A 55341-nucleotide genomic window follows, 5' to 3' on the forward strand; every position below is an offset into this window, starting at 1 on the left:
CTCGATGGTTTCCTCGGCCAGCTCGTAGGCGTCCTGGTATTCGTACGGCGGGATCTGAAGTACAAGGCCCTGGTGGATGGCGTCGTCAGTCATCCGGTCCAGTTCGGGCTTGCCGGTTTCCAGCAGCGGAATGCCGCGTTCGGCCGCGAGCTTGAGGGACTCCTTGACGCGGTCGTCCATCTCGATCCGGATGGCGACGTGCAGGGCTTTGGCCGGGATGCCGGCGCGCAGGGCCTCGACGACGGAGTTGCGGCCGGTCACGACCTCCTCGGTGGCACGGCCCTTGGGACCGGAACGGGCGCCGGCGCCGGCGCTGCGGGTTCCCGGTCCGCGCTTGGCCGCGGAGCGTTCCGCGAGCTGCTTGCTCTTGTGGGCCTTGTGGTAGGGACGGTCCTCCGCTTTCGGAGTGGGCCCCTTGCCCTCGAGGGCCTTGCGGCCGTGACCGCCGGTCCCGACAGTGGGGCCCTTCTTCTGTTTGACCGAGCGGCGACCGTTGTTGGCCATGAGTTTCACCCTTTTAACTACGCGATTCGTGAATAAGTCTGGACTCCAGTCTACTGACCCGCGTTAAATCCTCGACCGGGCAGTTTCTCCGGCACGGCTCGCCGGTGTGCCTCGCAAGCGGGTTCAGCTGCGCTTGAGGCTCCAGCTCGCGCCGTCGGCACCGTCCTCGACGACGACGCCGGCCCCCGCCAGGGTGTCCCGGATGGCGTCCGAGGCGGCCCAGTCCTTGCCGGCCCGGGCCTGCGCGCGGGCGGCGAGCTGGGCTTCGACCAGGACGCCAAGGGCAGTCGTGGCCTGCTGGTCCACCGCCGGGGCGGCGGCGTCGTTCAGCCCAAGGACACCCATCATGGCTGTGACGCCGGCGAGTGCCTGCCGGGCGTTGTCGGGCTCCCCCGCGGTGAGCGCGGTGTTGCCGGCCCGGACGGTTTCGTGCAGGACCGCCAGGGCCTGCGGCACGTTAAGGTCATCGTCCATGGCGGCCACGAAGGCGTCCGGGACGATGCCGTCGCCCGTTGTTGGGCCGCCGACGGAAAGGGCCCGGGCGGCACGGTCGATAAAGCCGTCAATCCGCTCGACGGCGGCAGCCGCCTCCTGCAGCGAGGTCGGCTGGTAGTCGAGCACCGAGCGGTACTGGGCCTGCCCGAGGTAGTAGCGGACCACGCGCGGCGGGGCCAACTCCAGCATCTCGGCGGGGCTGACCGTGTTGCCGATGGACTTCGACATCTTCTCGCCCGCGTAAGTCACCATGCCGTTGTGCATCCAGAAGTTCGCGAAGCCGTGGCCCGCCGCCTGGGACTGGGCCATCTCATTTTCATGGTGGGGAAAGCGCAGGTCCAGGCCGCCGCCGTGGATGTCGAACTCGGTCCCGAGGTACTTGGTGACCATCGCGGAGCATTCCAGGTGCCAGCCGGGCCGGCCGGCGCCCCACGGCGAGGCCCAGCTCGCCGTCGTCGGCTCCCCCTCTTTGTGCCCCTTCCACAGGGCGAAATCGCGGGGGTCCTTCTTGCCGCGCGGGTCCGCGTCCGTGGCGCCCTGCATGTCGTCGATATTTTGCCGCGTCAGCGAGCCGTATTTGGACCACGAGCGGACGTCGAAGTAGACGTCGCCGGAGCCGTCCAGGGCCGGGTAGGCATGGCCGCGGTCGATCAGCTGGGCGATCAGGGCATGCATCTCGGGGATGTGGCCCGTGGCCCGCGGTTCATAGGTGGGACGGGAAACGCCCAAAGTGTCGTAGGCCTTGAGGAATTCCTGCTCATACCGGTAGGCCAGCGCCCACCATTCCTCATCCCGGACCGTTCCAGGCTCGGCAGGGAAGTCCGCCGCGAAGGATTCCGCGGACTTGGCGAGGATCTTGTCGTCGATGTCGGTCACATTGCGGACCACCGTGACGCGGAAGCCGCGGTAGTCCAGCCAACGCGTGAGCTGGTCAAAGGCGATCGCGGAACGGATGTGGCCGACGTGCGGCATGCCCTGCACCGTGGCACCGCAGTAATACAGGCTCACCTTGCCGGGAACCAGAGGAACGAAGTCACGGACTTCGGCGGATGCTGTGTCGTAGAAGCGCAGGGTCACCGCTCCAGATTAGCCGATGGCGGCGGGCCGGGACGTGCCTCGTCTGCCGTTCCGGCTACTTGCAGTGCTGGCCGATCCGGTCCATCTGCTGCCGGAGCTGCGTCAGCTGGCCGGAGGTCTGGACCCCGGTGGAGCTCTCCCCTACCTGCTTCATAATGTCCGCCATCTTCTGGATGGGCTCGCCGACCTCCGGGGCCACCTTGTCCGCCACCTCCTGGTAGTGCCGGCCGATCTGGGCAGCCTTTTCCTTGTCGCTGCCGGTGGGGGTGAACGTGTCCGTGTTCAAAAACTTGCAGCTTTCGTCCACGTTCATCCGGGGCGTGGTGCTCGCTGCCGGGGTGGGAGTACCGGCGCACCCGGACAGCAGCATTCCGGCGGCAAGAACGACGGCGGGAAGCGACTTTTTCACGGGGAGTCTCCTGACGTTTCGGGAGGGGTTGTCCCTTAAGCGTAGGCCCTGCCGCCCGGACCGGCTCAGCCTGCCGGATAAACCAAGGCGGTGGCCGTGGCCGCGATGCCCTCGCCCCGACCGGTGAAGCCCAGGCCGTCGCTGGTGGTCGCCGAGACGCTCACCTGGGCGCCGGCCGCAGCACTGAGGACCCGCTGGGACTCCTCCCGGCGGGGGCCGAACTTCGGCCTGTTCGCCACGAATTGCACCGCGATGTTGCCGATCTCGAAGCCCGCGGCACGGACGATCCTGGCGGCTTCCGCGAGAAGGGTGACACCGGAGGCGCCGGCGTATTCGGGGCGGTCGGTGCCGAAGTGGGTGCCGAGGTCGCCGAGGCCGGAGGCGGAGAACAGAGCGTCGGCGGCGGCGTGGGCCACCGGGTCGCCGTCGGAATGCCCGGCGAGTCCCCGTTCCCCCGCCCAGTGCAGGCCACCGAGCCAGAGCGGCTGCGGCGCATCCTCGGGAGCGTAGGCATGGACGTCAATGCCGATTCCGGTTCGCGGAATCGGCATCCCGGGCTGCGGCTGCTGGTCGCTGCGCATGTCTAGCCCTCCACCCACCGCGCGCCCAGCGGGCCTTCAAGGAGGCCCTCGGCGAGGATGAGGTCCAGCGGCGTGGTGATTTTGAGGGACTGGCTGGCGCCGCGCACCGCGTGGACGGGCACGCCAAGCAGTTCCACCAGCATGGCGTCGTCGGTGACGGCAGCCGCCTGGGCGGCGTCGAAGCCTGCCGCCGCTTCATGTGCCCGCTGCAGGGTGGCGAGCTCGAAGCCCTGCGGGGTCTGCACCGCCCGGAGGATCTCGCGGGGCGCGGTGCCGGTGACTACCTCGGGGGCGATGGCCGCATCGCCGTCGTGCGTGGCTTCCACGGTCTTGACGGTATCGACAACCGGCATCACCGGAATCACGGCGACCGCACCCGCTGCAAGGGAGGCCGCCACGCGGTGGAATACAGCTTCCGGGGCGAGCGCCCGGGCGGCATCGTGGACCAGGACGGACTGGGTGCCCGGCAGCAGGGCAGCCAGCGCTGCCCGGACGGAGTCGGCCCGGCTGGCCCCGCCGTCGACCATGGTGACCTCGGGCAGCGGCACGTTGTCCCCTGCCCCGGCGGCGCGGCCATGCTCGGTCTGCAGCTCTGCAAGGAACCCCTCACACTGGGCCCGCAGGTCAGCGTCCCCGGGAGGGAGGGCAACGCAGATCTGACGGGCGATCCCCGCCGCCGCCACGCCCCGCAGCGCGTGCGTGAGGATGCTGTCGCCGCCCAGCGGGACTTTGGCCTTCGGCATACCGTAACCCAGGCGTTGACCGGAACCGGCGGCTACGAGGATGACCGCGGTGACGGGGACTGTCGATGCAGTGTTCATGCCGACAAGACTACGTCGCGGCGCCCCGCTCCAGCCCAACCAGTTCACCGGCGGATATCGTCCGGGGGCAGTTTGGGCGCAGGGATCGACGTCGGCAGCAAGGCTGACGGCGTGTTCGTGTCAAAGTACCCCCAGTGTGCGGCCGCGGCGCCTGGAGCGGGGTGCTTGGGCTGAAAAGGGCAAAAAGAAGCCCCGGCGGCTGTACGCCACCGGGGTTCGATTCTGACTCTTTAGCTAGGAAGCCAGGACCTCGTCGAGAACGCTTGCGGCCTTCTCTTCATCGGTCTTCTCAGCCAGTGCCAGCTCTGAAATCAGAATCTGGCGGGCCTTGGCCAGCATGCGCTTCTCTCCTGCGGAGAGACCCCGGTCGTGGTCACGGCGCCACAGGTCACGGACGACCTCTGCCACCTTGATGACGTCACCGGAAGCAAGCTTCTCCAGGTTTGCCTTGTAACGACGCGACCAGTTGGTGGGCTCCTCCGTGAACTCAGCGCGCAGCACATCAAAGACGTGCTCCAGGCCTTCCTTGCCCACTACATCCCGGACCCCAACAAGGTCAACGTTCTCTGCTGGAACTTCAATGGTCAGATCACCCTGAGCCACCTTGAGCTTGAGATACATCTTCTCTTCGCCCTTGACAGTGCGCATCTTGATTTCTTCAATTTTCGCTGCACCGTGGTGAGGGTAAACTACTGTCTCGCCGACCTCAAAAACCATGTGGACATTCCCCTTTCCCGCAGACCAGTTTATCACGATTAAGGCATACGACTGCCATGGATCGCGCTTCAAAACCGCGTAAATCCGCGGAAAAGGGTCCGAATCCGCCCCCCAAAGCCCTTGACGAACGCGGATAATAGTGCATTGGCCGACCTCTGCCAAGGGTCTCCGGGTTCGACGGCGGCGGCCCGCCGCGGCGTCTTCCGGTGCGGCAGGGCATGACCAACGGGCGCCTTTGTTTACCCGGCCGAATCCGCGTTTGGTGAGTATTGCGGATAGGCTATGCCTGAATAATGTTCCAAGACTCTCAAGGAGTGCGTGACGTGCGTTTCACTGCGATGACCCGGGGCCGGCGCGGCAAGCTGGCAATGGCAACGGCTGCACTTGGCATTGGCCTGCTGTCCGTGACCGGTTGCGGCTACACCATGCCGGCGCAGACCTCTGTGCAGTACTCGGCCTCCGACGGGACCCGCACGGACCTCGGCCCGCTCCAGCTACGCAACATGCTGATCATCTCCGACGGTGAGGACAAGCCGGGGCGTGTCATCGGCGCGGTCTACAACACCTCGTCCAAGGATGTGAAACTGACGATCAACGGCGCGGGCGGCTCCCAGACCCAGGTGCCGGTCAAGAAGAACTCCTACGTCCTGCTGAACGACAGCACCGACGCTGCGGTGCTCAGCAGCACCGGCGGCAAGCCCGGTTCGCTGGTTGAGGTGACCATCCGTGAGGACGGCAGCAACCTCGAATCCAACTTCAAGATCCCGGTGCTGGATGGCACGATCCAGGACTACAAGAAGTACCTGCCCACCGCCGAGCCCACGAGCTCGGGGGCGGCTTCCGGTTCCGCGACCCCGACGTCGACTGCCTCGCCGTCGTCCGCTACCTCGGCTTCGTCGACAGCATCGCCGTCCTCCTCTGCGACGCCCTCGCCGACCTCCAGCCGCTAAGCGGCACCGCCGCCCACCGGCGGCGCGCCGGCGCAGTAATTGGAACAGAGCCGGCCCCAGCGCCGGCACAAAAAGGAGTGGCACCCGCCGGGTGCCACTCCTTTTGCGTCCCCGGCCAGCGCTCAGGGCTCGAACTTGTAGCCCAGCCCCCGGACGGTTATCAGGTACCGCGGCGCCGAAGGATCCGGCTCAATCTTGCTGCGCAGCCGTTTGACGTGCACGTCCAGGGTTTTGGTGTCGCCCACATAGTCCGAGCCCCAGACCCGGTCGATAAGCTGGCCCCGGGTGAGGACGCGGCCGGAATTGCGCAGCAGCATCTCAAGCAGCTCGAATTCCTTCAGGGGCAGCGCCACCTGTTCGCCCTGCACGCTGACCACGTGCCGCTCAACGTCCATCCGGACCGGGCCGGCCTGGACGGTGCTGGCCACCAGCTCCTCCGGTTCGCCGTGGCGGCGAAGCACCGCGCGCACCCGTGCCACAAGTTCCCGGGAGGAGTAAGGCTTGGTGACGTAGTCATCGGCGCCCAGTTCCAGGCCCACTACCTTGTCGATTTCGGCGTCCTTGGCGGTCAGCATGATGACCGGGACTGACGAACGCTGGCGCAGCTGGCGGCACACTTCGGTTCCCGACTGTCCGGGCAGCTGGAGGTCCAGGAGGACCAGATCCGCTCCGTTGCGGTCGAATTCGGTGATGGCGTCGAGGCCGTTGTCCACCACTTCGACTTCGAATCCTTCCTTCCCCAAAAGATAGGACAGGGGGTCGCTGAACGATTCCTCGTCCTCGACAATAAGAATCCGGCTCAAGCGCTAGCTCCTTGCTCATGGACGCCGGCGGCGTCGCGTCGTTCTGGTCGTACATTCTGCGGGGATCGGCGGACATCCGAGGCGGGCAGGTCCTGGTCTTCCATTTCAGGCAGGCGGATGGTGAAGGTGGACCCCTGTCCCGGCTGGGACCAGAGCGTGACCTCACCGCCGTGGTTGGCCATCACATGCTTGACGATGCTCAACCCGAGTCCGGTCCCGCCGGTGTGCCGGGAACGCGCGGAATCCACCCGGTAGAAGCGCTCGAAGACGCGTTCCTGGTCCTCGGGGCTGAGTCCCTCACCCTGGTCACTTACCGAAACGGCCACCAGCCCGTCCCGGGACCGCACGCCGATCCCTACTCTGGTGTTCTCCGGTGAGTACCGGATGGCATTGTCGATCAGGTTCCTGAGGGCCGTGACGAGGAGGTCTTGGTCGCCGTAGACCATAGCGTCGGTGCGGCCGCCCACCACGATCTCGATGTTCTTGCTTTCGGCCGGCAGCTGGGACCGGTCCACGGCCTCGGCCACCACAGTGTTAATGTCCACCGGGTGGGCCTGCTGGGCCACGTTGGCGCCCTGCAGCCGCGACAGTTCGATGATGTCCTGCACGAGCGCTGCCAGGCGGGTGGATTCCTTGTGCATGCGCTTAGCGAAACGGCGGACCGCTTCCTCGTCGCCGGGCGAAGCCTCCAGCGCCTCCGCGAGCAGCGAGATGGCGCCGACGGGGGTCTTCAGTTCATGCGACACGTTGGCGACGAAGTCGTTGCGGATCTCTTCGGTGCGCGTGATCTCCGTGCGGTCGTCGGCGAGCAGCAGGATGTATTCCTCCCCGAGCATTGCCGCCCGGACCTGCACTATGATCGTCCCCCGGCCCAGCGGACCGCGCGGCAGTTCGAACTGGTTCTCCAGGATCACGCCGTCGCGCCGCACCTTGGCGGTCATCTCCAGCAGCTGCTGGTGCACCACGGTGTGCCCGCGGACCAGCCCGTAGGCGTAGGCGCCGGGGCTGGCACGCACCACCCCGTCGATGGCGTCCACCACGAGGAAGGCGCGGCCGACGACGGCGAGCACCTCTGCGGCGCCTTCCGGAAGCGATGGCTCGTCGGTTTCGACGTCGCTGATCTTGCGCTGCTGCTCACTGATCCGGAAGGCGAGCACGCCGAAGATGCCGAGCGACAGGCCGACCAGGCCCGCGATCACACCGATGAGCATTGGATCCACGGCTCCAGCTTAGGCGCTGCCGTGAGCCGGAAACCGAAAACTTGTGCGGTTGCAGCGCTGGTTCAGCTAACGTTCATCTATTGGGGCGCAACAGTTCACCGGAGGCTGGCAGGGTGGCAGGTTGAACGCCGCTACGGTGAAACGAAACGTGGCCTGCCACTGCGGTGCCTGCAACGTTGAAGAGGAAAGGACGCACCCGTGCGTAAGGTTTTTCAGGAAGAGCTCACCCAGGTCGGCGAGCAGCTGGTCGAGATCTCGAAGCTGGTCAGCGAGGCCTTTGAGAAGGCGACGACGGCTTTCGAAGGCGCCGACATCGACCTCGCCGAGGACGTCATCGCTGCCGACGCACGGATCGATTTCCTGCAGAACAGCCTCGACGAGCGTGCCATCGACATCCTCGCCCTGCAGGGCCCGGTGGCCAGCGATCTGCGTATGATTGTCGGTTCGCTGCGGATGAGCGCGTCGCTGGAGCGGATGGGCGATCTCGCCCGGCACATCGCCCAGCTCGCCCGGCTGCGCTACCCGGCCGTCGTCATCCCGGAGCAGTTGCGGGAGACGTTCCAGAATTTCGCCAAGTCGGACCTGGAAATCGCGGAGAAGCTCACCGTGCTGCTGGAAACACGGGACCTGGAAGTAGCCCGCGACATCCTCAAGGCCAACAGCACGGTAAACGACCTGCATCTGAGCGTCTTCAAGGCCATTGCACGCAGCGACTGGACGGAATCCGCAGCGACCACCGTGGATGTCGCCTTGGCCAGCCGCTACTTCGAACGTTTCGCGGACCATGGCGTCTCCGTCGCGCAAAAGGTGACCTACCTGGTCACCGGGGCGTGGCACCCGAACAGCATCGAACACAGCTGAGGCACGCCTTCACGGGGAAACCTCTTACGACGACGGCGGACGGTCACCAAGGTGACCGTCCGCCGTAGTCGTAGCCTGGGGCGTTACTTCTTGCCCTGGTTCGCGACTGCCTTGATGGATTCCGCGGCGGCCTCCGGGTCGAGGTACGTGCCGCCCGGGTTCAGCGGCTTGAAGTCCTCGTCCAGTTCGTAGACGAGCGGGATGCCGGTGGGGATGTTGAGACCGGCGATGTCCGCATCGCTGATGCCGTCAAGGTGCTTGACCAGGGCCCGCAGCGAGTTGCCGTGGGCGGTGATGAGGACCGTCTTGCCCGCCTTGAGTTCTTCCTTGATGTCCGATTCCCAGTAAGGCATCAGGCGGATCAGGACATCCTTGAGGCACTCTGTGCGCGGGAGGGCATCGCCGAGGTCCTTGTAGCGCGGGTCCCCCACCTGGGAGAACTCGGAGTCGTCCGCAAGGGGCGGCGGCGGGGTGTCGTAGGAGCGGCGCCAGGTCATGAACTGTTCCTCGCCGTACTCGGCCAGCGTCTGGGCCTTGTCCTTGCCCTGCAGCGCACCGTAGTGCCGCTCGTTCAGACGCCAGTCGCGCTTGACGTCGATCCAGCCACGGTCGGCTTTCTCCAGCGCAAGGTTCGCGGTGTTGATGGCCCGCTTCAGTCGCGACGTGTAGAGGATGTCCGGGAGGAGGTTGTTCTCCACCAGCAGCTCACCGCCACGCACCGCCTCGGCACGTCCCTGGTCGTTCAGGTCGACGTCCACCCAGCCGGTGAACAGGTTCTTGGCGTTCCATTCGCTGTGGCCGTGGCGCAGCAGAATCAGCTTGTAAGTCATGCTTTTCATCCTAGTCGAGCCCCCGTGTGCCCTGCCCTGCGTTACACCGGCCACGCCAGGTGGGCCTCAAAAGGGAGGATAAGGTGGGTCTGTGGTGCAGAAGGCCGAGCGTGTGGTGTCCCCCCGGAACCCGGGCGGCGCCACCGGCGCACCCCACACCGGCACGGCCCGGACCGGCCGGCCGGTGGGCAACGTGACCCGCGGGACCACTAACCCCAACAGGATGCGGCGGGTTGACCGGTGGCTGACTGGACCGCAGGCCTGGCGGTTGCGGGCCGCGGCAGACCCGCTCGTCGTCGACCTGGGTTACGGTGCCTCCCCTGCGACCGCCGTCGAACTTTTTGAGCGGCTCTCCGCCGTTAGGCCCGACGTGCGCGTGGTCGGGATTGAGATTGAGCCGGAGCGGGTGCGGCAGGCGAAGCCGCTGGAACGGCCCGGACTGAGCTTTCGGCTGGGTGGCTTCGAACTGCCGGTGCCGGGACGGCCGGTGCTGGTCCGGGCCTTCAACGTGTTGCGCCAATATGAGGAAGCTGACGTGCCGGCCATCTGGCGGCTGGTGCAGGACCGCCTGGCGCCCGGCGGGCTGTTTATCGACGGTACCTGCGACGAGATCGGACGCCGGGTCACGTGGGTGGCCCTCGACGCCGAACGGCCGCTCAGCCTGGGCCTGTCCATGCGCTTCGGCGGCTTCGAACTCCCGTCGGACATCGCCGAACGGCTACCCAAGGCGCTGATCCACCGGAACGTGCCCGGCGAGAACATCCACAGGTATCTGCAGGCGATGGACCGGGCGTGGCTGGAAGCGGCGCCGCTGGCGTCGTTCGGGAACCGGCAGCGCTGGACGGCGATGTGCCGGGCACTGAACGACGGCGGCTGGCCGGTCCGGGACGGGCCCTCGCGCTGGCGTCTGGGCGAACTGACGGTGGACTGGGACGCCGTGGCGCCGGGCTAACTTCGGGGTAGGCCAGGCTCCGGATACTGTCGCCGGGCTGGCTCGGTCACCAGGGGCCGTAGGGACCCATGTTGCGGCTGCCGCCGCGGCCGGCGTCCTTGACGGCCGGCCGGACGTCGGCAAGGTAAACGGAGGCCGCCGTCACGGCCGCGAGGCCGAAGAGCCCCAGCGGGCCGAAGAACCCGCCACCGCCGCCGAGCAGCGACAGCAGGCCGATTGCCAAGGCCCCGCCGGTAAGGGCAAGCCAGAAGGTCTTGGTCCGCTTGGAGACGGCTTCGAAGGCGTTGGCCTTGTGCCGCAGGCAGTCGAAGAACGCCCACACCTCAAGCCCCAGGGCTACGAGGGCAAGGAGAAAATAGACTCCCCTGTCGGCAAAATCAATCAGCGTTCTTCCGTCCATGGTCCCAGCCTAGCCGCCCAGCGACGCCAGGGCCTGCTCCAGATCGGCCCACAGGTCCTCGACGTTTTCAATCCCGACGCTCAACCGGACCAGGTTCTCCGGCACGCTGAGCGGCTCCGCGGTGTGCCGGCGCCGCCGCTCGATCAGGGACTCCACTCCGCCGAGCGAGGTGGCCGGCAGCCACAGCTGCAGGGCGGCGATCATCCGGTCAGCGGTGTCCGCACCGCTGAGGCCCGCGCCGGGCACCGGCGCCATCTCGATGCACAGCACCGAGCCGAAGCCCTTCATCTGTGCTTTGGCGCGCTCGTGTCCGGGGTCCGTTGCCAGGCCCGGGTAACGGATGCTGCCGACGAGCGGGTGCCGGCTCAGCCGCTCGGCGAGCACCGCGGCGGAGGCCTGCGAGCGCTCAATCCGCAGCGCCAGGGTACGCAGCCCTCGCAGCGCCAGCCACGCCTCGAACGGCCCGGCGATGCCCCCGTGGATGGTGCGGTGGTGCAACAGTTGCGCGTGCAGGTCCGGGTCGGACGTGACGAGGGCGCCGAGGACCACGTCCGAGTGGCCGGAGAGGTACTTGGTAACGGAGTGCAGGACGACGTCGGAGCCCAGGGCCAGCGGCTGTTGCACCAGCGGGGTGGAGAAAGTGTTGTCGGTAACGACGAGAGCCCCGGCCGCGTGCGCCGCCGTCGTGAGCGCCCGGATGTCCGCAACGCCGAGCATGGGGTTGGTCGGGCTTTCCAGCCACAGCATGCTGGCAGGCGAGCCGCCGGCGGGAGCCAGCTGCTCCAGCACGGCGTCGGTGTCCGAGATGTCCACCGTCCGGAGCTCCAGCGCGCCTTTCTGCGCCAGTTCCGTAGCCATCACCAGCGAACCGGCGTAACTGTGGGACGGCATCACGAGCACCCCCTGCGCGGGGACCAGCGACAGCGCGGAGCTCACCGCAGCCAGGCCCGAGGCGTACAGCAGACCCGGCAGCGTGGCGCCCTCGAGCTGGGCCAGGGCCTGCTCGAAGGGGTCCCAGGTGGGGTTGGAGTAGCGGCCGTAGCCGCGGTCACCGGGGCCCAGCGGGCCGGTGCCGAAATAGGTCGAGGACAGCACCAGCGGCGGGTTGACCGGCGCGTCGCGTTCGCGCACCGGACGGCCGGCCGCGACCACTACGGTTTCGGCGGAAAGGGAGACTGTCTGCTCTTCGGAAAGACTCATGGTCACAGGGTACTTCGGCCCCCCGGCAAGCCCGTAAGGCGTTACGCGCGGGCCGTCTAGTGTCAGGGATTGTCGGTAGGCTAGAGCCGTGACTACCCAGACCCCCGGACCGTTCCCCGGACTGTTCATTGCCTTCGAAGGCGGCGACGGCGCCGGCAAGTCCACCCAGGCGGCGGAACTGGCAGGGGCGCTGGAGACCCGCGGACTGACGGTGCTGCGGACGCGCGAGCCCGGCGGCACGCCCATCGGCGAGAAACTGCGGTCGCTGGTCCTGGACCACGGGCACGGCCACATTGACGCCCGCACCGAGGCCCTGATCTTCGCAGCGTCCCGCGCGGCGCACGCTGAGCAGGTGATCCGTCCGGCGCTGGAGCGGGGGGAGGTGGTCCTCACCGACCGGTACATCGACTCGTCGGTGGCCTACCAGGGTGCCGGCCGCGGCCTCGGCACGGATGCAGTGCGGGAGATCAACGACTGGGCCACCTCCGGCCTTCAGCCTGACCTGACGGTGTTGCTTGACGTCGATCCTGCCGACGGCCGTCGACGCCGGACCGCCGGCGACGCCGCGGAGGACCGGCTCGAATCAGAGGCCGACGAGTTTCACGCCAGAATCCGTACCGCGTTCCTCGGGCTGGCCACTGCCCGGCCGGAGAAGTACCTGGTCCTCGCGGCCCAGCTTCCTGTGCAGGGACTGGCGGCCCGGATCCTGGAACGGGTCGAGGCGCTGCTTGAACTCCGCCAGGGCAGCTCGGCATGAGCGTCTGGGATGACCTGCAGGGCCAGCCGGCCGTCGTCGCCCAGCTGCGCCAGGCTGCCGAGCGTGGTGAGGGCCTGACGCACGCCTGGCTGTTTACCGGCCCGCCCGGTTCCGGCCGGTCCAATGCTGCCAAGGCCTTTGCCGCCGCGCTCAACTGTGACCAGGAGGACGTCGCCCGGCGCGGTTGCGGTGAGTGCCCCGCCTGCCAGACCATCGTCGGCGAGACGCACTCCGACGTCACGTTCGTGCGGACCGAAAAGGTCACCATCACCATCGATGAGGCCCGTGAGCTGGTCGCCACGGCCGGCAACCGGCCTTCCTCCGCCCGCTGGCGGATCATCGTCGTCGAAGATGCCGACCGGATGGCGGAGCGAACCACGAACGTGCTGCTGAAAGCCATCGAGGAGCCGACGCCGCGCACCATCTGGATGCTGTGTGCGCCCTCCCCGGCTGACGTGCTCGTGACGATCCGCTCCCGGTGCCGCGCGGTGGCGCTGCGGCTTCCGCCGGCCGCCGACGTCGCGACCCTCCTGGTCAAGCGCGACGGCGTCGACCCGGACGTCGCCGAACGCGCCGCCCGCGCCGCGCAAAGCCATGTCGGCATCGCCCGCAGGCTCGCCCGCGATCCCGAGGCCCGGGAACGCCGGCTGGAAACGGTGCGGTTCCCGCTGCACCTGCGCGGTGTCACCGCCGCTGTGATGATGGCGGACAAGCTGGTCAAGATCGCCACCGAGGAAGCCAACAGCTCCAATGACGAGCGTGACGCCGCCGAGAAGGCCGCGCTGCTCGCCACCCTCGGCGCGCCCGAGAGCGGCCCGCTCCCGGCGGCCATGCGGGGTCAGGTCAAGCAGCTCGAAGACGACCAAAAGCGGCGCGCCAAACGATCCGTCACCGACTCCCTTGACCGCACCCTGACTGACCTGCTGTCCTTTTACCGGGACGTACTAATCATCCAGATGGGAAACGCCGTCGAACTGGTCAACGCCGAGTTGAGGAGCGAGCTGCAGGAATTTGCCGGCCGTTCCACGCCCGAGGTGACCCTGGCCCGCATGGACGCCATCAACACCGCCCGCAAACGGATCACGACCACCAACGTGGCCCCGCTGCTGGCGATCGAGTCCATGGCCGCCAGCCTTATCTAACCCTCCAGCCGGGCTCCGCCCGCCTCGACCCCAGTTCCACATTTCCCAAGGAGAACCGCATGACGCCAGCACCATCCCGGCCCGCAGACAACCGGCCCCCCGGGATCGGCGTGCGGCGGGCCGGCGCCCTTGCGCTGGGTCTGGTACTGGCGCTGGTGCTCACTTCCTGCACGCTTTTCGGAGCCGGCGACGGCGGCGCGAAGGGCGCCCCGGGGAAGGCTGACCCCTCAATCGCCGACGCTGCGCCGGCAGAGCTGCGCAGTTTCTACTCGCAGCAGCTGAACTGGACGCGCTGCGAGGGTGACTTCCAGTGCGCCAAGGTCAAGGTCCCGCTGGACTACAGCAAGCCCGACGGCGGCACCATCGAAATCGCGGCCCTCAAGCTGGCCGCCAAGAGCGGCAACAAGAAGGGCAGCCTGCTGGTCAACCCGGGCGGCCCCGGCGGCTCCGGCTATGACTTCGTCAAGGACGCCGGCACGACAAACATTTCCGACAAGGTGCGCGCGGCTTACGACGTCGTCGGCTTCGACCCCCGCGGCGTGAAGCGCTCCGCACCGGTCACCTGCCTGACTGATCGGGAACGCGACGCCAACCGGGCCAAGATCTACAACCTGGACACCGACGCCGGCCTGGCCGAAGCCCTGGCGGACAACAAGGCCATTGCTGCCAAGTGTGCCGAGAAAACCGGCCCTGTGCTGGCCCACGTCGACACCGTCAGCGCCGCCAAAGACCTCGACATCCTCCGCGGTGTCCTGAACGACACGAAGCTGAACTACCTCGGCTACTCGTACGGCACGTTCCTCGGCTCCACCTACGCCTCGCTGTTCCCGGACAATGTGGGCCGGATGGTCCTGGACGGCGCGATGGATCCGTCGTTGAGCTACGAGGAACTGACCGCAGGCCAGGCGAAGGCGTTTGAAAAAGCGATCCGCGCCTATGTCACCAAGTGCCTGCAGGGCAGCGGCTGCCCCTTCAGCGGCAGCCCCGATGCCGCCGTCGGGCAGATCGGGGACCTCATCGCGGCGGTCGCAGCCAACCCGCGGCCCGCCAAGGACGGCAGGATCGTCAACGCCTCCATGTTCGTCAGCGGATTCATCCTGCCGTTCTACAACGACGACAACTGGCCGGTGTTGACCCAGGCGCTGGACAGCGCGATGAAGGGCGACCTGTCGCCGATGCTGCGGCTCTCCGACTTCGGCGCGGACCGCGAGCCGGACGGCACCTACTCCGCGAACTCCACCTTCGCCTTCAACGCCATCAACTGCCTTGACTACCCGATGTCCTCCGATACGGCGGCGATGCGGGCCGAGGAACAGCAGCTCCGCCAGCTCTCCCCCACCCTGGGCTACTACTTCGCCTACGGCGGAACGAGCTGCAAGGACTGGCCGTACAAAAACCTCCGGACCCCCGCTCCGGTGGAGTACAAGGGCTCCGCCGACATCGTCGTGGTGGGCACCACCGGGGATCCTGCGACGCCGGTCGAGTGGGCCAGCGCCTTGCGCAAGCAGCTGGGCACGGCCTCGCTGCTGACCTGGAAGGGTGAGGGGCACACCGCCTATGGCCGCTCCAACAGCTGCATCGAGAAGGCAGTGGACGGATACCTCGTCGACGGCAAAACACCGGCCGACAACACCGTCTGCTAGGACTCCGGTTTGACCTCCGCCGGCTCATTTTGACCCGGGCGCGGGCGCTCCATTACAGTTGTCTCTTGCATGATCCGCCCGGTTCGCCGGGGTTTCACGCGGTTGCTTCCTTAGCTCAGTCGGTAGAGCGTCTCACTCGTAATGAGAAGGTCATCAGTTCGATTCTGATAGGAAGCTCAAGGAAGAACCCCGTACTCCAGCTGATTCAGCAGGAGTGCGGGGTTCTTTGCTTTGCGCCGGGGCTGTGCTGCTTGCCGGTATTACCGGGCCGGGTAGAGCGGTGCACCTACGGGGCGGTCGAAGCGCTGGCCGGCAGGGTTGGAGGGCAGGACCATGAAGACCAGCAGCGCCAGGGCACCCAGGAACGGGACCAGGACAATCAAAAGCATCCAGCCGCTCATGTTCACATCGTGCAGCCGCCGCACGGACAGCGCCAGGGACGGAACGATCGTTGCGAGTCCCCAGACCACGGCCAAGATGCCGCCGATGACGGTTCCGGGCCCGGTGGTCGTGCCGTAGGCCGTGGTGGTGGTTCCGGACCCGATGATGACGTTGAGGAGGACGGATACAACGACGGAAGCCAGGGTCCACCACCAGTATTCGCTGCGGCTGGCCCTGCCGTTGAAGGTCGCGTACTTCTTGAAGAAGCGCTGGAGCGCTGCCGGAAAAGGTGCCCCGTAGTAGGGCGCCCAGAGCGGCGGCTCGGCTTTGTAGGCCGGCTGGTCTGAAGGATACGGCTGCTGGTACGTCAAGGTTCCCCCTATTGATGATTCGATGATTACGACATCATCGTAGGGGTCCGTGCCGCCCAAACGCCGATATAACCGTGTTTCAATCCAAGGGGCGGCGTGAGGGTCTTCAGCTCGGTTCGGATAGGAAGCTGTCGAGGATCTGCTCCAGGGACCTCAACTGGGGGCCCGTGAGGTGCGCTCCGCCGTCGGCCAGCTGTTCGAGCAATTCGGCAGCCGTCTCCGCGGCCTCTTCAAAGGTTCGCCGTTCCCGCTGTAAAAGGCGTTCAACCCACGCCTGATCTTCCACCATCGACCTGTCCCCCTCGGCCGAGTCTCTCCCCCGATGCCGAGCCTACCGGACCGCAGAGCTACCCGCCGGTATGAAGCATGCCGGCACGGCTGGCACACCTTACTCTGGGCCGGGTTGGCGTGGTCACACCGCAGGCACAGAGGGATGTCTGCCCGGCAGCCTCGGGAGCATACTAAAGGAATGAGCGACCGTGACGATTTCCTGCTTTGGGTGAAGTCAGTGCTCTACCAGGCCGAGCTCACACTGCATAACGGCGATGCCGAACCGCGCAAGCAGATCTGGTCCCGCAACGAGCCGGTGAGCGTCTTGGGGGCATGGCGCAATGCATACGGCCTGCAGCAGGTGGACGAACTCTTCACCGCTCTCGGGCAGAGCTTCTCCCATTGCACGTCCTACGACTGCGAACTGCAGGCCTACGACGTCGTGGGCGATATGGCCTACACCGCCGGACTGGAACACTCCTCAGCCTCCGTCAACGGTGAACCGCGCACCTACACGCTTCGAGCCACGCAGGTGTACCGCCGGGAGGACGGCCACTGGAAGGTGGCGCACCGGCACGGCGACACGGTGCTTCCGGACCCCGACGGCGCGTCATAGCCAATCGGGGCACCCGGCCCCGACTGCCCTTGTCATCCCCTGCCGCGTCGGCGAACCTTGGGACATGGACCGGCCCCGCCGCGAGGTACCCGCCGCTTCCGGGCCGGGAACACCCGACGCCGGCCGGCAGGGTTCCGCTGGCAGCCGCCGGCCGTGGGGCACGGTGGTTGCTTTCGGGCTGGTCAGCCTGGCCACCGACGTCGTGTCCGACGGCGCCCGCCCGCTGGCCGGGCCTTTGCTGGCGCAACTTGGTGCCTCGGCGTTGCTGGTGGGGCTGGTAACCGGTGGGGCGGAAGCCGCGTCGCAGGGCCTTCGCCTGGTCTTTGGCCCCTGGGCTGACCGCACGCACAGATACTGGTCATTCACGATTGCCGGCTACGCCCTGACAGCAGTCTGCGTCCCGTTGCTTGCCGCCGCCCCTGCAACGGGGACGGCCGGACTGGTCCTCGCCTCGGTACTGATCATCGGGGACCGGGTAGGCAAGGCGGTGCGCAGTCCCGCCAAGACGGTGCTGCTCGCCTCAGCCGCCAAAGGCGTCGGACGCGGACGGGGATTCGCGGTCCACAAATCCCTGGACCTCACCGGTGCACTGCTCGGTCCAGTCATCGTCGCTGCCGTGCTGGCCGCCACCGGGATGCTCTCCGCCGCGTTCGCGGTACTGGCCGTCCCGGCAACGGCCGCGCTGGCATTGCTATTGTGGCTGCGCCGCCGGGTCGCAGGGCCCGGCGGAGGCACAGTCGTTGACGGTGGCACTGGGGACGGCAGCATTGTTGACGGCGGCCCAGTCGCCGACGGCGGGGCGACGGTGGTTGGTAGCGGCACCGCCGGTGGGGAAGGCGCCGCCCCGGGCCCCGCGCCGTCGTTGTTTACCCGGGACTTCCTGCTCTTCGCGGTCAGCGCCTTCTTTTGGAGTGCGGGCCTGGTGGCGTTCGGAGTCATTTCCTACCATCTGACCACCGAGGCGGACCTGCCGGTCGCGGTGGTTCCGCTGCTCTACGCGGGGGCCATGGCTGCCGCGGTATTCGGGACCTTGGCCAGTGGCTTCCTGTACGACCGGGTGGGCGGGGCCGTGCTTCTGGCGCTGCCGGTCCTTATCGCGGCCGTTCCCGTCCTTGCGTTCTCCACCGGCCTGGTGCTGATTCTGGCCGGGGTGGCCATCTGGGGCGCGGCCACAGGGATCCAGGACTCCACGGTCAAGGCCCTCATTGCGGACCTCGTGCCGGAGGCACGGCAGGGATCGGCGTACGGGGTCTTTGCGGCCTTCGAAGGGGCCGGCGCGCTGGCCGGCGGCGCCCTATACGGCGCCCTCTACTCCGACAGTCCAGCCCTGACCGCTGCGGTGGCGGCGCTGCAGTTAGCGGCGCTGGTGCTGCTGCTTAGAACTGTCCGCCAAGCCCGCGCGGCATAACGCCGGTGTGGGGCCTGGACGTCAGCGGCCCCAGACCGAGGCGGCGCCGGAGTGCCCGGTCACGATGCTCTGGTAGAGGAAGAAAGCACCGGCCAGGGCGCCAGCAACCAGCAGAACAATCCGCACGACGCGGTTGTCGCGTATCCGGCCCAGGAAGGCGAAGCGGCGGCCGATTGGGTCGTAACTCACAACGATCATTGCGGCAACGAGAACGAAGAAGATGACCGAGACGACCTTCAGCACGTCCCCCTGCTCGGCGTGCTCCCGGATCGCCGCGGTCGCCGGACGGGATTTCTGCAGCTGCTCTCCTGCCTGCGCCGTGACGAGTGCGACCGGAACCAGGCCAAGCGAGAGAACGCCCAGCGGCCAGGCGAGATACCGGCGCCAACGCGGCGCTGCTGCGTAGACGATGGCCGCAAGCCCGGCAATCGGTCCGAGAACCACGACGGCGTGGACCAGGAGGATGTGGGCAGGAAGTCCAGCAATCTCAATCACGGGTGGCTCTCCTCGGTTGGACGTGCGCTGCGAAGCCCCGGCATGGGGGCCGAGGCTTCTATGATTCTTGCATGGCACCCAGTGAGCTGGCGGGCATCGCGGCGCAGCTGTACGCGTTGCCCTTCGACGACTTCATTCCGGGCCGGACGGCCGCCGCCAAGGAGTTGCTCGCCGGGCAATCCGTTACTACGGAGCTGCGCTCCCGGGCGGCCGAGGTGCGTGCACTGCCCAAACCGTCGGTGAGCGCCTGGGCCGTGAACATGCTCGCCTGGCACCGGCCCGAGACGCTCGGTGAGCTGGCCGGGTTGGGACTTGCGATGCGCCAGGCACAGGATGCCCTGGACGCGCCAAGGCTCCGCAGCCTGGCCGGGGAACGGCGCAGAGTGCTGGCCGATACTGTCGGCGCCGCGCGCAAGGTGGCGGAACAGCAAGGCCGCAAGATCAGCGGTGCGATCGCCTCGGAGGTGGAAGAAACCCTGCGGGCAGCCACTGCCGACGAGGGCGCCGCCGCCGCGGTCCGGAGCGGGCGCTTGCTACGTGCCTTGTCCGCCAACGGGGTCGACGCCGCCGAGCTCACCGGCGCGATAGCTGTCCCGGAGGCACCCCCGGCGGCACCGGCGGCTGCGGGAACGGCGGGAACGGTGCCCGCAAGGGGCAGGACGGCGAAAAGCGGCGACTCGGAGGACAGCGGCGGCTCGTCGAAAAACGGCGACTCGTCGAACAATGCCGGCGCGGCGGAAGAGGCCGGCCCGGCCCAGGGCCAGCCCCGGTTGCGGGCCGTCCGGCAGGAGCGGCTGGCTCCCAGCCCGTCCGCGTGGCAGCGCGCTGAGGCCGCCCTCCAGCAGGCCGCCGACGCCGCGAAATCCAGCGCGGCTGAGGAACAGCGCACCGCCAGTGAACGGGACGACGCCGTGGCGGAAGCCGCTGCGCTGACGGAGGAGGCAGCCAGGCTCAAGGAAGACCTCGCACGTGCCGAGGACGGACTTCGGCGGGCGCGGAAGCGCCTCGATTCGGCCACGGCAGCCGCGCAACAGGCGGCCCGGGCGGCGGACAAGGACCGCCGCCGCGAAGACCTGGCAAGGGAAAGAGTGCTGCGGCTGGGCAACACGCCCGGTCGATGACCGCTTTACTGTCAGAGGTCGGTTGCAGACTTAATCCATGGAACAACAACAGGATTTCGCACAGCACTGGGAAGTCACCTACCTGGACACCGAGAGCGGCCGGGTTCGCACCGAGTCGTTCGACGACGCTGTGTCGGCCGAACGCTTTGCCTGCCGGCACGCCCACGACGAGCACGGCTGGGTCGTTGTCGATGCGGTACATCCCACGGAAGGCCGCGCCGCCGCCTGATCCCGGGGTCCCGGTCCGGCTCGCCGCCGGAAAACGTGAAAAGGCCCCCACCCGAAGGTGGAGGCCCCATCACTTAGCCGCTGCTGCGGGACGCCGCCTAAGCGAAGTCGGACACGGCCGGGTCGGCGCCGATGCGGCCCGCGCCCTCCGCGGTGCGGTCCAAGCCGTTGATGGCCTCAACATCCGTGGCGTCGAGGGTGACGTCCAGCGCCGCATAGTTCTCCCGGATCCGCGACTCTGTCACGGACTTCGGGATGACGACGTTGCCGATCGCGAGGTGCCAGGCGATGACAACCTGCGCCGGTGTGGCGTTGTGCTTGGCTGCGATCTGGGCAACCACCGGGCTTTCCAGCAGCTCGCCGCCCTGGCCGAGCGGAGACCAGGCTTCGGTGAGGATGCCGTGGGAAGCATTGAATTCCCGCAGCGCTGCCTGGTTGAAGAACGGGTGAAGCTCAATCTGGTGGATGGCAGGCACGACGCCGGTCTCGTCGATGATGCGCTGCAGCCCCTCCTTGGTGAAGTTGGAGACGCCGATGGACTTTACCCGGCCCTGCTTCTGAAGCTCAATGAGCGCCTTCCAGGTATCCACGAACTTGTCCTGCTTGGGCTGCATCCAGTGGATGAGGTACAGATCCAGGGACTCAAGCCCCAGTCGTTCCATGGATTCCTCGAACGCCTTAAGCGTGGAGTCGTAGCCCTGGTCGGCGTTCCACAGCTTGGTGGTGATGAAGATTTCCTCCGGCTTAAGACCCGAGGTCTCGATCGCCCGGCCTACCCCGGCTTCATTTCCGTAGATCTTGGCGGTGTCGATATGCCGGAAGCCGGCCTCGAATGCCTGGCCGACCACCTTCTCAGCGACGTCGTCCTCAACCTGCCACACGCCGTAACCGAGCTGAGGGATGGTGTTGCCGTCATTGAATTTCAGTTCAGGTGAAAAAGTCATCTTTTTATCCTGCCAACTCATTGCTCCCGGCGCCAGCGTTTTATGCGACGCTAAGCTAGCCGCTTAACTCGGAATATCCGCCGGTAACGTGCGGGAATCAGCCAGCCGCCGCCTCGGTGAGCCGGCGTTCGGCGTCGTCGATGTGCTCCACCACAGTCTCCGCCCGGCGTCGCACGGAAGCGGCCCCTACCGGCACCGGCCCGACGGCGAGGCGGAGCATGGCGGCCGCTTCCGCCGTCATGGCCAACGAGTTCCCGGCGGTCGAGAGTGAACGGTGCACGCCCGCCAAGGGGCCCGGGATGTCGAGACCCTCGCTGGGCGAGCGGCGCTGGGCCTCCTTGCAGATCCGGCGGACCCGGACGGCCAGCTCGGAGAGTTCGTTCGCGATCTGCACCAACTCGGCGTACAGCTCCTCGTCTTCCACCCCTTCGAGGACCTGGTGATACCGGTCCAGCCCGCGGATGAAACGGTCGTGGGCACGCCGCCACAGACCCTTGCCGAGTTCGGCGTCGTCCTTGCGTCCCTGCCGCGCGGCGCTGAAGAATCCCAACGGTGTCCTAGAGGTACTGTCCCGGACCATGGTCCGGGTCTGCGGGTTGGGAGGGGTCCATCCCCGGCCGTGGCTCGGCGGCCCGCTGGGGCTCGCCGTTCTCACCAATGATGACGCCGGGTGCGATCATCGTCCCGGGCGGCAGCTGACGCAGCTGCATCTGGGCGGCGGCGTGCTCGCGGGCGGCATGCTGCGCCGCGATGGCCGTCTGGATGCCGTGGAACAGGCCCTCGAGCCAACCGACCAGCTGGGCCTGGGCGATGCGGAGCTCAGCGTCGGAGGGGGCACCATCCTCGGGGAACGGCAGGTGGATGCGCTCCAGTTCCTGGACCAGTTCGGGAGCCAGTCCGTCTTCCAGTTCCTTGATGGAGCGTTCGTGGATTTCGGCCAGCCGGATGCGCGCAGCGTTGTCCAGCGGGGCGGACTTCACTTCGTCGAGCAGCTGCTTCAACATGGTGCCGATTCGCATCACCTTGGCCGGCTCGTCCACCAGGTCCTGGAGGTGGCTCGCCCGGCTGCGCGGTGCGGTGGCAGCAACGGGTGGGCCGTCCACTGGGGTTCCCTCCACCGGGGCTCCTGCCTCTGGCGCTCCTGAATCTGCAACGGCTGTATCCGGAACGACTGCATCGGGCACATCAGAGTCCGGAGCTGCTGCCTTGGGGTTGCCGTCGCCGGGCTGAGTGTGGTTCGACTCGCTCATGGCTTCATACTCTCACGCTCAAGTTCGGCCCGTCGGACGCCCGGTGATCCGGCCCCCCCGCCGGAAAAGGCAGAAGGCGCCGGGGGAACTGGGTCCCCCGGCGCCTTCTGCGCCGGCTCTGCACTTAGCAGCAGCGGCCCTGCGGGTTGCTGTCCTGGCGGTCCGTATGGTCCCGCCAGAAGTCACGTTCACACATCGGTGGCCCGTCGTGTCCCGAGACCCGATGGTGCTCCAGGTACTTCTTGTAGGCGTCGGCTCCGAGGACACCGCTGAAGTAGTCCGCAAAGCCCCGGAGTCCGGCTACCAGCGCGTTCATAGCAGCAACCGCTAGTGCCGAGTGGAGTGTTCGAGCCGCTGGTCCGCAGGCAGCTTCTTCCACTCCGCATCCAGCGCGCGCTCTGCCGGGGTAGGAATGAACCCGGCCGGCGCGAAGACGCGGGACGGCAGCGCCGGATCCTCGTACTCCACATTGGCGAGGCCCGCGGAGGCGTTGCGGTAGGCCTTTGCCGTTGCAATCAGCGCCGTGATGATGACGATGATGCTCAGCACCACGAAGATCACCGAGAGCCATCCCTGGATCATCGTGTTGCGGACTACGGCTTCCATGGCAGCCGTCGTCTTGGCCGTACCAAAGGACGTTTTCCCGTCGGCGAGGGCCTTGGCGAAGGCAGCGTTGTTGGCGAAGTACCCGACGGCGGGCACCGGCGAGAAAATCTTGTAGAAGCTCGCCGTGATGGTGACGACTGCTGCAAAGGCCAGCGGCAGGGCCACGATCCAGAGGTACTTGAAGGTGCCCCGCTTGGCCACGATCGCGAGGACCACCGACAGTGCGATGGCCGCGAGCAGCTGGTTGGCGATGCCGAAGAGCGGGAACAACGTGTTGATGCCGCCGAGCGGGTCGGTAACGCCCATGAGCAGCACAGCGCCCCAGGCCAGCACCATGACGGCGGTGGCCAGCCAGGCTCCCGGCCGCCAGGAGTGGTCCTTGAATTTCGGAACGAAGTTGCCGATCGAGTCCTGCAGCATGAAGCGGGCGACGCGGGTGCCGGCGTCGACCGCCGTCAGGATGAAGAGCGCCTCGAACATGATGGCGAAGTGGTACCAGAAAGCCATCATTGCGGTACCGCCAATGAACTGCTGCATGATGTGCGCCAGGCCCACGGCGAGGGTGGGAGCGCCGCCGGAGCGGGAAATGATGCTTTGCTCGCCGACGTCCTTGGCGGTCTGGGCGAGGACATCGGGGGTGATGTTAACACCGGCCAGGCCCAGGCTGTTGACCCATTGCGCGGCTGTTTCCACGGTGCCGCCGGTCAGGGCCGTCGGGGCGTTCATGGCGAAGTAGATGCCGCGGTCGATCGAGATGGCTGCGACGAGCGCCATGATGGCCACGAAGGATTCCATCAGCATGCCGCCGTAGCCGATGAGCCGGGTCTGGCGTTCCTTTTCGATGAGTTTCGGCGTCGTACCCGAGGAGATCAGCGCGTGGAAACCGGAGAGGGCACCGCAGGCGATGGTGACGAACAGGAACGGGAACACCGCACCGGAGAAGACGGGGCCGTTGTCCCGGGAGGCGAATTCGCTGAACGCCGGGACGGTGATTTCCGGACGCACGACAATGATGGCCAGCGCCAGCATCACGATCACGCCGATCTTCATGAAGGTGGAGAGGTAGTCACGCGGTGCGAGCAACAGCCAGACTGGCAGAATCGCCGCGATGAAACCGTAGATGATCAGGCCCCAGGCGATGGTGACCTTGTCCAGGTGGAAGAACGCGGCACCCCATTCGGTGCCGGCCACGGCGCCGCCGCCAATGATTGCGGCCATGAGCAGCACGAAGCCGATCAGTGAAACTTCCATCACCTTGCCCGGGCGCAGGTACCGCAGGTAGACGCCCATGAACAGGGCGATCGGGATAGTCATGCCCACCGAGAAGACACCCCAGGGGCTTTCGCCGAGGGCGTTGACGACGACGAGGGCCAGGATGGCGACGATGATCACCATGATCAGAAGGGTCGCGACGAGGGCCGCGGTGCCGCCGATGACGCCGAGCTCTTCGCGGGCCATCTGGCCAAGGGAGCGGCCGCCGCGGCGCATGGAGAAGAAGAGGACCAGGTAATCCTGGACAGCGCCGGCAAGGACGACACCGATAATGATCCAGATGGTGCCCGGCAGGTAGCCCATCTGGGCGGCGATGACCGGGCCCACCAGCGGACCCGCGCCGGCGATGGCGGCGAAGTGGTGGCCGAACAGGACGTTGCGGTCGGTCCGGACGTAGTCCTTGCCGTCGGCCTTGTATTCGGCGGGGGTGGCGCGGCGGTCGTTCGGCCTGGCGATGTAACGCTCAATCACCTTGGAGTAGAAGCGGTAGCCGATCAGATAGGTGCAGACCGAGGCGAACACGAACCAGATCGCGTTCACCGTCTCACCACGGACGATGGCCAGCATGAACCAGGCGACGCCGCCCAGCAATGCGATTGCCGCCCAGAGGGCAATTTTCGCGGGGGTCCAGTTGCGCTCTTCCGCTTCGCGGGTGGCCTCGTCGACGGCCGTCGCCGGCAGGCCCGGCACCGGTGTGATGTCCTCGTCAACTTGCGCGGTTTTCGGCCTGCCATCCGGCATTGTGCCCATGTCTCCTCCTTGAGAATTCTCAACGAGCAGACCAACAGTCAGACCTGCCCCATGGCACCCTACCAACGCACCCGGCTTGTCGGCAGCGGCGGAAGACCGCCGCGCCGGTGCGGTCGCCAGGCGGTGCCGAGTCCGCGGTGAACGGCGGCTTTGCGGAAACCCTCAGGCGGGGCCGGCCAGTTGCATCAGGCGCGCTTCGCACAGGTCCAGCCAGCGGACCTCCGCCTCGGTCTGGAAGATCAAGGAATCCAGGACCAGAAGCCGCGCTGTGTCCGCCGGGCGGGGGCGTGCGGCCGCTTCCCGGCGGGACTTGGTGTATTCCTGCAGCGCCCGGATGGAGACTGCCCGCTGGGTTTGGATCAGCGCACCGACGTCGACGGCGGGAAGCGTCAGGGCCAGTGCGAGCTTGATCGCAAGTTCGTTGCGGGGCGGATTGGTCCGGGCGACCGGCGAGTGGAACCAAGCTTGGGCTTCCGCCAGCCCGACGTCCGTGATGCTGTAGATGACGTGGCCTTCGCCGTCGCTGCCGTCTTTTTGCACCAGTCCGTCGCGTTCAAGGCGGTCAAGCGTGGTGTAGACCTGCCCGATATTGAGGGGCCAGGACGAACCGGTGCGGTCCTCGAACGCGGCCCGCAGTTGGTAACCGTAGCGGGGGCGGTCCTGCAACAACGCCAGGAGGCTGTGGCGGATAGACATGGTGGATCCGACGGTAGCAGGACAACGGCATACACGCGCCCCAAGACGCGTGTATACCGCGTATGGAATTACTCTATCGCTATTCGCGCGGGCCAGCGTTCAAAATATGCCGCCTCCGCCATGCTTCGCGTCACCCTTGCGACTAGAGGACCAGCAGGACCTTACCCACGTGCTCACCGGAGTCAAAGTAGCGGTGCGCCGCCTGCACCTGGTCCAGCGGGAAGGTCTTGGCCACGAGCGGGTGGATTCGTCCCTCCACCAGCAGCGGCCATACTGCGTCGCGGACCGCGTTCATGATGACCGTCTTCTCCTCCACCGGGCGGGGACGAAGCGAAGTGGCGATGATTGCAGCGCGTTTTCGGAGCAACACGCTGAGGTCCAGTTCGCCTTTTGTGCCGCCCTGCAGACCGATCACCACGAGCCGGCCGTAGTCCGCAAGGGCGTCCACGTTCTGCTCGAGATATTTGGCGCCGACCACATCAAGAATCACGTCGGCACCCTTGCCACCGTTCTGGGCGCGCAGGCTGTCGGGAAATTTCTCCTCCGCGTAATTGATCGCGATGTCGGCTCCAAGAAAAGCCTTGGCGGTGCCGACCTTTTCGGCGGTGCCTGCGGTGGCAGCGACACGGGCGCCCAAGGCCTTGGCCAGCTGGATGGCCATGGTGCCGATGCCACCGGTGGCACCGTGGACGAGCACTGTTTCCCCGGGCTGCAGTTGCGCCGTCATGACCAAATTGGAATATACGGTCGCTGCGACTTCGGGCAGTGCCGCGGCGGTGACCAGGTCCACCCCGTCCGGAACCCGCAGAACCTGGCCGGCCGGGACCGCCACCTGTTGGGCATAGCCGCCTCCCGCGAGCAGCGCGACGACTTTGTCGCCGACCGAGAAAGGTTTGGCGACGCCGGTGCCAAACCCTGAGATCCGCCCCGAAACCTCAAGGCCGGGAATCTCCGAAGCTCCAGGGGGCGGCGGGTAAAAGCCCCTGCGCTGCTGGACGTCCGCCCGGTTCAGGCCGGCGGCCACCACATCGATCAGTACCTCGCCGGGGCCGGGAACGGGCGGCGGGACCTCGCGGAGTTCCAGAACCTCCGGACCGCCGGGCTTTGAGATGTAGACAGCCTTCATGGAGTTCTCCGATTCCTAACTTATTTGTGCGGGCATGCCGGCCGAAACGCACGGCACGAACAACGCCCACTCCAGCCTAGGGCGCCGGACCGGCGCCGTCAGCGAGCGCCGCCGGCTTTTTGTGGCTGCTGACCGACTGTGAAAGACTACGCGTTAGGGAAGGTTGTCCGAGCGGCCGAAGGAGCTGGTCTTGAAAACCAGTGTGCGGTAACCCCGTACCAAGAGTTCGAATCTCTTACCTTCCGCGGTAAGCGCGGTTTTCGTAGCTGAAGGGGCCGTTGTGTCGACCTAAAGGTCGGCGCAGCGGCCCCTTTCCCGTTCCCCAGGCCCGGCTGAGGAACGGCTAGGCTCCCGCTTGACTGATCGTGAAGGCGGATAGGAAGCCCAGCGCGGCAATCAGGCCTGTGAGAATGTGGTGCTCCTCGAAGGCCTCCGGGATCATGGTGTCCGCGAGCATGGCCAGAATGGCGCCGGCGGCGGTGGCGGTGATGAAGGCGACGAGTTCGGCCGACGCGTTCTGCAGGCTCAGGTATCCGATCAGGGAAGCAAGCCCGGAGATCAGGGCTATTCCACCCCACACGCCAAAAACGTAGCCGGCGCTTCGGCCGGATTTTTTCATCCCGGCGGTGCTGGACAGGCCTTCGGGAACGTTGGAGATGAAGACGGCCGCCAGCATCGCGGGGCTCACCGCACCCCCGGCGACCAGACCCAGGCCGAGGACCACGGACTCCGGGATCCCGTCAAGCAACGCTCCGACGGCGATGGCGGTGCCGCTGCCGGGTTTTTCCCGCTCCGAGGGCTGCTTGCCGGCTGACCGCTTTCGGTGCTTGGCTCCGTGCCGGGCCAACAGGGCGTTCGCTGCCACGTAGACCAGCGCTCCGCCCAGGAAACCCGCGGCGGTTGGCCACAGGCCTCCGCCTTGCGCCGCTTCTTCCACGAGATCGAAGGCGAGGGCCGAAATCAGGACGCCGGCGCCGAAGGACATGACGGAGGAAACGACCTTCGACGGGATCTTCCATTTCCAGGAGAGGGCGGAGCCGAGCAGGAGTGCCCCCGCCGGCGACCGTTCCCCAGAACAGAGCTTGGAACCACATCGGCATTATTTCGACCCTTCCGTTTGTCTGTTGCCACGCTACCCCGGGCTCGATGAGGGCTTTGGCCTCTGTCCCCCACACCGGCAGCAGGGCCATCCTATTTACACCGGAGCGTTCAGCCCGCATTACGGGGCCACCCCGGCGCGGGCCCATAGGAGACGAACTCCATGCAGCAGTTAATTCCCTGGCTCATGTTCTGCCTGGCAGTAGCCTTGGTTTGCCTGTTCTGGCCGAACGCCGCCCGGATCTTCATCGGTAGCTTCTTCATTGTGATGGCCGTAGCAGTGAACATGGTGGTGAGTGCCGCGGCCCCGGCTCAATTCGTGAAGCTGGGTGCGGACGCTCCGCTCGTTCCGTTCTACGGCTGGTTTTTCCGAACTGTCGTCGCGGCCGCCCCGCAGGCTGTGGGGTTCTTGGCCGCGTCGGGCGAGATCGCCGTCGGCCTGCTTATCCTCAACCGGGGCAAACGAGTTCGCCTCGGCCTGATCTGCGCCATTGTCTTCCTGCTCGCCATCACGCCCATGGGGATCTGGACGTTGCCGAACCCCATTCTCGCTGGCGGCCTCGCGTTGCTGCTGAGAAAGAACTTCCCCAGCAGCGCGTTGCATGTCCCGCCTCTGCCCTCACACCGCCCGGCCTCACGAAGCAGGTCCACCTAGCCCCGGCGGAATCAGCCCGATGCCGGTTCTGCGGCTTCGGGGACGTCCGCGGGCTGCTCCGCGGTACCGACCCGCCGCTGGCTGCGCCCCTGGGCGGCGGGGGCTTCGGTGCGGAAATTGATTAGCTTGTGGGTTCCATCGCAGTACGGCTTGATCGCCGAGGCGCCGCATCTACAGAGGGCAATCGTTTGCCGCTGCCTGGGCACAGGGTCCCCCGCAGGCGTCACCACATCAAAGTCGCCCCGCACAAGGATGGGACCGTCAGGGCAGACGACGAGGGAGGCGTTCGGGGGCTGCTGGGGAGTGTCGCTCATGGGGTCTTCCGTTCATGGCCGGCGTCGGGGACGAGGCGGACTTTGCCGGCATGCCGGCGTCGCAAGAAGGTCTGGGAGTGCGCGGCGGTCTTGAGCCGGCCCCCTGCGTAAGGCACTCCCCCCGCGAACCGCAGGACCACAGCCGCCCACACGCAGACGGCGCGTTCCAGAAGCCAAAGCGGGGCGAAGAGGGCGGCGCGGAAGGGGAACACTTGGCAGCCGCCGTCGCGCCTGCGGCCGGTTTCTGCCAGCACGACGGCGATCGCAGCGCCGCCCAGGAGGGAGCCGGCGCGACGCCGGAAGGGCAGACTGAGCATGCCGGCCAGCATCGGCAGCAAAGCCAGTTCAACGACAAGCCTGGCGGGTTGGGCGAAGTCGTCATAGGACTGCCGGACCCGCTGGCGAAGGAAGTGGCGGACCGTGGGCGGCGTGCGTGCGACGAACAACCCTGCGGCATGATGCTCGCGTCCTCCGGCGGCTGTAACCGTGCGGATAAGCTCCAAGTTTTCAAAAAGCACCGGCTCGTAACCACCGGTCGCCTCGAGGGCCGCGCGCCGCACCGCAAGGGTCCCGGGGAAGTCGCCGCCGAACGCTCGGTTGACCAGTGTCCGTGACGTGTCCCAGCAAGCATGCCACGGCCAGGTGTCGAAGTAGTTCTGCGGCCGGACAAGGTCGGCATGATCCAGTCCCGCGAGGACGGCGGTGAGGGACTCACGGGTGTACCGCACGTCGTCGTCGGCGATGACCAGCCTGTCGGCGCGGCTCGCCTGCACGCCGGTCAGCACGGCTCTGACCTTCCCGTTGCCCACGCCGCCTGCGGCGGGCCGGAGGTGTTTGACGGCGCGGGGAAACCGGGCACGGTGGTGCTCGAACAGTTCTTCCGGCGAACCGTCCACCACCATAACCGTGATCCAACAGCAGAGTTTCCGCAGGTAGTCCACGAGGCTGTCGAGAGCCAGGTCGTCGATCCACCGCAGCGGCAGGATGTATTCGGCGCTTGTTCCCGGGAGAGCAGGTGCTACCCCGTCGGTCATACGGTGGCGGGTAAGGGGAGGCGAAGTGACGACTTTCCGTCCTCCCAGGCGTCGAGAACGTGGGCGGCAAACAGCGCGTCAAGGGAGCTGACGGCGGCTGCTCCGAAGAGGACATCCTCCAGCAGGCGTGGTTCCGCCTCCACGAGTCCGCCTGCGAGGTCCCGTCCGGCGATCTGCTCGTGAACGGCGTCGGCCTCGACATGCTCATCAAAGTATCGCGTCACGTCCGCACCGAAGCCGAGACGACGGAACCCGTTGCCGTAGAGCTGGTTGGGCCGTGAGGACGTCATCTCGTACATCGCCAGGTGTCCGGCGATCGCCCCCCGCAACCTCCGGTTCAGCCCGAAGAGGGACATGGCATTCACCGACGCCAGGGATATGGCGGGCATCGCGTCCAGGTAGGCGCCATAACGGTCGTCCAGACCCAGTCCCCTCATGGTCCGGGCAAACAAGGCACTGTGCATGCGTTCGGGGTTTCCGCCGCCGTACTCGTCCGCTTGGATTTCCACGAGGGCGGCCTTGGCCCGCCCGGCCAGGCGGGGAATAGCCCAAGTGTGCGGGTCGGCTTCCTTGAGCTGGTACAGCGACTTGTGAGTCAGGAATTCACGGGCCTGGCCCTCCGTCGCTTTCTTGGCAACGTGCCTCGACAGGCTGGGACCGCCGTCCCGGCCAGCGAGCTCAAACAGGAGGGCAGCCGTTTCATCGCTGTCGGGAACTCCGGACTCCGGGAACCGGAGGGTCGCGGTCAGCGGAGCCGCCTGTAACCGAAGCCACTGCTCAAAGGGGTCTTCCAGCAGGTGGCGGATCCTGACGAGCCCAGGATTCCACTCCCAGCAGTCATCCACTCCCTGCAGGCCGCCGTAATGCAGTTCGTAAAGACAGAACAAGCTCAACTGCACGTCCTCGTCGAGGACACCCTCAAGGGCTGACATCCGTTCCGCGACGCGGTCCTGCAGGGCGCTTTCCGCGGCGGGGTCAGCGCCGGGCATTTCAACAAGTAGCGAAAGCAGCCCGGAGCTGATTGGCCCCCGGGCCTCAGGGATCTTCATTTATCTCCTAGAAGTGGGCCGCTCGTGCGCCCTGGCGCGGTTGCCGCGGTTCAGGGGCGAGTGGAAGTTGCACGGGCCGGACGACGGTCGAGCAGCAGTGCCAGGGCGATCATGCCCAGGCCCAGCACGAGGTGGAGCCAGTTGTCTGCGCTGTTGACCGGAACAAAATTTGCAGCTGACTCCTGGTCGATCAGGAGGCCGTAGATCCAGAGGATCATGTATATGGCGCCCCCGAAGAGCAGGTAGTTTCTCGCCTGGTTGTGGGCGCGCGCCATCAGCAGGCCGGCGATGCCGAACAGCAGGTGGACGATGTTGTGCAACACAGACACCTGAAAGGCGCCCAGCAGCAGAGCCTCGGAGCCGTGGCCGGCCAAACCGAGGGTGTCGTAGTGGCTCGTGATGCCCGGGACGAACCCGAGGATGCCGACCAACAGGAAGACTGCTCCTACCGCCTGGGCGGCCCTCTGCATGGTGGTCTTCTGTCGACCTACGCGGTTTGTGTTAGCCACGGCGAACTCTCCTTCATTGCGGAATGTCGATTTTTGCCTCAGCGAACGATGCCGCCGGGCTTAGACCATGCCGGGGTAAGTGGAGAGGATGTAATCGGCGGCGGCGGGGCCCTTGATGCGGAGCGGAGTGCGGCCCGGACGGATCTTCTTCTTCTTCATGGCCGTCCAGAAGGCGTCCTCCGCCCGGGGAACAGAGCGGGACAGGAAGCACCAACTGGTGTAAACGCCGTAAAGGCAATCGCGCCCGACTCCTGTGCCTGAGGCGGCATCCGGGGCGGTGGCTTCGTGAAGGAATTGGTCGTACTGCGAATCTGCCATGGTTGGCTCGTTTCCGCTGGGTGCTTTGGGGGCCGCCGAGGGCTACAGCAGCTGAGGCTTGGGCGCCATGCACGGGACGCCAAGCGAACTTCCCTACGGTGTAGACGCTACGCGTAGAGTGATACATAAGCAAGCTTGCTTACCGATGCGTTTTGGGGCGCGATTGCATCCCGGAACCCCGACACAAAACCCTAAGGAAACCCCATGTCCACCGCAGATAATCCTGCGCCGTCCGAGCCCAAGAAGCCGCTCAGCCGGGAGTTAGTGCTGGCCACGGCGCTGGAGCTGGTGGACGACGAAGGACTGGAAGCGCTGACTATGCGCCGGCTCGGGCAGCAGCTGGGACGCGACCCCATGAGCCTGTACCGCTATGCCAAGAATCGGGCGGAGCTGCTCGATGGCGTTTCCGAACTTGTCCTCAACGAGCTTCCCATCAATCCGGGCGACCCCGATTGGCAGGCCCAGCTGCGCCGCATTGCTCACGACCTCCGCGAACTTGCGCTCCGGCATCCTAATGTCGTGCCACTTCTCGTGACCCGGCCGCTGTCCACTCCCCTTGGCATGCGGCCGCTGGGCACGCTGCGGCCGTTGGAGCAGATCCTTTCCCTCTTGATCGACGCGGGTTTTGCGCCTTCCGACGCGCTCCACGTCTACCGCGCCTACTATGGCTACCTTTACGGCCACATCCTGAACGAATTGCAGGAATTCATCGTTGACCCGGTTGAGAACGAAGCTCTGCTCCGGCTGGGTCTGCATAGGTTGCCGCCCAAGGAATTTCGCCACCTCCGGGACCTCGCCCCGGTACTCGCCGACTACAACGGGATGGCCGAACTCGACGAGGGCATCACTATTTTGCTCGCAGGTCTTACTGAGCGGCTCTCGCCCATGCCCCGCCGGGACACCACCTGAAAGGACCACCATGCTTCTTCTCTTTGGCCTCAGGACGGCGCTGAAAGACCTTCCCGGGAGACTGGCCACATGTCCGAACTGCGGCCAGTTCGTGCACCACCGGCTTCAGGAGCGGGCCACCAAGTTCACGTTGTTCTTCATTCCTGTCTTCACGACATCCAGGACCTACCAGATCACCTGCTCAAACTGCGGCCAGACGTCAGCCATCAAGGCGCGGCAAAAAAACGCGCTGGCCTGGTAGAGAGAACGCCGGCAGGCGGCTCAGCCTCCACCCTAGGCGGGCACGTGTTTGCCGGGGTGGGGACGTGCCTGCTTCAACTCGTGGATGAGTGAGGCCATTGCCTGCCTTTCCGCCGGGCTGTCCGCCAACGCTACGAGGGCGCAGGCGACCCCTGCGAGCTTGACGTTTCTGTTGTTGCTGAACGTCGTCAGGATCTTAAAGGCGTCATCGGAACCGATGCCCAGGCGACCCATCAGAATGCCTTCGGCTTTGGCAATCGTGCCACGGGTGCCCATGGCACCGCGGATGGCTTCGCGGGAAGCCATCTCGGTCTCCCATTGGATTGTCGATGTGAGGTCGAGCATAACTCCTGACACGCTCTCGAGATGCCCAGCCTCGTCTAGAACCGCTTCGCCTGCAGTCAAGACCCTGTGCTCATGCGAGTGCGCGTCGATGACACGGTGGTAAATCGCAACGTGGCCGCCGTGAACGAACAATTCCTCGTTGACTGCCTGAATACGCGGCAAGTCCCCCGGGTGTTTGTGCGCCAACGTCAGCGCCAGGGTCGGTACCACTTCGCCCCGACGGTAGCCGTGGATGACGTACAGCTCATCCGACCAGGACATGAGCAGTGATTTCCCGTCCAGAACGAACGTCCCGGCCGTCATGGCTGTACTGCCTAGGCCGCTTGAGTAGGCAGGCCCCGGAACACTCGTCGTCATCGGATCTCCTGTCTGGGCGATGGCCCATCTGAGGACCCACAATCAACCGATATCTGCCAGTGCTCGCCGCCGCAAGGGTCGAAGGTCATCCTGCCGGCCGTTTTGGGCGGGGCCGCGACAGATGGCCCGCGACAGATGAATGGGTGTGGCCCGCCCCCGATAACAACGGGTCACACCCGGAGCTGCCACCGACCCCCAGCCGCCGGTCGTTTGACTTGCAAAGGCCCCAAGGATATGCTCTATCCCGGCGCCCCGATGCATCCCCCAATAGCATCGGGGCGCCCTCATGCCCTCTTAGGCCCGGCGAAGCCAGGGCCACAGGGAGCACTTTGGGAAATCCGGAGTCGTGATAGCGGCCGCATCGGCGCGGGCCGGGGCTGTCCTCGGGGATCATCCCGGCACTCGGGGTCCGCCGCAGGGCCGCGCGCGGGGGCCGTCGACAATCCGGGTCTGAATGGCATGCAACAGGGCCCTCCACGTAGCTGGACGGCCGCCTGCTTGACCTCACTTCAGGATAACAAAAGGCCTCCTAAGGGTGAAGAGCCGCCGCCGGTTTACGCGCGGGCCAGGCACGGCCGCCCGGACCGGGCATTTGCGGTCGGTAGTCATAAGGAACAGACTGCAGATACGCAAAGGCGGCCGAACGGGCGCCCACGGGAGGGATAACAGCATGTTTCGTCCTAATGTCGCCGACCAGATCCACCTCATCAAGCACGCAGCGGTGAACTGCTACATCATCCAGGACGGACCCAAGGTCATGCTGGTCGATGCAGGCCTCCCATCCATGTGGAAGCTGGTTCTTGCGGCGCTGCGCGAACTGGGCCGCTCGCCCCGCGACATCTCCGCGCTGGTCCTCACCCATGGACACTTCGATCACGTCGGGTTCGCGGCCAGGCTGCAGCAGGACCTGGACGTGCCGGTCTATGTCCACCCCGAGGACGCCTACCTCGCGGCACATCCTTACCGGTACAAGCACGAGAAAAACCGGCTGCTCTATCCCGTCAGGTACCCGCGCTCCATCCCCGTCCTGGCTCGAATGAGCCTCGCAGGAGCGCTCAACGTCAAGGGTGTCAGCGACCTGCGCACCCTGGACGCCGAGTCGGCCGGGACCCTCCCGGGGCGTCCCGAACTCCTGCACACACCCGGCCATACCCAAGGCCACTGCGCCCTGCACTTCAGCGAACGTGGCACGGTCCTCACCGGAGACAGCTTGGTGACCCTCGACCCCTACACCGGCGCCAGCGGTCCGCAGATCGTGTCGGCCGCCGCGACAGCCGACACCCACCTCGCCCTGAAGTCCCTGGATGTACTGGCCGGCACGGGTGCCGAAACTGCTCTCCCGGGGCACGGCCTGCCTTACTACGGCAGCATCGCGGCTGCGGTGCAAGAGGCCCGGCAGCACGGAGCAACCTGACCGGTAGGCGCAAAGCGTGCCGCCGGCAGGGCACTTTTCTGGGTCCCCGCTTCCACTAGTCTTGAGCAAGGAACTTGCGGTCGGGTGGCGGAAGCCCTCAGACCGCCCGCCGCCGGGACGCCCGGCGGGGCAACCACCCCAACGCGTGAAGGACCTATGACAAGCACTGGCAACGAATCCCAAAGTCACCTTCAGGGGCCGAACGCCCCGGAGTGGAAGCGTTTGGAGGACGTGTCCAGGACCCGACTTTTGGACACGCCTCCCGAAGAGCGCTTCGACCGGATCACAAGGCTCGCTCAGAGCCTCTTCGGCGTCAGCTCCGCCAGCATCTCCCTGATCGCCGAGAACCGCCAGTACTTGAAGTCCTTCGTCGGTCCACTGGCCCGCGAGTCAGACCGGGGAAACGCCTTCTGCGCCGAAACCATCAAGGCCCCGGACACCATGATCGTGGAGAACGCCCTGACCGACGAACGCTTCCGGCAAAGCCCGCTCGTCACTGGCCGTCCCCACATCCAGTTCTACGCCGGGCACCCGCTCACCGGCCCCGGGGGCACCCACGTGGGAACATTCTGCATTGCCGACCAGGCGCCGAGGCGGTTCAGTGCGGAACAGCAAAAGATCCTCGAGGATTTGACCGCCATCATCCAGCGGGAGATGAACCTCTCCTGGGACATCGACACGGGCGCGCGCGTCCAGCGGGCGCTCCAGCCGGCCATTCCTTCCGCGCCGGACGGATACTCGCTGGGCACCTGCTTTTACCCGGCGTCCGGGGTCAGCGGGGATTTCTACGAGTTCGGGACGACGGCGTCTGGCGAGTTCCGCATCACCGTTGGCGATGCCATGGGCAAGGGCGTGGGACCGGGGCTCGTGGCGGGCACAGTGCGCGCCGCCTTTACCCACTGCGACTGGGAGGCCGAGCCGGCGCGCATCTTCGAGAACGTCGCAGGAGCCCTGGACGAGACCCTGGCCCGCGTCGGGTCGTTCGCCACTGTCTTCCACGCCGTCGTCGACCCGGACACGGGTGCGGGCCGCTACGCGGACGCCGGCCAAGCACTAAGCCACATCGTGCGCGCCGACAACACGCTCGAGCGCCTCTCCCCCACCGGCCCGCCGCTGGGTCTAGTGCCCGGCCAGACCTGGGACACAGGGACCTTCACCCTGCACCCCGGCGATGCAATCCTGGTTCCGACCGACGGGCTGCTCGATCTCCACGGCGGCGAGCTGGGCCCGCTTGGCACGGCCATCGGTCAGCTGCAGGACAGTGACGATGCGGATGTCGCAGTCAGGAAGCTCTGTGACCGGCGGGGAAAGCGCGTCATCCTGGATGACATCACGGCAGTCCTACTCCGCCGGAACGCGTCACCGGCCTGAGGCCTGCAGACTGAGGCCCGGCACCGGGGACCTCCGCAAGTGCCGGTAGGATGCACCGAAGGCGACGAACGCCCGGGCTTGAGTGACGGCAACCATGGAGGAGTAATACTGGAATGGCAGCTGTTGAGGCAAACCTGACGGGTGTGGACGAACTCACGCCGCTCCGGAAGCAACTGCCGTTCCTGATCTTCTTCATCGTGGCGGTCGCTATGAGCCTGTCCATACCGACACTCACTGTGAGCGACGGGGAAGCCCTGGCTGCAGGAATGGCGATCACCGCAGGAGCGACCGGGTTCGCGGCGGTGGCGGCTAGGCCGAACCTGTCGCGGTATGCCGGAATCGTCCCCGCCCTGGATTTCCTGGCGGCTGGCGCCCTCCGCCACGGCACGGGTGAGAGCCACTCAATCTACGCGTCGATCGTCCTTCTGCCGCTCCTGTGGTTCGCGGCCAGGGAGGGGCGACGCAACGTAGGCTATGCCGCGATCGGCGCGTCGGTGGCCATCCTGGTCCCGTTCGCACTCGGATCAAGCATCAGCCAAAACCCCAACGAGCTCTTCCGCGGGCTCTTCAGCACCCTGATCTTCGTCCTGGGCGCGCTTGTCGTCAACGAGCTGGCACACCGGGCGCGCCAGCGTCTCCACAGCGCGCGGGAGCAGGCGGCAGCGGCGACAGCGGAGCTCTCCCGGGCCGCCCAGATCCAGCGCTTCCTGTTGCCCAAGAACGCAGCTCCCCTGTCCGGCTACCAGACGGCAGGGGCCTGCATCCCTTCAAAGGCGGTGGGCGGGGATTTCTTCGACTGGTACGTCATCGAGGACGGGCTGGGATTCACGCTCGGGGATGTGATGGGCAAAGGCGCCGGAGCCGGGATGATCGCTGCGACCACCCGGGCCGTCATCCGCAGCGCCAGAAACAGTGCCGATCCGGTGACGGCCCTGACGCTCACGCAGGATTGCCTGGCCACCGACCTGAGCCAGGCGGGCTCGTTCGCTACCCTCTTCCACGCCCGGCTGCGGGCCTCCGACGGCCGCATCCTGTTCTCAGACGCAGGCCACGGCCTGACCTTGGTCATCCGGTCGAACGGGACTTGGGAACGACTCTCCTCCGGAAACCTCCCCGTGGGCCTGCTCCCGGACTCCCGCTGGGACTCATTGGAAACCCGGCTGCACCCGGGAGACATGATTGTCAGTTTCAGTGACGGCGTCCTGGACTTGTTTGACGGGACGCTGGCCGCCGTCGACGAGATCGGAAAAATCGCCGTCACCGCGTCGTCCGCGAAGGACTTGGTGGACTCAGTGCGCTGGCTGGCACAGGGCTCGTCCAACCCCGACGACGTGACCGTCCTCGCCGTCGGACGGGACCGCGAACCTCTCCCCAGCCCCTCCGAAGGGATCCTTGCGTGACCGCATCGCCACACCGCTCCGAGCCCGACGGCGGCGGCAGCGCGCCGCTGCAGCCGACCGGGAAGCCCGCGAAGCTCTTTTGGGTGCGGCTCCTCGTGGTCCTGACCCTCCTCGCGGGGGTCAACTACATCGCGTGGCGCTGGATCGCCTCACTGAACTGGGATGCCTGGTGGATTGCCGTTCCCCTGGTCGCCGCGGAAACTTACAGCCTCGTGGACGTGCTGCTTTTCGGACTGACCGTTTGGCGGCTCAAGACCCGGCCAGCAGCACCGCCGGCCCCCGCCGACGCCACCGTCGACGTCTTCATCACCACCTACAACGAGCCCCTCGATCTCGTGATGACGACGGCCCTGGCCGCCCAGCGCATCCGGCACCCGCACAGCACCTGGATCCTGGACGACGGGGACCGGGCCGAACTGCGGGAACTGGCCGCCGCCAACGGGCTCGGGTATGTGACGCGCGGGGCGGACTGGGACGGGATGCCGCGGCACGCCAAAGCCGGGAACCTGAACAACGCGCTCATGGTGACCGAGGGTGAATTCCTGCTCATCCTGGACGCGGACCAGATCCCCGAACCCGACATCCTGGACAAGACGCTGGGCTACTTCAACAACCGGAAAACCGCGCTGGTCCAGACACCCCAGTACTTCAGCAACGTCCCTGCGGACGACCCCCTGGGCAGCCAGGCACCCTTGTTCTACGGCCCGATCCAGCAGGGTAAAGACGGCTGGAACGCCGCCTTCTTCTGCGGCTCCAACGCCATCCTCCGCCGCGAGGCCCTCATGCAGCTGGGGCTGGTGGGCTACGTCAAGGAAACTGAAAAGAGTATCCGGCGCGCTCTCAGCGCTTCGCAGGCCGCAATCCGCAAGGCGCGCAAAGCGGCCAGCGGTGAACCCGCGCTGATGCAGCAAACCCTCGACGAGGTCGAAGCCGCAACCCGGGAAGCCCGCCGTCGGCTCGACGCCGGAGAATCACTGAGCGAGATCACCTACCGTGCCCGGCGCCGAGTGGAACAGGCGGTCCAGACCCTGGTGCTGGCCGACGTTTCCGCCCTCCAGTCGGACCTCGCGGAGATCGCCGCCATGTCGCCGGTGGCGGTGGGTGACGCCGGCGTCCCCGTGGTCACCGACGACGCCGTGCAGCGCATGGCGGCACGCGACTGGTCGCCGCTCGGGGCGATCGAATCGGTCCAGGCCGTGCTGGACGCCCTGTCGGTGGAACGGACCGACGAGGCGCAGCCGGTCATGCCGCTGGCCACCATCTCGGTAACCGAGGATATGGCGACCTCGATGCGGATGCACGGCCTGGGCTGGCAGAGCGTTTACCACCACGAGGTCCTTGCCTACGGACTGGCCCCCGAAGACATCGGCACCATGCTGACCCAGCGGCTGCGGTGGGCGCAGGGCACCATCCAGGTCTTCCTGCGCGAGAATCCCCTCGTGCAGCGGGGACTGAAGCTGGGCCAGCGACTGATGTACTTCGCGACGATGTGGACCTACCTCAGCGGCTTCGCCGCCGTCGTGTACTTTGCAGCGCCGATCATCTACCTGCTCTTCGGTATCCTGCCGGTCTCCAGCCTCAGCACCGACTTCTTCGCGCGGTTCATCCCGTTCATGGTGGTGAACCAGCTCCTGTTTGCCGTTGCCGGCAAGGGCATCCCCACCTGGCGCGGGCAGCAGTACAGCCTCGCGCTTTTCCCGACCTGGATCAAGGCGTGTACGACGGCGGCCGCGAACGTCTGGTTCGGGCGTCCCCTCGGCTTTGCCGTCACGCCCAAAGACCGCCAGTCCGGCGGCCCAAGGTGGAGCCTGATCCGGCCGCAGATTGTCGTCTCCGTTTTCCTCATCGCGGCCAGCATCGTCGGGATTGGGCGACTTGTCGCCGGAATGTCCGAACCGATCGGGACCTTCGTCAACGTATTCTGGGTGGTGTTTGACCTGATCATCATGAGCGTCCTGATTCGGGCGGTCCTTTACCAGGGCAACCCCGCCGCGGTGCACCCCGACGGGACCGACAGCGTAAACGAAACCTCCATTGAAAGGGCCGTCCGTGGACCTCAGCTATAAAGTAAACGACAGCTACGCCGAGATCTCAGCCGCGGGCCGGCTGAACATGGTCTCGGCACCGAAACTGCGGGAAATGGTGGCCGAAGTTGTGGCCGCGGGTTCCGCCCGGATCGTGCTCAACCTGGAAGAGACGGCCTTCATGGACTCGTCGGGGCTAGGGGCGCTCATCGGCTGCCTCAAGGCCGCCCGGCAAGCCGGCGGCGACCTGCGGATCGCGGCGGTTCAGCCGCAGGTGCAGATGGTCCTGGGACTGACGAGCATGGACAAGGTCCTGACCTCCTACCCCTCCGCAGCCGAAGCCTTCGGCAATGACTGACGTCCTCGCGCGGCGAACGCTCCGCCAGACCGCGGAACCGGCTGCCATCGACGCCGTGCACGAGGAACTGGACGGATTGTGGGATGACGCTTCCTTTGTCCCCGAGCTGGACCGGATGACTTTTGCCACCGCCGTCATCGAAGCTGCCAGCAACGTTGTGCAGCACGCCGTCCCCGAAACAGCGACGCCGGTGGAACTCGGGGTGGACATCAGCGCTACCTCCGTCCGGCTGGAAGCCCTCGTCAGCGCCTTCGGTGCCGCCTGCCCAGACCCGCTGGACGGTGACGCCCCCATGCCCGACGGCGAGGCCGAGTCCGGGCGTGGCCTGGCCCTCATCCGGGCGCTCGTCACCACCGTGACGTTCAAGCGCCAGGACGGAACCAACACCTGGACCCTGTCGAAGTCCCCGTTGCACGACTGACATGCACGACTAAGGGAAATCCTTGGTCAATCCTCGGCTTCTCCTGCCTGATTTGGCGCCGTGGCCGGGGGTGCGCTGGGGGACACTGGATGCTGCGGCCTGCACCCGGCAAGCCGAATAGTGTCCGCAGGCCCACATTGCAGGGGCCGGCCAAGGAGTGCCATGAAGCCGCTGAAAAGCCTGGCTGCCGTCCTCGTCCTCTTGGTGATGAGCCTGTCAGTGGGGCTTACGCCGGCACAGGCTGCGTCCGCCTCGATCAGCCTTAGCCCAGCCAAGGGGCCGGCCGGAACCACCGTCACCGTCACCGGTACCGGTTTCCCTAAAAAGGGTTCGGGGACACTTAGCGCCGGCACCAGTTCAGCCCCCTTCAGGGTGAGCGCCTCAGGGTATTTCACGGCCGACGTCGTCATTCCGCAAACAGCGGATCCGCTCGTTACGGTCAGGGCCGACTCCGGAACGGTGACCGCCTCCGCGGTCTACACCGTCACCGCCACTGCGCCGGCGGCTCAGCCCGCGCCGGCCATCAGCACCGCACCGCTACGCTTTGGCGTCGGCACCCCCGGCGGCCCGCTGGCAACCGCCGAACTGGACGAGGTGGGATCCCTCACCGGGGAAGCGCCGTCGGTCATTCTGTCCTACAAAGACTTCAACCAGGCGCCACCCATAGCTGAGCTCGACGCGGCGCGTGGCCGCGGGGCCCTGACCCTGCTGACCTGGGAGCCGTGGACCTGGGGCGGCGGTATCGACCAACCGGCCTATGCCCTCGACCGCATCACCGCCGGAGATTTCGACCCTTACCTTCGGCAGTGGGGGACGGCTCTGGCAGCCTGGGGACACCCGGTGATGCTGCGTTTCGGCCATGAGATGAACGGAAACTGGTATCCGTGGGCCGAAGGGGTCAACGGCAACGGAGCGGGTGATTACGCCGCAGCTTGGCAGCACGTTCACGGTGTTGTTGCCGCCACCGGCGCCGCGAATATCACCTGGGTTTGGAACCCCAACGTCCCCTACTTCGGCTCGACGCCGCTGGACGGCCTGTACCCCGGTGCGGCGTACGTGGATGCGGTGGCGCTGGACGGGTACAACTGGGGCACGTCGACGGCCGGGAGCAGCTGGACCGCGCCGTCGCAGCTCTTCAGCCCCGGCCTGTCCGAACTTCGCCGGCTGGCACCCGGAAAACAGGTCCTCATTGGGGAAACGTCCTCCGCAGAACAGAGCGGGTCTAAGGCGGACTGGAACGGGGCCCTAATCAGCTACCTGGCCGCCCAGCCCGACGTCACGGCGGTGGTCTGGTTCAACTTCAACAAGGAAACAGACTGGCGGATCAACAGCAGCACCAGCTCAGCCGCTGCGCTGGCCACCGCCCTCGCAGCCCGGCCGCAATAACCGGAAGGCACCCGGACGGCAGCCTTCCGCGAAGACTCTCCCCGTAGGCTGGCAGCAGGGAACAACCTGGGGTCGAGGAGAGAAGTGCATGAGAGCAACATTCAGTGGGGCAGCCGGCCAGGCGTTCGCTGCGGTTTTCAAGGCCATCAAGGCCTTCCGGCCGGACCGGCCGATACACCCGTCGGGGGTCGCCCTCGTGGGCACCGTCGAGAAGTGGCCCGGGAGCGCCGCCCCCCGCGGGATTTCCTGGATCGACTCCGCCGGCACTGATGCCGTGAGCGCCCGCTTCTCCCGCTCCGTCGGCACGCCTTCGCGCTGGCCGGACATCCTTGGGCTGGCGCTGCGGATCAACACCGAAGACGGCCCGGCGGACGTGCTGCTGGCCTCAACCCCGCTGTCCTGGCCGGGGCGCCTGCTGCTCACCGCTCACCGCGACGCCGACAACAGGACGTTCAGCTCCCTGATGCCCTACAAAGGCTCGCGCGGGCCGGTGCTGCTGGCAGTGCGCTCCGAACCGACCGGCCACCGGCTTCCCGCCGCACTCGACGGCTTCCGCGAAGCGCTCGGAACCGGAGCGTGGACCCTGGGAGTCTATTCGGCCCGTCCCACCGGACCCTGGACCCGCTTCGGTACGCTCACCTTGTCCCTGGCACCGGATACCAAGGACACCGCTGCCCGCTTTGACCCGCTCAACAACGTCCTTCCTGGGGCCCGAACCTACCCCTGGGCCAGCCGTTTGCGCCGGCCCTCTTATGCGGCTGCCCGCAGACCTGTTCAGTGAGGTGTCCGGGTCTTGACCGCCGGCTCGGCAGTCGGGCTAGTCTGAGGCACCGGCGGAACGGACCGGCCGGTGGGCACCGACAGCCACGGGAATGAGGACCTGCGATGAAACTGACACTGGCCTGGACGGCGGCCGCAACGGCGGCTACGGCAGCGGCGGGCGGAGCGGCAACGGATCCGAACAGCCACTGGTACAAGGCACTGCGCAAACCGGACTGGCAGCCGCCCGCCATTGCTTTCCCGGTCGTGTGGACGGCCCTGTACGCGGATCTGGCCGTGACCTCCGCCGTCGCACTCGACTCCGCGGCCAGGCCAAACTCGACGACGACCCCGGCCAGAAACGAGGCGTCCCGCGCCACTGGCTACCGGGACGGGCAGCGCAGGCTCCGCGCCTACCGCGGCGCCCTGGCCGCGAACCTCGTACTCAACGCTTCCTGGAGCTGGTTTTTCTGGCGCTCCCGCCGGCCCTGGCTGGCAGCTGCGGAAGCAGCGGTGTTAGCGGCGAGCAGCGCGGACCTGGTGCGCCGAACCTATCAGCTCAACCGTCCCGCCGGCTTGTCGCTTGCGCCGTACGCTCTGTGGTGCGGATTTGCCACTGTCTTGTCGGCCTCGATCGCCCGTTTGAACCCACGGCCTCGCCGCACGCTGCGCCTGCCGTGACGCAGAACCGGCGGTAAAATAGGGGCATGACAGCGCAGGAGCTGGCGGCCCTGGCCCAGTTGCGCCGGGCTCGGGACCTGATCGACCGTGAGTACGCCCGCCCGCTTGACGTGCCGGCCATGGCCGCCGGCGCGCTCATGTCCCCGGCCCACTTTTCCCGCCAGTTCAAGGCCGCCTACGGCGAGACGCCGTACAACTACCTCATGACCCGCCGAATCGAGCGGGCCACGGCGTTGCTGCGGGCCGGATGGAGCGTGACCGACGCGTGCATGGAAGTGGGCTGCACCTCGCTGGGGTCCTTTAGTTCCCGCTTCGCCGAAGTCGTCGGGATGCCTCCGAGCGCTTACCGGGACTGCGAGCATGCCGCGGTGAAGGCCATGCCGTCCTGTGTGGCCCGGCAGCAGACCCGGCCACCGCGAAAACCGAGCAGGATTGAAGAAGCAGCACGGCAGCCGCAGGCCTAGCGTTGGTTTCATGAACATCTCACTGCAGTATTCACACATCACCGTCAATGACCTCGACGAGTCGCTTGCCTTTTATCGCGACGTGCTCGGACTGGAGGTACGCAACGACGTCGGCTCCGACGGGCACCGCTGGGTGACCCTCGGCAGTGCGGCGCAGCCGGACCTGGAGCTCGTGCTGTCGAATCCGCATGCCGGCCGCTCCCAACACGACGGCGACGCCCTCCAGCAACTGCTGACCAAGGGTGTCCTGCCCGTGATTGTCTTCCGCACCGACGATCTCGATGCCACGTTCGAAACTGTCCGCGCTGCCGGTGCGGAGGTCCTCCAGGAACCGATCAAGCAGCCGTGGGGCCCGCGCGACTGCGCATTCCGCGACCCGTCCGGCAATATGGTCCGCTTCAACCAGGCCTGACCACAGCAACCCGCCGCCCGCCCGCCGGCAGGGGGTTCAACCCCCTGCCGGGTTCAACCGGCCGCACGCCCCGCCGACAGCCGGTTCAAACCCCGGCAGGGGCGTCCGGCTCCTCATCGGGAATGAAGATCGCCTCGATGGGCTGCCCGAACAGCCGGGCGATCCGGAAAGCCAAGGGCAGCGCGGGGTCATACCGGCCTGTTTCCAGAGCATTCACCGTCTGCCGGGACACGCCCAGCCGGTCGGCAAGTGCGCCCTGGGTCCAGCCCCGCCCCTCCCGGAGCGTCTTCAGATGGTTGTTCATCGTCTGCCCGCAACGGCTCCGGTGAGGATCCACCCGAGCATTCCCGCCGCGTAGATGAGCCATCCGGTGCCGGTGAGCTGCAGGCCGGCGATTTCCAAAAAGGCCATGGTCACGGAGGCGATCATGGCCACCGCGAAGCCGCCGGCCAGTGCCTGCAGCATCAGGAGCCGCTGGTAGTCATCGCTTCGCCGCGCGTGCCGGAGAACCGCCCGCACGATCCAGAGGGTAGGGATAACGGGCAAAACAGCCCAGAGGAACCGCCACGGACTGCCGCCGTCCAGATCGCCCCAGAGCAAGACTCCGGTGAGCACCACGGCGTAGGCCATCATGGCCGGCCAGAACTCAAGTTGGTAGGCGCGGGACCGGGCGCGGTCTCCCTCGCTGCGGTCCGATGTGTCAAGTTTGTTTGTCATGGCATCAGTGTGGGCAACGGCGTGCGTGGTGTCAAGGGTACTTGTCACCTTTGTGGAAGCCCGGGTGGGGCCCGCTGCCTCCGGCTCAATCCTGCCGAAAAATTGCTTCGGAAATTCGCGGCCAGCGGCTTCCCCTGGGGCTACTGGCCGGTATTCTTTGAAATGCCTGCGCCAGGGGGACGGCCGGGCCTTTCGAGATATCTACCACCACCTCTACCAACACCGTCGCTGGGGCACCTGTTGGGGTTCAGTGCCGGCTGCAAGGCGTTCCGCTGGGGGCCGCCTCGCCGAATGCACGCGCACAGTCAACCTTGCGTTCATTCACCCCTGTTTTGCTGTGCCGGGACCTGCTTGACCAGGAGCAGACCGGCCAGTCCGCGGGCCACCCCCGGACACACTCCACCCCGCCCTTACCCGGGCACCCTAATGAGAGTTAGAGCGGATGAAAATCACACCATGGAAAACAGCGCTGGGCACAGCACTGTCCGCGGGGCTCATCGCAGCCCCGCTGACGGCGTTGCCCGCCGCCGCGCTGGAGGTCTCACCGGCGGCCGCCGGGACGTCGCCGGTCATCATCAATGAGGTGTACCTCAGCGGCGGCAGCGCCGGAGCGGCGTACAAGAACAAGTTCGTCGAGCTGTACAACACCTCGGACGCCCCGGTCACGCTGGACGGCTGGTCCATCCAGTACCGCTCCGCCACGGGCACCGCGGCCCCGAGCACCACAGCACCCCTCAGCGGCAGCATCGCCGCCAAGGGCTACTACCTGTTCAAGGCCGGCAGCAACGGCACCGCCGGGCAGGAACTGCCCGCTGCCGACGCCACCGCCACCGGGTTCAACCCGGCAGGTGCGGGCGGCACCATCATCCTGGCCAAGCAGCCGACGGCGCTGAACCCGCTGGCCGCCGGCTCCGTGGTCGAGCCCGCCAATGTTGCCGATCTGCTCGGCTACGGCACCTCCAACACGTTTGAAACCCAGGCGGCAACGGCGCCCTCGGGCAACACCGACGTCAAGAGCATGAACCGCAGCGGCGGCGCTGACAGCAACAACAACGCCGCCGACTTCACGCTGAACGCCGCCATCACGCCCAAGGCGGACAACGCTTCCGCTGCCCCCGTCGATCCGCCCGCTGACCCCGGCACTCCCCCGGTGGTCAAGACCATCGCCGAGATCCAGGGCAACGGACCGGCCAGCCCGCTGGCCGGCTCCGCGGTCACCACCCGCGGCAAGGTCACGGCGGCCTTCCCGACCGGCGGCTTCGCCGGCTTCTACCTTCAGACTCCCGGAACCGGCGGCGACCTGACGCCGGCCAACCATACGGCGTCGGACGCGATCTTCGTCTACGCACCGGCCGCCGTCGGGTCCGTGCAGATCGGCGACTACCTCGAAGTGACCGGCGACGTTGCCGAGTACTACGGCATGACGCAGCTCAACGTCACCGGCAGCACCGCGGTCACGAAGCTGGCCGAGGCGGCCCCGGAGGTCAAAGCCACCGGCTTCGCCCTCCCCGCCGATGAGGCCTTCCGCGAATCCCTCGAGGCCATGCTGCTGACGCCGCAGGGTCCGGTCACCGTCGCGGACAACTTCTCGCTCAACCAGTACGGCGAAATCGGCCTGGCCGGCGGCACCACGCCGCTGGAGCAGCCCACCGCCGTCGCCGCCTACGGGTCCGCCGAGTACACCGCCACCGTCGCTGCCAACGCCGCGCGCGGCATCAAGCTCGACGACGGCGCCAGCACCAACTTCCTAAAAGATGCCGCCACCAAGGCCCAGACGCTTCCCTACCTGACCACCGCGGACCCCGTCCGGGTCGGTTCGCCGGTGACGTTCAAGACCAACGTGGTGCTCAGCTACGCCAACAGCTCCTGGAAGTTCCAGCCGCTGACCCAGCTCACCGCGGCCAACGCTGACACGGTCCAGCCGGCCAGTTTCGGCGCCACCCGCGCGGAGGCGCCGGCGGCGGTGGGAGGCAACCTCAAGCTCGCCTCATTCAACGTGCTGAACTACTTCCCCACTACCGGCGACCAGATCGCCGGCTGCAAGTTCTACACCGACCGGGCGGGCAACCCGATCACCGTCAGCGGCGGCTGCGACGTCCGCGGCGCGGCCAACGCCGAGAACTTCAAGCGCCAGCAGGACAAGATCGTTGCCGCGATCTCCAAGTCCGGCGCCGACGTCGTCACGCTGATGGAGGTCGAGAACTCGGCGCAGTTCGGCAAGAACCGCGACGACGCCCTGGCCAAGCTGGTGGACGCCCTGAACATCGCCACCCCCGGCATCTGGGATTACGTCCGGACGCCCGCGAACGCTCCCCCGCTGAGCGACGAGGACATGATCCGCACCGCCTTCATCTTCAAGAAGGCCGCGGCGGAACCGCTGGGCGAATCCATCATTCACAACGACACCGTGGCCTTCGCGAGCGCCCGCAAGCCGCTGGCCCAGGTGTTCAAGCCCGTCGGCGCCTCCGATGACAAGAAGTTCATCGCAATCGCCAACCACTTCAAGTCCAAGGGCTCGGCGGCGACGCCGGAGGACACCGACAAGGGCCAGGGCAACTCGAACCTCGCCCGCACCGCCCAGGCACAGTCCCTGCTGGCCTTCTCCGACGAGCTGCAGAAATCCAAAGGCACCACCAAGGTGTTCCTGATCGGTGACTTCAACTCCTACGGCAAAGAGGACCCGATCAACGTCCTCACCGCGGCCGGGTACGTCAACCAAGACGACAAGGCCAAGAACGCCGACGGCAGCGCGAAGCACTCCTACCTCTTTGGCGGCCTGGTGGGCTCGCTGGACCACATCCTCGCCTCACCGGCGGCCAACGCCGTCGTCACCGGCGCGGACATCTGGAACATCAACTCGGTGGAGTCCGTGGCGCTGGAATACAGCCGCTACAACAACAACGTCACCGACTACTACGTCCCGAACCAGTTCCGCGCCAGCGACCACGACCCGGTGGTCGTGGGCCTGGACCTGCCCGCCACCCCGGCTGTTCCGGCAACCGTTGACCTGAACTTCCTCGGGATCAACGACTTCCACGGCCGGATCGATTCCAACACCGTGCAGTTCGCCGGAACCATTGAAAAGCTCCGGGCGGCCGCGGCCCCCGGCGCCACCGCGTTCCTCTCCGCCGGTGACAACATCGGCGCCTCGCTGTTCGCCTCCGCCGTGGCCAAGGACCAGCCGACGATCGATGTGCTCAACGCCCTCGAACTGCGCACCTCCGCCGTCGGCAACCACGAGTTCGACGGCGGCTGGGCCGACCTGCGCGACCGGGTCATCGCTGGCGGCTCCAACGCGAAGTTCCCGTATCTGGGCGCCAACGTCTACAAGAAGGGCACCACCGAACCGGCACTGCCGGAATACACCGTGCTGGACATGAACGGCATCAAGGTCGCCGTGATCGGCACCGTCACCCAGGAGGTCCCGTCGCTGGTGACCCCGGCCGGCATCGCGGACCTGGAATTCGGTGATCCCGTCGACGCCATCAACCGTGTCGCCGCAAAGATCAAGGCGGACAAGCTCGCCGACGTGATCATCGTGGAGAACCACGACGGCGCCGGATCGGGTGCTCCCGAAGGCGCCACCCTGGAGCAGGAAGTCGCCGCCGGCGGCCCCTTCGCCAAGATGGTCCAGGAAGTCACCCCGGAAGTCGCCGCGATCTTCAACGGCCACACCCACAAGCAGTACGCGTGGGACGCACCCGTCCCCGGCGTTGAGGGTAAGACCCGTCCCATCGTGCAGACCGGAAATTACGGCGAGTTCATCGGACAGATCCAGCTGACCATCGATACCAAGACCATGTCCGTCACCGGCTACAAGGCGGCCAACGTCAAGCGCAGCACCGACCCGGCCGCTGACCTGGTCGCTTCCTACCCGCGCGTGGCCGCGGTCAAGGCCATCGTGGACAAGGCGGTCGCCGACGCAGCCGTGATCGGCAGCCAGCCGGTCGGCAAGGTCACCGCCGATATCACCACGGCCTTCGCCGGCTCCCCGGCAGTACGTGATGACCGCGCGAGTGAGTCCACCCTGGGCAATCTCGTCGCGGATTCCCTGGTGGACGCGCTGAAGGCACCGGAGCTCGGCGCCGCCGAGATCGGCGTCGTCAACCCCGGCGGCCTGCGCAACGAGCTGTACTTCGCGCCGGACGGCACCATCACCTACGCCGAGGCCAACGCGGTCCTGCCGTTCGTGAACAACCTCTGGACCACGTCGCTGACCGGCGAGCAGTTCAAGACGCTCCTGGAACAGCAGTGGCAGACCAACCCGGACGGCACGGTTCCCAGCCGCGCCTACCAGCAGCTGGGCCTGTCCAAGAACGTCAACTACACCTACGACGCCGCCCGTGCCGCCGGTGACCGGATCACCTCGATCCGGGTTAACGGCGCACTGATCGACCCGGCGAAGTCCTACCGGATCGGAACGTTCAGCTTCCTGGCAACGGGCGGTGACAACTTCCGTATCTTCAAGTCCGGTACCGGCACCAAGGACACCGGGCTGGTAGACCGCGACGCGTGGATCAAATACCTGCAGACGCACAACCCGGTCTCGCCGGACTTTGCGCGCCGCTCCGTGGCCGTGGTCAACACGACGGCTGCCGAGGTGAAGAGCGGCGAGCCCATCACCGTGGCTGTCTCCAGGCTGGACCTCACCTCGCTGGGCAGCCCGGTCAACACCTCGCTGCGGGTCGAGTTCACCGACGCCGCCGGCAAGCTGACCGGCCTCGGCAGCGTTCCGGTGGCCGCCGGCGCTGCCACGGTGAGCGTTCCGGTGCCTGCCGGCGCCGCCGCCGGCACGGGTACCCTGGTGCTCACCGCCGTCGAGTCGGGCACCGTGATCAGGACGGATGTGCTGGTCGCCGCCAGCGCCCCCGTGCCGCCGGCCTGCACCCCGCCCGTGAAGCCGAAGCGGCCCGCGGACATTGTGGGCCAGGCGAACTACGGCACCGCGATGGCCGCCTACCGCAAGTGCCTGAAAGGCTAGCTCTGTAGCCTGCCGGGAGTGAGCATGCTCCTCCCCGGGCCGGAACCGTGGACACCAGGCATCTGTGTCCACTGCCCGGGCCGGGGAGGGAGCATGCTCATTTTTTTGTTGCCGCTTCTGGCCACCGGCCGCGGCAAAGACTGCCCAATCTGGGGCCGATGTGACGCGTGTTACTCATGTGATTGCTACCATGAGGCGTGGGCAAAGCGAAACTACACCGCGCCGTAGGAATCCTCATTGCGCTGACCGCGGGCGGTGCGGCAGCCCTGCTGTGGTTTGCCGTCGACGCCGGCGGCCCCGCACTGGCCGAGTCTCCGACGCAGGGGTTGTTTTTCGGCTTCTGGAGCATCCTCTACAACACGGACGCCCCGCCCCCGCGCGTCCTCCTTGCCGCCATGGCCATGGCACTCCTGCTGGCCGCCGGCGTGGCGGCGGTGGACCGGCGGATCGCCAACCGCTCCCGCCGGTCCCTGGACCCGCTGACCGGCCCCCTGGCTCCGCGCGTCGTGATGGCGGCGACGCGCGGTGAGTACGCCGGTCCCGTGACGGTGACCGTCCTCATTCCTGCCCACAATGAGGAAGCCTCGCTTCCTTCGACCATCGCGTCGCTGCTGGAGCAGTCCCGCCGCCCGGACCGCGTCATTGTGGTGGCGGACAACTGCACCGACGCCACGGTCGCGCTCGCCTGCCGGGCCGGCGTCGAAGTGATCGAGTCGGTGAACAACACGCAAAAGAAGGCCGGCGCACTGAACCAGGTACTCAAGCAGCTGCTCCCCGGCCTCGGTGATAACGACGTCGTCATGGTGATGGACGCGGACACCCGGCTCGACGACGGGTTCCTTGCAGGCGCCGTGGACCGCTTTGTCTCCGACCGCGCCCTGATGGCAGTCGGAGGACTGTTCTACGGCGAAGCCGGGCACGGACTGATCGGCCAGTTCCAACGCAATGAATACCTCCGGTACAGCCGGCAGATCAGCCGGCGCCGCGGCAGGGTGTTCGTGCTGACCGGGACTGCCTCGATGTTCCGGTCCCGGGCGCTGCGCACCGTCGCGGCGAGCCGCGGGGTCTCGATTCCGGGGAACCCCGGGGACGTGTACGACACCGCAGCACTGACCGAGGACAACGAGCTGACGATCGCCCTGAAATCCCTCGGCGGCCTGATGATTTCGCCGGACCGGTGCACGGTGGTGACCGAGTTGATGCCCGGCTGGCGCACCCTTTGGGCGCAACGGCTTCGCTGGCAGCGCGGAGCCCTGGAGAACATCGGCGCCTACGGCATCACAGCCCCGACCCTGCGCTACTGGGCCCAGCAGCTGGGGATCGGTTACGGCGTAATCGCGCTGGGCTCTTATCTGCTGCTGGTGTTTTTGATGGTGTTCTCGCTGGACACCTGGATCTGGTTCCCGTTCTGGCTGGGGCTGGGCCTGTTGTTCATGGCCGAACGCGTCGCCACGGTCTGGAAGGGCGGCTGGCGTGCCAGGCTCCTGGCCCTCACCCTGTTTCCGGAGCTGTGCTTCGACATGTTCCTCAACGTGGTCTACCTCAAGGGTGTCGCGGACATCTCGCTTGGACGGACTGCCAGCTGGAAACACGTCACCCAGGTACGACCGCGGCAAACCACCGGGGCGGAGCGCGCATGAGCACCCTAGCCGTCGTCGCCGTGCCCGCAGGGATCCTGTTCCCGGAGGCCTTGCTGCATGCGCAGTGGTTCGCCGTGCTCGCCACCTTCGTGGCAATCAATACGGTGATGTACGCCGCCCTGGCGCTGGCGAAGATCCTGCCCACGGTGCATCCGTCGGACTGGATCCGCAACCGCAACGAACGTTCCGAAACCCGGAGCATCCACCCCGACGGCCGCCCCGACGGCGGGAGTTAGCCGCTACCGGGCCAGGATGTCCCGGGCGATTTCGTCGGCGTCGCGCAACGTGCGCTGCCCGCTGCGGTACACCGGACCCCGTTCCTGCCGCGCCTCGGCCGCGATCGCGGTGCCCCACTGGGCGGCGGAGAGCTGCAGCCCCAGCACGTAAAGGTTCTCCGTAACCTCGCCGTTCGCCCCCAACGGCCGGTAAGGATGCGGGACCACGTCCAGCCCGGAGCTCTGCATGGGGATGCCCTCGGCGGTCATCGTCAGCCGCGGCCGGACCAGGCCCTCGGCCAGCAGCTGCTCCAGCAGCGGCGAAGCATTGACGGCGACCCGGTTGGCCGGCGCCAGCGCTTCGATCAGCACGGCCGCCTCCGCCCTGTCTCCGGCGCCGCCGCCGTCGGGCCCCGCCACCCACGGCGACGACGCCGTGAAGGTCCGGGCCTTCCGGTCGACGCCGAACTTGGGGTCCGGACCCACGAAGCTGACCACACCGGCACGGACCAGGGCAGCGAGCTGTTCGGCACGAAGCGCCGGCGGACCGCTGGCGAGCCCCTCGACGAAGGCTTCGAACCAGCCGCGCAGCCCGGCGACCCAGGATTCCTCGGTGATGCCGCCGTCGGCAACCGCCGTTTTTAACACCGCACGCCCGTGGTGCAGCGCGCCGATCGCCATCTTCACCGGGTCGTCCTCGCCGAGGGCGGAGCGCCGGGCGTCGTCGAGCAGGTAGTGGGTGACGGCGTCGTCGAGTTCAGCCCGGGAGCTGAAACGGCGCCCGGCCAGCGGCGCGGCGAGGCCCAGCAGGTCCAGCCGGTGGGCCGGCCCGACGTGCGCCTCAATGACTTCCTTGGCAGCGTCCTCCCACTTCACCGTGGAGTGGGCGTGCGGCCGCAGGGCCTCCTCGAGCCCGGTCAGGAACCCGTCCGGGTCGGCGCCAACGTCGTCAGGGTGCGAGCGCGCCAGCGTCGCGTAGTAGGGCCCACACGGCGTCCCGGTGCAGCAGCGGCCAGAGGTCATGGTCGAAGGCGGGCACGATCCCGGTGGCAGCGAATTTGGCGAAGGCGTCCTCGGTGCAGTACCTCAGCTGCACCGAGGACGGGTAGTAGCCGGCGAGCGTGGCTTTGGCCCGGTACGGGGTGCCGCGCCGGGACGCGGCGATGATGAACGGTTCCCGCCCGGACGGCAGGTAGGTCAGTCCGGCCCCCTCGGGGGCGGGCAGGAACTTGCCGCCCCGGCCCTCGGTGAGCTGGCCCATGACATCGAAAAAGTTCAGGCCCATCCCGCGCACCAGCACGGGCTGCACTGCCGGGACGACGGACCAGTCGACGTCGGCCGGCGCGGCCGGCGGAAGGTAGCCCAGCCCGAGCTCCTCCGCCGCGGCCTGTAGCTCGCGTTGTTCCGGGTTGAGGCGGGATTCCAGGTGGCCCAGGGCCAGCACCACGGAGTTGACGGTGAGCACCGTGCCGTCGGCGAGCGCGACGTCGAACCCGGCGCCCTCTGCCTCTGCTGCCGGCCGGACCGAGGTCGCCGAGGTCTGGTGGAAGTCCACGCGTACCCCGTCCGGGAGGTTTTCCAGCAGTTCCTCGAGGGTGGAGCGCAGGTAACGGCCGTAGAGCGCGCGGCTGGGAAAGTCCGCGGCCCCCAGCCCGGCCAGTTCGGTGAGCTCCTCCGCGGACAGCGCCGGGTGCGGGCTGTTGCGTTGCTGTTCCCGCCAGCGATTGAAGGTGCGCCCGGCCAGGGGTTCCGCCAGCTCGGGGTCCTCGGGAACCACGGTGGGATAGAAGGACTGCGTGTTCATGAGGTAGAGCCGCGACTGTCCTGGCTGCCAGACGTGGCCCGGGCCCGCGGGATAGGGGTCGACGACGTCGACGTGCAGCGTGGCTCCGGGAGCAGCGGGAGCCCAGTTGGCGAGCAGCCGCTCGAGCACACTGGTGCCCCTGGGCCCAGCGCCGACCACTGCCGTCCGGATGCTCTGCGATATGACCACGGCAACCAGCGTATCGGCATCCGGGCCCGCGGCTTGACTTGCCTGCCCGGCGTCGGAGTTGCTTGGATGGGCGCATGACCACCACTGCAGATGAGCAAACACCCGTGCCCGGAGCGGCCTCCGGCGCCGTCAGCGCCCCGGAACCCGTCGACGAGAACATCTGGCTGGAGGAGATCTACGGCGAGGAGCAACTGGCCTGGGTCCGGGAACAGAACGCCCGGACCGAGGAACTGCTGGAGGACGCCGAGTACGGCGAACTGGAAGGCCGGATCCTGGAGGTCCTTGATTCCACCGACCGGATCGCGATGGTCGGCAAGCACGGCGAGTGGTATTACAACTTCTGGAAGGACCGCGCCAACCCCAAGGGCCTGTGGCGGCGGACGGACTGGGAGAGTTACCGGGCGGGTGCCCCCACGTGGGAGATCCTGCTCGACATTGACGCCCTCGCCGCGGATGAAGGGGAGGAATGGGTCTTCCATGGCGCCAACTTCCTGCGCCCCGCAGCGGGACAGCCGCACCGGCTGGCCATGCTGGCGCTCTCCCCCGACGGCGGCGACGCGAACCGCTACCGGGAGTTCGACGTCGAAACCCGCAGCTTCGTCGACCCCGAAGCCGGGGGCTTCGACCTTCCGACGGCGAAGGGCAACGTGTCGTGGCTGGACGGGGACACCCTGCTGGTGGCAACCACGGCCGATAATCTGCCGCGGACGAGTTCCTCTTACGCCCGGACCGGGGTGGTCCTGGGCCGCGGCGAATCCCTGGCGGCCGCCGAAAGGCTGTTCGAAATCCCGGAAGACCACATGATGGCGCTGCTGGCCCACGACTCCACCCCGGGCTTCGAGCGGACCTTCGCGGTGGACTGGATCAGCTTCTTCGAAAAACGCACCTCGGTGCTGCGGGACGGATCGTGGGTGGAAATCGACGTTCCCGCCGATGTGAACCTGAGTTCGCACCGGGAATGGTTGCTGTTCCGGCCGCAAGGGGACTGGACCGTCAACGGGACAAGCTACCCCGCGGGGTCCCTGCTGGCAGCCAACTTCGAGGACTTCCTGGCTGGCAGCCGGGAACTGTCCGTGCTGTTTACCCCGGATGAGCACACCTCCCTGCAGTCCTGGAGCTGGACCCGCGACTTCCTGCTGCTGAACCTGCTGCGGGACGTGTCCTCCGAGATCCGGGTGCTGGATCCGGAACGCCCCGGTACTGACGTGGCCTGGGCGTCCAGCCTGCTGGACGCGTGCCCGCCACTGCACGACGTCAACGCGTACGCCGTCGACGATGAGGACGAGGGCGACTCCGGAAACGACTTCTGGCTGCTCGCCACCGGCTTCGCCACCCCGACGACCCTGACCCGCGGAACCCTGACGCGCGCCGGCGTGGACGG

57 protein-coding genes, 2 tRNA genes and 2 pseudogenes (2 of these 61 only partly in view) are annotated in these 55341 nt (G+C 66.9%); 30 read left to right on the plus strand and 31 right to left on the minus strand.

The window, feature by feature from the left end:
* The 6 genes from rlmB to QFZ61_RS01035 all read right to left on the minus strand — a co-directional run.
* Positions 1-504, minus strand: the 5' portion of a protein-coding gene (gene rlmB, locus QFZ61_RS01010; RefSeq protein WP_307032510.1) for a 23S rRNA (guanosine(2251)-2'-O)-methyltransferase RlmB. The gene continues 489 nt to the left of window position 1, outside the view; 504 of the gene's 993 nt are visible here — the first part of the coding sequence; it begins with the start codon at positions 502-504; its stop codon lies off the left edge, out of view.
* 123 nt (positions 505-627) lie between these two features.
* Positions 628-2076 carry a cysteine--tRNA ligase gene (gene cysS, locus QFZ61_RS01015; protein ID WP_307032511.1) on the minus strand — a complete coding sequence of 483 codons (1449 nt, stop codon included), beginning with the start codon at positions 2074-2076 and terminating at the stop codon, positions 628-630.
* Positions 2077-2131: 55 nt separating this feature from the next.
* Positions 2132-2485, minus strand: coding sequence for a hypothetical protein (locus QFZ61_RS01020; RefSeq protein ID WP_307032513.1), 354 nt, complete (start codon positions 2483-2485; stop codon positions 2132-2134).
* Positions 2486-2550: 65 nt separating this feature from the next.
* Positions 2551-3036, minus strand: coding sequence for a 2-C-methyl-D-erythritol 2,4-cyclodiphosphate synthase (gene ispF, locus QFZ61_RS01025; RefSeq protein ID WP_307037938.1), 486 nt, complete (start codon positions 3034-3036; stop codon positions 2551-2553).
* 32 nt (positions 3037-3068) lie between these two features.
* On the minus strand, positions 3069-3887 hold the full coding sequence (gene ispD, locus QFZ61_RS01030) for a 2-C-methyl-D-erythritol 4-phosphate cytidylyltransferase (RefSeq protein ID WP_307032515.1): 819 nt from the start codon (positions 3885-3887) through the stop codon (positions 3069-3071).
* Positions 3888-4121: 234 nt separating this feature from the next.
* On the minus strand, positions 4122-4604 hold the full coding sequence (locus QFZ61_RS01035) for a CarD family transcriptional regulator (protein ID WP_026266570.1): 483 nt from the start codon (positions 4602-4604) through the stop codon (positions 4122-4124).
* A 323-nt stretch (positions 4605-4927) separates the two neighbouring features.
* Between QFZ61_RS01035 and QFZ61_RS01040 the strand changes: the two genes are divergently transcribed.
* Positions 4928-5554 (plus strand): hypothetical protein, encoded by a 627-nt coding sequence (locus tag QFZ61_RS01040; protein WP_373427109.1) that lies wholly within the window; start codon positions 4928-4930, stop codon positions 5552-5554.
* A gap of 122 nt (positions 5555-5676) precedes the next feature.
* On the opposite strand, the gene QFZ61_RS01045 is transcribed toward QFZ61_RS01040, so the two are convergent.
* Positions 5677-6357, minus strand: a complete 681-nt coding sequence (locus tag QFZ61_RS01045) for a response regulator transcription factor (protein ID WP_307032517.1) — start codon at positions 6355-6357, stop codon at positions 5677-5679.
* Entirely contained in the window at positions 6354-7568 is a 1215-nt protein-coding gene (locus QFZ61_RS01050) for a cell wall metabolism sensor histidine kinase WalK (protein WP_307037940.1), read from the minus strand. The genes QFZ61_RS01045 and QFZ61_RS01050 overlap by 4 nt, the downstream gene beginning before the upstream one ends.
* Positions 7569-7775: 207 nt before the next feature.
* Between QFZ61_RS01050 and phoU the strand changes: the two genes are divergently transcribed.
* A complete protein-coding gene (phoU, locus tag QFZ61_RS01055; protein ID WP_307032519.1) occupies positions 7776-8438 on the plus strand; it encodes a phosphate signaling complex protein PhoU in 663 nt (220 codons plus the stop codon).
* 83 nt (positions 8439-8521) lie between these two features.
* Here the strand turns inward: phoU and QFZ61_RS01060 are convergent, their stop codons facing one another.
* Positions 8522-9268, minus strand: coding sequence for a phosphoglyceromutase (locus QFZ61_RS01060; RefSeq protein ID WP_307032521.1), 747 nt, complete (start codon positions 9266-9268; stop codon positions 8522-8524).
* A gap of 91 nt (positions 9269-9359) precedes the next feature.
* Between QFZ61_RS01060 and QFZ61_RS01065 the strand changes: the two genes are divergently transcribed.
* Positions 9360-10220 (plus strand): class I SAM-dependent methyltransferase, encoded by an 861-nt coding sequence (locus QFZ61_RS01065; protein WP_373427110.1) that lies wholly within the window; start codon positions 9360-9362, stop codon positions 10218-10220.
* 46 nt (positions 10221-10266) lie between these two features.
* Here QFZ61_RS01065 and QFZ61_RS01070 read toward each other — a convergent pair whose 3' ends face one another.
* Together QFZ61_RS01070 and QFZ61_RS01075 are read right to left on the minus strand one after the other, a co-directional pair.
* Positions 10267-10620 (minus strand): DUF2516 family protein, encoded by a 354-nt coding sequence (locus QFZ61_RS01070; RefSeq protein WP_307032523.1) that lies wholly within the window; start codon positions 10618-10620, stop codon positions 10267-10269.
* A gap of 9 nt (positions 10621-10629) precedes the next feature.
* Positions 10630-11820, minus strand: a complete 1191-nt coding sequence (locus QFZ61_RS01075; protein ID WP_307032525.1) for a PLP-dependent aspartate aminotransferase family protein — start codon at positions 11818-11820, stop codon at positions 10630-10632.
* A gap of 88 nt (positions 11821-11908) precedes the next feature.
* On the opposite strand from QFZ61_RS01075, the gene tmk reads away from it, so the two are divergent.
* The 4 genes from tmk to QFZ61_RS01095 all read left to right on the plus strand — a co-directional run bounded on the left by tmk (position 11909) and on the right by QFZ61_RS01095 (position 15539).
* Entirely contained in the window at positions 11909-12577 is a 669-nt protein-coding gene (gene tmk / locus QFZ61_RS01080) for a dTMP kinase (RefSeq protein WP_307032527.1), read from the plus strand.
* Entirely contained in the window at positions 12574-13719 is a 1146-nt protein-coding gene (locus QFZ61_RS01085) for a DNA polymerase III subunit delta' (protein ID WP_307032529.1), read from the plus strand. The genes tmk and QFZ61_RS01085 overlap by 4 nt, the downstream gene beginning before the upstream one ends.
* Before the next feature lie 59 nt (positions 13720-13778).
* Positions 13779-15362, plus strand: a complete 1584-nt coding sequence (locus QFZ61_RS01090; protein WP_307032531.1) for an alpha/beta hydrolase — start codon at positions 13779-13781, stop codon at positions 15360-15362.
* 104 nt (positions 15363-15466) lie between these two features.
* Positions 15467-15539 (plus strand) — tRNA-Thr (locus QFZ61_RS01095).
* Positions 15540-15622: 83 nt separating this feature from the next.
* Here QFZ61_RS01095 and QFZ61_RS01100 read toward each other — a convergent pair.
* Positions 15623-16114: a DUF805 domain-containing protein gene (locus QFZ61_RS01100; RefSeq protein ID WP_307032533.1), complete on the minus strand. Its 492-nt coding sequence runs from the start codon at positions 16112-16114 to the stop codon at positions 15623-15625.
* A 106-nt stretch (positions 16115-16220) separates the two neighbouring features.
* Positions 16221-16403 (minus strand): hypothetical protein, encoded by a 183-nt coding sequence (locus tag QFZ61_RS01105; protein WP_307032534.1) that lies wholly within the window; start codon positions 16401-16403, stop codon positions 16221-16223.
* A gap of 180 nt (positions 16404-16583) precedes the next feature.
* On the opposite strand from QFZ61_RS01105, the gene QFZ61_RS01110 reads away from it, so the two are divergent.
* Positions 16584-17000 (plus strand): nuclear transport factor 2 family protein, encoded by a 417-nt coding sequence (locus tag QFZ61_RS01110; protein ID WP_307032536.1) that lies wholly within the window; start codon positions 16584-16586, stop codon positions 16998-17000.
* Positions 17001-17064: 64 nt separating this feature from the next.
* The gene (locus tag QFZ61_RS01115) at positions 17065-18408 is read left to right on the plus strand and encodes an MFS transporter (protein ID WP_307032538.1); all 1344 of its coding nucleotides are present in this window, start codon (positions 17065-17067) and stop codon (positions 18406-18408) included.
* 21 nt (positions 18409-18429) lie between these two features.
* Here QFZ61_RS01115 and QFZ61_RS01120 read toward each other — a convergent pair whose 3' ends face one another.
* Positions 18430-18903 carry a DUF2231 domain-containing protein gene (locus tag QFZ61_RS01120; protein WP_307032539.1) on the minus strand — a complete coding sequence of 158 codons (474 nt, stop codon included), beginning with the start codon at positions 18901-18903 and terminating at the stop codon, positions 18430-18432.
* A 71-nt stretch (positions 18904-18974) separates the two neighbouring features.
* On the opposite strand from QFZ61_RS01120, the gene QFZ61_RS01125 reads away from it, so the two are divergent.
* Both QFZ61_RS01125 and QFZ61_RS01130 read left to right on the plus strand, forming a co-directional pair.
* Positions 18975-20024 (plus strand): hypothetical protein, encoded by a 1050-nt coding sequence (locus QFZ61_RS01125; RefSeq protein WP_307032540.1) that lies wholly within the window; start codon positions 18975-18977, stop codon positions 20022-20024.
* 37 nt (positions 20025-20061) lie between these two features.
* The gene (locus tag QFZ61_RS01130; RefSeq protein ID WP_307032542.1) at positions 20062-20253 is read left to right on the plus strand and encodes a hypothetical protein; all 192 of its coding nucleotides are present in this window, start codon (positions 20062-20064) and stop codon (positions 20251-20253) included.
* A 97-nt stretch (positions 20254-20350) separates the two neighbouring features.
* Here QFZ61_RS01130 and QFZ61_RS01135 read toward each other — a convergent pair whose 3' ends face one another.
* From QFZ61_RS01135 to QFZ61_RS01165, 7 genes are all read right to left on the minus strand, one after another.
* Complete coding sequence (locus QFZ61_RS01135) at positions 20351-21196, minus strand: aldo/keto reductase (protein ID WP_307032544.1); 846 nt, start codon at positions 21194-21196, stop codon at positions 20351-20353.
* 97 nt (positions 21197-21293) lie between these two features.
* Positions 21294-21746 carry a hypothetical protein gene (locus QFZ61_RS01140; protein ID WP_307032546.1) on the minus strand — a complete coding sequence of 151 codons (453 nt, stop codon included), beginning with the start codon at positions 21744-21746 and terminating at the stop codon, positions 21294-21296.
* A 7-nt stretch (positions 21747-21753) separates the two neighbouring features.
* A complete protein-coding gene (locus QFZ61_RS01145) occupies positions 21754-22446 on the minus strand; it encodes a bacterial proteasome activator family protein (RefSeq protein WP_307032548.1) in 693 nt (230 codons plus the stop codon).
* A gap of 124 nt (positions 22447-22570) precedes the next feature.
* Entirely contained in the window at positions 22571-22762 is a 192-nt protein-coding gene (locus tag QFZ61_RS01150) for a YbdD/YjiX family protein (RefSeq protein WP_307032550.1), read from the minus strand.
* 11 nt (positions 22763-22773) lie between these two features.
* Positions 22774-25065, minus strand: coding sequence for a carbon starvation CstA family protein (locus QFZ61_RS01155; protein ID WP_373427179.1), 2292 nt, complete (start codon positions 25063-25065; stop codon positions 22774-22776).
* A gap of 171 nt (positions 25066-25236) precedes the next feature.
* Positions 25237-25770 carry a PadR family transcriptional regulator gene (locus QFZ61_RS01160; RefSeq protein ID WP_307032554.1) on the minus strand — a complete coding sequence of 178 codons (534 nt, stop codon included), beginning with the start codon at positions 25768-25770 and terminating at the stop codon, positions 25237-25239.
* A gap of 142 nt (positions 25771-25912) precedes the next feature.
* On the minus strand, positions 25913-26896 hold the full coding sequence (locus QFZ61_RS01165) for an NAD(P)H-quinone oxidoreductase (protein WP_307032557.1): 984 nt from the start codon (positions 26894-26896) through the stop codon (positions 25913-25915).
* 157 nt (positions 26897-27053) lie between these two features.
* Here QFZ61_RS01165 and QFZ61_RS01170 point away from each other — a divergent pair.
* Positions 27054-27141 (plus strand) — tRNA-Ser (locus QFZ61_RS01170).
* 98 nt (positions 27142-27239) lie between these two features.
* Here QFZ61_RS01170 and QFZ61_RS01175 read toward each other — a convergent pair.
* A pseudogene (locus QFZ61_RS01175) lies at positions 27240-27996 on the minus strand (ZIP family metal transporter).
* A gap of 161 nt (positions 27997-28157) precedes the next feature.
* Between QFZ61_RS01175 and QFZ61_RS01180 the strand changes: the two are divergent.
* A complete protein-coding gene (locus QFZ61_RS01180; RefSeq protein WP_307032559.1) occupies positions 28158-28649 on the plus strand; it encodes a hypothetical protein in 492 nt (163 codons plus the stop codon).
* An 11-nt stretch (positions 28650-28660) separates the two neighbouring features.
* Here the strand turns inward: QFZ61_RS01180 and QFZ61_RS01185 are convergent, their stop codons facing one another.
* The 5 genes from QFZ61_RS01185 to QFZ61_RS01205 form a co-directional block, all read right to left on the minus strand.
* Positions 28661-28963, minus strand: a complete 303-nt coding sequence (locus QFZ61_RS01185; protein ID WP_307032561.1) for a CDGSH iron-sulfur domain-containing protein — start codon at positions 28961-28963, stop codon at positions 28661-28663.
* Positions 28960-29997 (minus strand): glycosyltransferase family 2 protein, encoded by a 1038-nt coding sequence (locus QFZ61_RS01190; RefSeq protein WP_307032563.1) that lies wholly within the window; start codon positions 29995-29997, stop codon positions 28960-28962. Before QFZ61_RS01190 ends, QFZ61_RS01185 begins: the two co-directional genes overlap by 4 nt.
* Positions 29994-31046, minus strand: a complete 1053-nt coding sequence (locus tag QFZ61_RS01195; RefSeq protein WP_307032565.1) for an iron-containing redox enzyme family protein — start codon at positions 31044-31046, stop codon at positions 29994-29996. Before QFZ61_RS01195 ends, QFZ61_RS01190 begins: the two co-directional genes overlap by 4 nt.
* A 50-nt stretch (positions 31047-31096) precedes the next feature.
* The gene (locus QFZ61_RS01200; protein WP_307037942.1) at positions 31097-31516 is read right to left on the minus strand and encodes a DUF4383 domain-containing protein; all 420 of its coding nucleotides are present in this window, start codon (positions 31514-31516) and stop codon (positions 31097-31099) included.
* A gap of 99 nt (positions 31517-31615) precedes the next feature.
* Positions 31616-31873 carry a hypothetical protein gene (locus QFZ61_RS01205; RefSeq protein WP_307032567.1) on the minus strand — a complete coding sequence of 86 codons (258 nt, stop codon included), beginning with the start codon at positions 31871-31873 and terminating at the stop codon, positions 31616-31618.
* 204 nt (positions 31874-32077) lie between these two features.
* Here QFZ61_RS01205 and QFZ61_RS01210 point away from each other — a divergent pair, with 204 nt between their 5' ends.
* Both QFZ61_RS01210 and QFZ61_RS01215 read left to right on the plus strand, forming a co-directional pair.
* A complete protein-coding gene (locus tag QFZ61_RS01210) occupies positions 32078-32782 on the plus strand; it encodes a TetR/AcrR family transcriptional regulator C-terminal domain-containing protein (RefSeq protein ID WP_307032569.1) in 705 nt (234 codons plus the stop codon).
* Between the two features lie 10 nt (positions 32783-32792).
* Positions 32793-33023 carry a zinc-ribbon domain-containing protein gene (locus QFZ61_RS01215; protein WP_307032571.1) on the plus strand — a complete coding sequence of 77 codons (231 nt, stop codon included), beginning with the start codon at positions 32793-32795 and terminating at the stop codon, positions 33021-33023.
* A 32-nt stretch (positions 33024-33055) separates the two neighbouring features.
* Here the strand turns inward: QFZ61_RS01215 and QFZ61_RS01220 are convergent, their stop codons facing one another.
* Positions 33056-33724 (minus strand): PAS and ANTAR domain-containing protein, encoded by a 669-nt coding sequence (locus tag QFZ61_RS01220; RefSeq protein ID WP_307032573.1) that lies wholly within the window; start codon positions 33722-33724, stop codon positions 33056-33058.
* 670 nt (positions 33725-34394) lie between these two features.
* On the opposite strand from QFZ61_RS01220, the gene QFZ61_RS01225 reads away from it, so the two are divergent.
* The 11 genes from QFZ61_RS01225 to QFZ61_RS01275 all read left to right on the plus strand — a co-directional run bounded on the left by QFZ61_RS01225 (position 34395) and on the right by QFZ61_RS01275 (position 44414).
* Positions 34395-35138 (plus strand): MBL fold metallo-hydrolase, encoded by a 744-nt coding sequence (locus QFZ61_RS01225; protein WP_307032574.1) that lies wholly within the window; start codon positions 34395-34397, stop codon positions 35136-35138.
* A gap of 249 nt (positions 35139-35387) precedes the next feature.
* The gene (locus QFZ61_RS01230; RefSeq protein WP_307032575.1) at positions 35388-36509 is read left to right on the plus strand and encodes a PP2C family protein-serine/threonine phosphatase; all 1122 of its coding nucleotides are present in this window, start codon (positions 35388-35390) and stop codon (positions 36507-36509) included.
* Between the two features lie 113 nt (positions 36510-36622).
* Entirely contained in the window at positions 36623-37909 is a 1287-nt protein-coding gene (locus QFZ61_RS01235) for a PP2C family protein-serine/threonine phosphatase (protein WP_307032578.1), read from the plus strand.
* A 47-nt stretch (positions 37910-37956) separates the two neighbouring features.
* Positions 37957-39975: a glycosyltransferase family 2 protein gene (locus tag QFZ61_RS01240; protein ID WP_307037943.1), complete on the plus strand. Its 2019-nt coding sequence runs from the start codon at positions 37957-37959 to the stop codon at positions 39973-39975.
* Positions 39959-40291 carry an STAS domain-containing protein gene (locus QFZ61_RS01245; RefSeq protein WP_307032580.1) on the plus strand — a complete coding sequence of 111 codons (333 nt, stop codon included), beginning with the start codon at positions 39959-39961 and terminating at the stop codon, positions 40289-40291. The genes QFZ61_RS01240 and QFZ61_RS01245 overlap by 17 nt, the downstream gene beginning before the upstream one ends.
* Positions 40284-40712, plus strand: coding sequence for an ATP-binding protein (locus tag QFZ61_RS01250; RefSeq protein ID WP_307032582.1), 429 nt, complete (start codon positions 40284-40286; stop codon positions 40710-40712). Before QFZ61_RS01245 ends, QFZ61_RS01250 begins: the two co-directional genes overlap by 8 nt.
* A 162-nt stretch (positions 40713-40874) precedes the next feature.
* Positions 40875-42098, plus strand: coding sequence for a glycoside hydrolase family 26 protein (locus tag QFZ61_RS01255; protein ID WP_307032584.1), 1224 nt, complete (start codon positions 40875-40877; stop codon positions 42096-42098).
* 88 nt (positions 42099-42186) lie between these two features.
* A complete protein-coding gene (locus tag QFZ61_RS01260) occupies positions 42187-42879 on the plus strand; it encodes a hypothetical protein (protein WP_307032585.1) in 693 nt (230 codons plus the stop codon).
* A gap of 104 nt (positions 42880-42983) precedes the next feature.
* Positions 42984-43538: a TspO/MBR family protein gene (locus tag QFZ61_RS01265; protein ID WP_307032586.1), complete on the plus strand. Its 555-nt coding sequence runs from the start codon at positions 42984-42986 to the stop codon at positions 43536-43538.
* A gap of 26 nt (positions 43539-43564) precedes the next feature.
* Positions 43565-44002, plus strand: a complete 438-nt coding sequence (locus tag QFZ61_RS01270) for a helix-turn-helix transcriptional regulator (protein WP_307032588.1) — start codon at positions 43565-43567, stop codon at positions 44000-44002.
* Positions 44003-44012: 10 nt separating this feature from the next.
* The gene (locus QFZ61_RS01275; RefSeq protein WP_307032590.1) at positions 44013-44414 is read left to right on the plus strand and encodes a VOC family protein; all 402 of its coding nucleotides are present in this window, start codon (positions 44013-44015) and stop codon (positions 44412-44414) included.
* 85 nt (positions 44415-44499) lie between these two features.
* Here the strand turns inward: QFZ61_RS01275 and QFZ61_RS01280 are convergent, their stop codons facing one another.
* Positions 44500-44718, minus strand: a complete 219-nt coding sequence (locus QFZ61_RS01280) for a helix-turn-helix transcriptional regulator (RefSeq protein ID WP_307032592.1) — start codon at positions 44716-44718, stop codon at positions 44500-44502.
* Entirely contained in the window at positions 44715-45131 is a 417-nt protein-coding gene (locus tag QFZ61_RS01285) for a hypothetical protein (RefSeq protein WP_307032593.1), read from the minus strand. The genes QFZ61_RS01280 and QFZ61_RS01285 overlap by 4 nt, the downstream gene beginning before the upstream one ends.
* 442 nt (positions 45132-45573) lie before the next feature.
* On the opposite strand from QFZ61_RS01285, the gene QFZ61_RS01290 reads away from it, so the two are divergent.
* The 3 genes from QFZ61_RS01290 to QFZ61_RS01300 all read left to right on the plus strand — a co-directional run bounded on the left by QFZ61_RS01290 (position 45574) and on the right by QFZ61_RS01300 (position 51988).
* Positions 45574-50112, plus strand: coding sequence for an ExeM/NucH family extracellular endonuclease (locus QFZ61_RS01290; RefSeq protein ID WP_307032594.1), 4539 nt, complete (start codon positions 45574-45576; stop codon positions 50110-50112).
* A 197-nt stretch (positions 50113-50309) separates the two neighbouring features.
* Positions 50310-51752, plus strand: coding sequence for a glycosyltransferase family 2 protein (locus QFZ61_RS01295; RefSeq protein ID WP_307032596.1), 1443 nt, complete (start codon positions 50310-50312; stop codon positions 51750-51752).
* Complete coding sequence (locus QFZ61_RS01300) at positions 51749-51988, plus strand: hypothetical protein (protein WP_307032598.1); 240 nt, start codon at positions 51749-51751, stop codon at positions 51986-51988. Before QFZ61_RS01295 ends, QFZ61_RS01300 begins: the two co-directional genes overlap by 4 nt.
* Before the next feature lie 3 nt (positions 51989-51991).
* Here QFZ61_RS01300 and QFZ61_RS01305 read toward each other — a convergent pair.
* A pseudogene (locus QFZ61_RS01305) lies at positions 51992-53960 on the minus strand (FAD/NAD(P)-binding protein).
* Between the two features lie 74 nt (positions 53961-54034).
* Between QFZ61_RS01305 and QFZ61_RS01310 the strand changes: the two are divergent.
* Positions 54035-55341 carry the 5' portion of a prolyl oligopeptidase family protein gene (locus QFZ61_RS01310; protein ID WP_307032600.1) on the plus strand. 904 nt of this gene lie beyond the right edge of the window, so the window shows 1307 of its 2211 coding nt (coding positions 1-1307); it begins with the start codon at positions 54035-54037; the stop codon falls past the right edge of the window.

The organism is Arthrobacter sp. B3I4 (assembly GCF_030816855.1).
Classification (GTDB): domain Bacteria; phylum Actinomycetota; class Actinomycetes; order Actinomycetales; family Micrococcaceae; genus Arthrobacter.

Bases quoted from the DNA above. Each gene is read 5' to 3' on its own strand.
- ispF (WP_307037938.1), bottom strand. From the start codon at position 3,036: ATGCCGATTCCGCGAACCGGAATCGGCATTGACGTCCATGCCTACGCT.
- ispD (WP_307032515.1), bottom strand. From the start codon at position 3,887: ATGAACACTGCATCGACAGTCCCCGTCACCGCGGTCATCCTCGTAGCC.
- QFZ61_RS01035 (WP_026266570.1), bottom strand. From the start codon at position 4,604: ATGGTTTTTGAGGTCGGCGAGACAGTAGTTTACCCTCACCACGGTGCA.
- QFZ61_RS01050 (WP_307037940.1), bottom strand. From the start codon at position 7,568: ATGCTCATCGGTGTGATCGCGGGCCTGGTCGGCCTGTCGCTCGGCATC.
- QFZ61_RS01060 (WP_307032521.1), bottom strand. From the start codon at position 9,268: ATGACTTACAAGCTGATTCTGCTGCGCCACGGCCACAGCGAATGGAAC.
- QFZ61_RS01070 (WP_307032523.1), bottom strand. From the start codon at position 10,620: ATGGACGGAAGAACGCTGATTGATTTTGCCGACAGGGGAGTCTATTTT.
- QFZ61_RS01075 (WP_307032525.1), bottom strand. From the start codon at position 11,820: ATGAGTCTTTCCGAAGAGCAGACAGTCTCCCTTTCCGCCGAAACCGTA.
- QFZ61_RS01085 (WP_307032529.1), top strand. From the start codon at position 12,574: ATGAGCGTCTGGGATGACCTGCAGGGCCAGCCGGCCGTCGTCGCCCAG.
- QFZ61_RS01090 (WP_307032531.1), top strand. From the start codon at position 13,779: ATGACGCCAGCACCATCCCGGCCCGCAGACAACCGGCCCCCCGGGATC.
- QFZ61_RS01105 (WP_307032534.1), bottom strand. From the start codon at position 16,403: ATGGTGGAAGATCAGGCGTGGGTTGAACGCCTTTTACAGCGGGAACGG.
- QFZ61_RS01110 (WP_307032536.1), top strand. From the start codon at position 16,584: ATGAGCGACCGTGACGATTTCCTGCTTTGGGTGAAGTCAGTGCTCTAC.
- QFZ61_RS01115 (WP_307032538.1), top strand. From the start codon at position 17,065: ATGGACCGGCCCCGCCGCGAGGTACCCGCCGCTTCCGGGCCGGGAACA.
- QFZ61_RS01125 (WP_307032540.1), top strand. From the start codon at position 18,975: ATGGCACCCAGTGAGCTGGCGGGCATCGCGGCGCAGCTGTACGCGTTG.
- QFZ61_RS01130 (WP_307032542.1), top strand. From the start codon at position 20,062: ATGGAACAACAACAGGATTTCGCACAGCACTGGGAAGTCACCTACCTG.
- QFZ61_RS01135 (WP_307032544.1), bottom strand. From the start codon at position 21,196: ATGACTTTTTCACCTGAACTGAAATTCAATGACGGCAACACCATCCCT.
- QFZ61_RS01145 (WP_307032548.1), bottom strand. From the start codon at position 22,446: ATGAGCGAGTCGAACCACACTCAGCCCGGCGACGGCAACCCCAAGGCA.
- QFZ61_RS01150 (WP_307032550.1), bottom strand. From the start codon at position 22,762: ATGAACGCGCTGGTAGCCGGACTCCGGGGCTTTGCGGACTACTTCAGC.
- QFZ61_RS01155 (WP_373427179.1), bottom strand. From the start codon at position 25,065: ATGCCGGATGGCAGGCCGAAAACCGCGCAAGTTGACGAGGACATCACA.
- QFZ61_RS01160 (WP_307032554.1), bottom strand. From the start codon at position 25,770: ATGTCTATCCGCCACAGCCTCCTGGCGTTGTTGCAGGACCGCCCCCGC.
- QFZ61_RS01165 (WP_307032557.1), bottom strand. From the start codon at position 26,896: ATGAAGGCTGTCTACATCTCAAAGCCCGGCGGTCCGGAGGTTCTGGAA.
- QFZ61_RS01180 (WP_307032559.1), top strand. From the start codon at position 28,158: ATGCAGCAGTTAATTCCCTGGCTCATGTTCTGCCTGGCAGTAGCCTTG.
- QFZ61_RS01185 (WP_307032561.1), bottom strand. From the start codon at position 28,963: ATGAGCGACACTCCCCAGCAGCCCCCGAACGCCTCCCTCGTCGTCTGC.
- QFZ61_RS01190 (WP_307032563.1), bottom strand. From the start codon at position 29,997: ATGACCGACGGGGTAGCACCTGCTCTCCCGGGAACAAGCGCCGAATAC.
- QFZ61_RS01195 (WP_307032565.1), bottom strand. From the start codon at position 31,046: ATGAAGATCCCTGAGGCCCGGGGGCCAATCAGCTCCGGGCTGCTTTCG.
- QFZ61_RS01200 (WP_307037942.1), bottom strand. From the start codon at position 31,516: ATGCAGAGGGCCGCCCAGGCGGTAGGAGCAGTCTTCCTGTTGGTCGGC.
- QFZ61_RS01205 (WP_307032567.1), bottom strand. From the start codon at position 31,873: ATGGCAGATTCGCAGTACGACCAATTCCTTCACGAAGCCACCGCCCCG.
- QFZ61_RS01210 (WP_307032569.1), top strand. From the start codon at position 32,078: ATGTCCACCGCAGATAATCCTGCGCCGTCCGAGCCCAAGAAGCCGCTC.
- QFZ61_RS01215 (WP_307032571.1), top strand. From the start codon at position 32,793: ATGCTTCTTCTCTTTGGCCTCAGGACGGCGCTGAAAGACCTTCCCGGG.
- QFZ61_RS01220 (WP_307032573.1), bottom strand. From the start codon at position 33,724: ATGACGACGAGTGTTCCGGGGCCTGCCTACTCAAGCGGCCTAGGCAGT.
- QFZ61_RS01225 (WP_307032574.1), top strand. From the start codon at position 34,395: ATGTTTCGTCCTAATGTCGCCGACCAGATCCACCTCATCAAGCACGCA.
- QFZ61_RS01235 (WP_307032578.1), top strand. From the start codon at position 36,623: ATGGCAGCTGTTGAGGCAAACCTGACGGGTGTGGACGAACTCACGCCG.
- QFZ61_RS01250 (WP_307032582.1), top strand. From the start codon at position 40,284: ATGACTGACGTCCTCGCGCGGCGAACGCTCCGCCAGACCGCGGAACCG.
- QFZ61_RS01255 (WP_307032584.1), top strand. From the start codon at position 40,875: ATGAAGCCGCTGAAAAGCCTGGCTGCCGTCCTCGTCCTCTTGGTGATG.
- QFZ61_RS01260 (WP_307032585.1), top strand. From the start codon at position 42,187: ATGAGAGCAACATTCAGTGGGGCAGCCGGCCAGGCGTTCGCTGCGGTT.
- QFZ61_RS01265 (WP_307032586.1), top strand. From the start codon at position 42,984: ATGAAACTGACACTGGCCTGGACGGCGGCCGCAACGGCGGCTACGGCA.
- QFZ61_RS01270 (WP_307032588.1), top strand. From the start codon at position 43,565: ATGACAGCGCAGGAGCTGGCGGCCCTGGCCCAGTTGCGCCGGGCTCGG.
- QFZ61_RS01275 (WP_307032590.1), top strand. From the start codon at position 44,013: ATGAACATCTCACTGCAGTATTCACACATCACCGTCAATGACCTCGAC.
- QFZ61_RS01280 (WP_307032592.1), bottom strand. From the start codon at position 44,718: ATGAACAACCATCTGAAGACGCTCCGGGAGGGGCGGGGCTGGACCCAG.
- QFZ61_RS01285 (WP_307032593.1), bottom strand. From the start codon at position 45,131: ATGACAAACAAACTTGACACATCGGACCGCAGCGAGGGAGACCGCGCC.
- QFZ61_RS01290 (WP_307032594.1), top strand. From the start codon at position 45,574: ATGAAAATCACACCATGGAAAACAGCGCTGGGCACAGCACTGTCCGCG.
- QFZ61_RS01300 (WP_307032598.1), top strand. From the start codon at position 51,749: ATGAGCACCCTAGCCGTCGTCGCCGTGCCCGCAGGGATCCTGTTCCCG.